The organism is Mesorhizobium temperatum, from assembly GCF_002284575.1.
In the GTDB taxonomy this organism is placed as follows: domain Bacteria; phylum Pseudomonadota; class Alphaproteobacteria; order Rhizobiales; family Rhizobiaceae; genus Mesorhizobium; species Mesorhizobium temperatum.
This window is the reverse complement of the sequence record NZ_NPKJ01000030.1, coordinates 1-57317: the sequence shown is the minus strand read 5'-3', so window position 1 is coordinate 57317 and position 57317 is coordinate 1. Positions and strand designations below refer to the sequence as shown.

Here is a 57317-nt window from a genome sequence, read left to right as displayed (position 1 = left end):
TGTCGTCGACGATTATGTTGAGGGCAATATCGGGATAGGCGCGGCGGAAATCGCCGAGCATGGGAGCGATGAAACGCATGGCGGCGATGCGTGGAACATTGATGCGCAGCGAGCCTGCCGGTCGATCGCGTGATGCATGCGCGTCGGCGACAGCCCCTTCGAGTTCACTGAATGCCGGTGCGAGGCGTGCAAACAGCGTTTCGCCTGCTGCGGTCGGCGACACGCTGCGGGTCGTGCGGTTGAGCAGCCGGACACCGACACGCTCTTCCAGTCCGCGTATCGTCTGGCTAAGCGCCGGCGGCGAAATCCTGAGCCTGGCCGCGGCGCGGACAAAGCTGCCTTCCTCGACGATCGTTGCGAACGCCTTCAGCTCGGAAAACTCGGCCCCGCGCATTATATATCCTAGACTTAACAAGCCTGTTCGATCATAGGCTATTATCTCAGCAATAGCATGCCCCTAACTTCCACATGGGACGCCGCTCGATTTGGAGCGCCGTAGCCGGACGAGAAAGGGATAGCAGCTATGTATCATTCGCTTGAAGGCAAAATCGCGCTCGTGACGGGCAGTTCGCGCGGCATTGGACGAGCCATCGCCGAGGGGCTCGCGACACACGGGGCGGCCGTGGTCGTCAACTATATCGGCAACGAGAAAGCCGCCCAGGAAGCCGTTGCCGCGATCCGCGAGAATGGCGGAAAAGCTCTTGCCGTTCAGGCCGATATCTCCAGCGTTTCCGACATCCGCCGGCTGTTCGACGAAACCGAAAAGCAGATGGGGGCAATTGACATCGTTGTCGCCAATGTCGGCGTCGCCGTCATAAAACCGCTGGTCGAGGCCACCGAAGCCGACTTCGACCACGTCTTCGGCGCCAATGCCAAAGGCACCTTCTTCACGCTTCAGGAAGCGGCGCGCCGCGTGCGCGACGGTGGCCGTATCATCGCGGTTTCCACCGGTGGAACCAAGATGTTCTTCACCCAGACCGCCCTTTATCTCGGCAGCAAAGGAGCCGTCGAGCAGTTCGTCCGCGTCCTCTCGCGCGAGCTCGGGCCGCGCGGCGTCACCGTGAATGCGCTTTCGCCGGGCTTTACCGACACCGACCTGCTTCCGGAGCGGGACCGGGCTGTGGCTGCCGGCATGTCGCCCTTCGGCAGGATCGGAGCGCCGCGCGACGTTGCCGATGTCGCGGTTTTCCTCGCCTCCGACGAGGCCCGCTGGCTGACCGGCGAGAACATTCAGGCCGGCGGCGGCGTCGCTTAACCGACGCAGCTTAGGCCGTAAACACAAACGGCATTCAGTGCGACGGTAAAGCGGGGTCGAGATCGATGTCTGGTTACGGCAACTCGAGAACTGTCTCGCCGCACTCAAACTCGTCGCAATCCGCATCTGGCTACGCGCTGAGTACGCGACCTAGTAGAGCCGTTCGCGGTTACCCGAGTCTATGATTGCCTGCATTTCTTCAACTGTCTGAGCTAGTTTTCCGTGCGCGACCAGCATTTCCGCAAAGGATGGCAACCCACTTGTGTCAGGCCACGCGTCCGGCTGCCACAATCCCGAGCGGACCATACATTTTGGACAGTGGGAAAGAACATGCAGGACGTCAACGACGAGCACGTGATCGGGTAGTTTCTGATTGACGGCCAGTGTTTCACGAAGCTCAAGATCTCGAACGATGATGGCCCTGCCGCTTACGCGCAACGTATACGTGACGCCTGGGATTACAAAAATTAGGCCGATATTCGGATTGATCAAAACATTGCGCAAAGTATCAAGCCGGCGATTGCCCAATCGGTCCGGGATGGCAAGAGTCCTATCGTCCAACACCTTAACAAATCCGACTGGATCGCCTTTTGGCGAGACGTCGACCATTCCATCGGCCCCGGCCGATGCCACGAAGACGAAAGGCGCATGAGCGATGAAGCGACGCGCATATTCGTCGATTATTTGTATTACCTTTGCGACCGAACGCTCTGGGGGCTGACCGACTACTGTTCGGAGCTCTTCCTCGCTGGTGACGACATTGCGAAAACGATGCCGAAGACTGGTCATATCGCATTGTCTGATGTCGCTGGGCATCCGATCTACCCCTCAGTTATGCAATCGTAGGTGAGCCAGGCGCGGGTGGTTTACTTTTCCAATGTGCGCGTCCTGAACTAATGAGTCCACGCCCTAATCCGCCATCGTCTCCAGGCTGGCGAACCCTTGTGGCGCGTCGCCTTCATCGAACGGCGTCGTCACCTCGACGAACGTGTCGGGGTAGAAGCCGTTGAACCGTGTCCTGAGCGACAGCGAATAGGCGCCGATATGGCCGATCTCGATCCAATCGCCGGTATCGACCGTTTCCGGCAGCCAGAACGGTCGCGACAGGATGTCGACGGAATCGCAGGTCGCGCCGCACACCTTGAACGGCACGATGGTCTTCTCCTCGCCATTGCGCGAACGGATCGCCGGGTCTGGAATGAAGCGCGCCGGCAGCGTGATCTTGCCGGTCCATGAATCCGACAGCGACGCCCAGATGCCGTCATTGATGTAGAGCCGCTTGCCCTTGCGCAGCAGCACGCGCACGATCAGCGACAGGCAGCGCGCCACGATCACCCTGCCCGGCTCAGCCACCAGCGGCGTCTGGTCGAACTGGTATTCCTTCAGATCGCCCGACAGCCGCGACATGATCTGGCCGAGCGACGGCATCTCGATCTGCTTGCGGTTGGGATCATGGCCGTATTCGGCGGGAAAACCGCCGCCGACATCGAGCCCGGCAATGTCGAAGCTGACGCGGTTGCGCACCCAGTCGGCCGAGGCCAGGGCCCGCTCATAGGTGTCGGGATCCTCGATCTGGCTGCCGACATGGAAGCACAAGCCGACCTTGTAGCCCGTCCGGTTCAGCCGTTCGGCCAGCTCGACCGCATTGGCCGGCCCGGCGCCGAATTTCTTCGACAGTTCGTAGGCGGCCGATCCCTTCGTCTGGATGCGCACGAACACGGTGATCGCACCCGGATCGATATCGAGCGCCCGCACCACGCGGGTCAGCTTGGTGATCTCGTCCTCATGGTCGAGCGAGATGACCCGGATGCCGTATTTCTCCAGCGCCAGCTTGATGTCCGACTGCGCCTTGACCGGATGCATGTAGAGCATCTCGGCGTCGGGCGAGACCGCGCGCACGGCGGCGAATTCGCCGGGCGAGGCCACGTCGAAAGCGCCAACGCCGGCCTCGACCAGCGCATTCAGCACGATCTGCTCGCCGTTGGTCTTGACCGCATAGGCGGTCTTGCCGGGAAACATGCCCATGAACTGCGCGGCATCCGCCTTCAGCACCTGCGGGCGAAAGCAATAGATCGGATCGTCCGGGCGAAGCGCCAGCGCCGCTTCGCGCGCATTTTCGAATCGCTGCATGGACGAATCCCTTGACCTAGACTGCGCACAATTAATCCAACCTATGCGTGAATGAAAACAATTCTATGTCTCGCGGCGCGGACGCCGCGGCGCTACGCCAGATGACAGGCCAGATGACAGAAAAGCTAGCCTACCGATCTGGTTTCGGGTGGCCCTTGCCGTCGAACAGGATATGGCCTGAACAGACGGCTGATTGGCTTGGCATTCAGAGCCATCTGGGAGGACGATCCATGGCGATCACAACCACGACTGCAATGCGCGGACCCATGGCCCTGAAAGACTGGGCACAGCTTCTGCTGCTCGGCGCGATCTGGGGTGGCTCGTTCTTCTTTGCCCGCATTGCGGTTGCCGATATCCCGCCGCTGGTGCTGGTGCTGTTTCGCGTCGCTATAGCGGCGCTGGCGCTGCAGCTCTATCTCGGCCTGCGCGGTCCGTCCTTCCGCCTCGCCTTGCCGCATGCCGGCCTGTTCTTCCTGCTGGCGCTCGTCAACAACGTCATTCCCTTTTCGCTGATCTTCGCCGGCCAGACCGAGCTTGGCGCCGGTGTCGCCTCGGTGCTCAATTCGACGACGCCGTTCTGGACGCTGGTCCTCGCCAACGCGCTGACATCAGACGAAAAACTCTCCTGGAACAAGCTTGCCGGGATCGCGCTCGGCATCGTCGGCACGGCGGTGATGATCGGTCCCGGCCTGCTTGCCGGGCTGGGCGGGCCGGTCTGGGCGAAATTCGCGCTGGTTGGCGCGTCGCTGTCCTATGCGGTTGCCCTGATGATTGCCCGCCGCTTCAAGGGCGTGCCGTCACCGGTCATCGCCACCGGACAATTGACCGCCTCGACCACCATCATGATCCCGGTCGTCCTGCTTAGCCACGGCAATGCCAACCTGTTTTCGGCCTCGCCGCCGGTCTGGGCAGCGGTGTTGGCGCTGGCCTTGCTGTCCACCGCCTTCGCCTACATCCTCTATTTCAACCTCGTCGCCTCGGCCGGCGCCACCAACGCCTCGCTGGTCACGCTGATCGTGCCGGCCAGCGCCATCCTGCTCGGTTTTCTGTTCCTGGGCGAACGGCTCGAATTGTTCGAACTCGGCGGCATGGCGCTGATCGCGCTCGGCCTCGTCATCATTGACGGCCGCCTGTTCGGCCGACGCTAATGCATGTCGCCCAACCTAGAGCGCGTCGCTTCCCATGCGCGACAGGCTTTAGAGCTTCGCATCCAATCGGAGGCGCAAACGACGCTCCAACCCGTTGAATCTTCGCATTGACCCGAAAATCGATTCCGATTTTCGGCAGCGGTAGCGCTGCCATATCCGTCGCTGCCCCAGCTTCGTCACATTTTATGCACAGGTCCGAAGCGGGATTTTGCCGAAGAGTTTCAATGCCTAACGGCAAATGGCCGCTCGTGAATTCCACAATGTCGTCGCATTGCAGCATATTTTCCGCTTGCCTGTGGCACAAATGACCCTAGACTCTGGCCATAGCTCTTTAAGAGGAGGCTATGACGTGGGACTCACGAGGCCAATCAACGCATTGATGATCTGTGCTGCGTTTGCATTCATCGGAGCCCTGATAATGGGCTTTCTTCCGTAGACCCGCCAAAGCAACGGAAGATCAGCACCGAATAGTCCAAGTCATCGAAAAGGCCGGGTTTTTACCCGGCCTTTTTGCATTTCCAGAGACTTGGCCGAGACTTACGCCGCAGCAGACCCCGCAGCTTCAGCCTCATGCGAGCGGATGCCGATCATGTGGCAGACGGCGAAGACCAGATCGGCCCGGTTCATGGTGTAGAAATGGAAATCGCCGACGCCGCGCTCGACAAGGTCCAGCACCTGCTCGGCCGCCACCGCGGACGCCACCAGCGCATGCGTCTGCGGGTCCGTCTGCAGCCCATCGAAGCGCTCGGCCATCCACGCCGGCACCAGCGCACCGCAGCGCGCCGAGAAATTGGCGACCTGGGTGAAATTGTGGACCGGCAATATGCCCGGCACGATCGGTATGTAGATTCCGGCCCGCCGTGCCCGCTCGACATAGCGCTCGTAGAGATCATTGTCGAAGAAGAACTGGGTGATCGCCCGTGTCGCGCCATTGTCGACCTTGCGCTTCAGCATGTCGATGTCGGTGGCGAAATCCGGGCTCTCCGGATGCTTTTCCGGATAGGCGGAGACCGAGATGTCGAAATCGCCGACACCTTTCAGCGCCCCCACCAGTTCGGCGCCATTGGCATAGCCGTCCGGATGCGGACGGTAGGCGGCGCCGACGCCCTCGGCCGGATCGCCGCGCAAGGCGACGAAGCGGGTGACACCCATGTCGGCGAATTCCTGAATGACTTCATCGACCTCGTGACGCGCCGCATCGACGCACGTCATGTGCGCCGCCGGCGTCAGCGCCGTTTCGTTGAGGATGCGCTTGACCGTGCGCGCTGTGCGCTCGCGCGTCGAGCCGCCGGCGCCATAGGTGACGGAGACGAATTTCGGCTTGAGCGGCTGCAGCCGGGTGACGGTGTCCCACAGCCTTGCTTCCATCTCGTCGTTCTTCGGCGGGAAGAACTCGAACGAAACTCTGACCTTGTCACCAATGTCAGGGCGGCGGGAAAAGCGGAACTGGTTCATCAGGCGGTTTCCCCTATCGGATAGGCATTGGCCGGTTGTGCGTGGTTGGAAGGATCGGCGATCAGCATGCGCTGGTCACGGCCGAGCCACAGTTTTACGGTGAGCCTGGGCTCGTTGCCACCGCGCGGCTCGAATTCCTGGCTCTCCTCGAGGTCGAGCCCGGCCTCGGAAAACCACTCGGTGATCTGCCGGTCGGAAAAGCCGAGCCGCACATGCGCGTGGGCGTCGCGCAGGAATTCCAGCGAATGCGGAGCGAAATCCACGATCACCAGCCGGCCTGCCGGACGCAGCAGCCTTGCTGCCTCGCGGATGGCGCGGGCGGGATCGTCGAGATAGTGCAGCACCTGGTGGATGGTGACGAGATCGAAGGCGTCGCGCTCGACCGGCGGCGCAAAAATATCGCCCTGGCGTACCTGCGCATTCGAAACGCCGGCCTTGTCGAGGTTGGCGCGCGCCACGGTCAGCATCTCGCGCGACATGTCGATGCCGATGCCGCGCCGGTAGAGCGGCGAAAAGATCTCGAGCAGCCGCCCGGTGCCGGTGCCAAGATCGAGCATCGACTGGAACGGCCGCTTGCCGACGAGCTTAAGCAGCGCTGCCTCCACGGCGCGGTCCGGCACATGCAGCGAACGGATATGATCCCAGCTTGCGGCGTTTAAGGAGAAATATTCGGCGGCGCGATCCTGCCGCTTGCGCTTGACTGCTGCCAGCCGCTCGAGGTCACGCTCGACCTGCGGGTCGGCGCCATGGATGCCGGAAACCAACCGCAGCACGAAATCCCGCGCCGCATCCGAATCCGACAGCCGGAAGAAGGCCCATGAGCCCTCCTGGTAGCGGCCAATCAGCCCCGCCTCCAGCAGCAGCTTCAGGTGGCGCGAGACGCGCGGCTGTGACTGGCCGAGGATTTCGGTGAGATCGGAAACGGTCAGGTCGCCGCGCGACAGCAACGCCAGGATGCGCAACCGGCTGGATTCGGCCGCCGCCTTCAATGTATCTACCATGGTGTCGAGAGCGACATGCATGCGAGCATTCTCTTTGAAAAAGATATAAACATATGTTTATGTCGATTTTGATAGCCTTGCAAGCGCTATGTCGCTTCCGGACAAGAAAATGGCGCATGCGTGACGGATCGCGCAAAGCCGGAAGCAGGATCGGGGCGAAAACCATGTTCGAGACGCGCAGCGGCGAAAAGCTTCTGGAAACCGATCCGGCCGATATGCCGCCGGACGGCCATGTCGTCTTCATCGGCCGCATCGCCTCGCCCTGGACCGCGCGGGAGACTTGCCCCAAGAACATGAAAGCCGCGCGGGAAACCGGACAGCAGGCGGTTCTCACGATCGATCCGCGCTATCGTAACGGTCTGCTTGGTTTGGAGCGCGCCAGCCACGTCATCATCCTGTCCTGGCTGCACCACGCGCCGCGGACCCTGATTGTTCAGAAACCCCGCCATGCGGCTGAACCGAAGGGCGTTTTTTCGCTGCGCTCCCCGGCCCGGCCGAACCCGGTCGGGTTGCATATCGCCAGGCTCGTCGCCCTCGACATCGACACGGGCCGTATCGATCTCGATGCCATCGACGTGCTCGATGGCACGCCGGTCATCGATATCAAGCCTTATTTCGCCTCGACCGATGCCTTTGCCGACGCAACCATTGCCGGACGGGACGAGCCCGGACAGGTTGTGCGTTGAGCGCGCCGACCGGCCGCCGCCGCGCCATCGCCAAGGCGCTGACAGCGCTTTTGCCGCTGGCGCCCTATGCCGACATGGAAAAGATCCGCGCCGACGCCGGCGCAGTGCATATGAAGAGCTTGCCGCCGACAATCGCGGTGTGGCTGGCGACCATCGCTCATATCCGTCATGTGCACACCGACTACGAAAAGCTGCTGGCCGAAGGCTACGACCGCGACTCGGCGCGTTTCTTCGTCATGGAACAGACCAACATCGTGCTGACCCGCTGGCGCGCCACGCGTCTGCTCGAGGATAACGATGAGGAATAACAACGTCTCTCGATGGCTCATCCAGAACCCCAGCCTGTCTCTTGTGCCACCCGCCCGCAGCGCTCTATCGCGTCTGGACGGATGACCTGACGGAGGACGTGATGAGCAACTTGATCGATCCGCAAGCCAAACCACTGCCCTCGCTCTCCGCCCGCCACATAGACCCGCACTCCTATCCGGAAGGTGTTGCCTTCCTGGACGGGCAATATCTGCCGATGTCGCAGGCCAAGATCTCGGTGCTGGATTGGGGCTTCCTGCATTCCGACGCCACCTACGACACCGTGCATGTCTGGAACGGCCGCTTCTTCCGCCTCGACCTGCATCTCGATCGCTTCTTCGGCGGGCTGGAAAAGCTGCGCATGACGATCCCGTTCGACCGCGATGGCGTGGCCGAAATCCTCCACAATTGCGTGGCACTGTCGGGTCATCGCGCCGCTTATGTCGAGATGCTGTGCACGCGCGGCACCTCGCCGACCTTCAGCCGCGACCCGCGCGACGCGGTCAACCGCTTCATGGCGTTCGCCGTTCCCTTCGGCTCGGTCGCCAATGCCGAGCAATTGCAGCGCGGCCTGCATGTGGCGATAAGCGACAAGGTGCGCATCCCACCGGCCTCGATCGACCCGGCGATCAAGAACTATCATTGGCTCGACCTGGTGCGAGGCCTCTACGACGCCTATGACCGCGGCGCCGAGACCGCGCTGGTCCTAAATTTCAACGGTAATGTCGCGGAAGGCCCCGGCTTCAACGTCTTTTGCGTGGATGACGGTAAACTGTCGACCCCGGCTGTCGGCGTGCTGCCCGGCATCACCCGTCGCACCGTCTTCGATCTCTGCGCAGAGGCGGGGCTTGCAGTTGCAGCGGCCGATATCAGCGTCGCTGCGCTGCGTCAGTCCGACGAGGTCTTCATCACCTCGACCGCCGGGGGCATCATGCCGGTGACGATGATCGACGGTGTTCCGGTCGCGGACGGCAAGGTCGGTGCGATTACCAGGCGCCTTATGGCGATCTATTGGCAAAAGCACGAGGACTCGGCCTGGTCGGGCCCAGTGCGCTATCCCTGACCCAAAGCCTGGCTACGCGCGGTAAATCCACTGCTCGGGCACACGCACCGAAATCTCCTCGCCGGTCGTGATGCGGCCTGGTTTTTCGACCCAGGCGACGAGGCCGCGCAACCGCTTTGCCGCTTTCGGGAACAGCAATGCGCCGGCCTCGTGGTCGGCCATTCCGGCATTTTCGGCGACCGATCGCCCGGCGATGCGGCAAGGCCCGTTCTGCGCGTCGACCTTAATGGTAACGCCGCCTTTGAAGAACAGCAGCGTGCCGGAAGGCAGCATGGAGAGATGCGGCAGGCCTTCGATCAACAGATTGGCGCCGATCCACTCCGGCTTGATCTCGGCGATGCCCATCCGCTGGGCGACGATCGCCAGCTCGTCCGCCGCCACAATCGACAGCTGCCGCTCGTTGCGCATCTCGGTGCCGCGTGGATACCAGGGCTCGCGCCCGCCGGAGCGCCGCGTCGCGCCGGCGTGGAAATCGCCGCCGATACCGTCGAAGCCAAGCCGCAATTCATCCACCGCGCGTGTCTCGAAATGATCTGATGGCGCGACGTAAAGCGCGGCCACCTGCGCGGCAAGCTTCCGCGCCGGGATGATTTCGACCGGGTTTTCGGTCTCGGGGAAGAGATCCAGCATAGGCTTCGCTCCGTGCGTGATGCCAAGCAATTAGCCGCTGTCAGCTCATCAGGTCCAGTCTAAAGCGCTGATGCCCCAATCAAGCAGACTGATGCGATTATACCGGCGCCTTCTAGGCCGTGTGGACGAATTGACTCGGCATTGTGTCGGAATCACTGACGATCACGCGTCCTAGAGATATAACCATCTCGGAGAATGACGATGCGACGCACACTCGACAGATCCTTAGAAGTGACGATTCAGAAGAGTCCTGCCAAGGGCGGTTGGACCTACGTGGTTTGGCCCGACTCCGCAGATTTCTTTGGGACCAGAGGCTTGGTAAAGGTTCGGGCGACTGCTGACGGCGTACCCTTCCAAAGCTCTTTCATGGCTCTTGGCGACGGCAGACACAAGTTACCTCTCAAGGCCGACCTGCTCAAAGCGATCGGGAAGCAATCGGGTGACAGCATCACGATCACTCTCGTTGAGCGGCTAAACTAATACTGGTGCCATTCGCGCCAAAGTGGATCAGAGCATGCGCAATAGCGCCCCGCCAATCGAATAGCCCGCGCCGAAGGCGCAGAGCAGGCCGTAGTCGCCGGCCTTCATGTCGGCATGGTTCTCCGACAGGGCGACGATCGCGCCGGCGCCGGCGGTGTTGCCGAGGCGCTCCAGCACCATCGGCGCGCGGTCATGGCCGACCTCGTGGCCGAATGACAGCTTCAGGATCATGGCGTTCATCCGGGCATTCGCCTGGTGCAGCCAGAAGCGCCGGATCGCCTGCGGCGTCAGCCCGTGCTCGGCCAGGAACTCGACGATGAACTTGTGCCCGGCGACGGTGACTTCCTTGAACACCTTGTTGCCGACCTGCTTGATCAGGTTGCCTTCCAGATTGATCATATACGGATCGTCCTGGGCAGTGCGCGTGTAGTAGCCGAGATTGGTGCGGATGTTGTTGGACATCTGCGTCCAGGTGCGCGTGTCGAGCACCTCGAAGCGTCCCGGCCGCTTGTCGCCCTGGGCAAGCCCCTCGACGATCATCGAGACCGAAGCATCGCCGAAGATGAAATGCGTCTGCCGGTCGCGGAAGTTGAGATGGCCGGTGATGATCTCGGGCGTCGTCACCAGCACGCGCCTGTGAGCGCCAGCCCGCACCAGATTGACCGCAATGTGCAATGCCGCCGCCGCCGACGAGCAGCCAAGGCCCATGTCGAAGCCGGCGCCCTTCGTGCCCATCGCCTGCTGCATCTCGATGGCGATGGCCGGATAGGGCCGCTGGTGATGCGAGGCCGAGCAGATCACCAGGTCGATATCCCCAGGCTCCAGGCCGGCATGGTCGAGCGCTTTCCTGGCCGACGCGATGCCGAACTCGGCTTCGAGCGACAGTGCATCGTCGGGCCGCGCCGGAATCCGCGGCGCCATGCGGGTCGGGTCGAGAATGCCTTCCCGCTCGATCACATGGCGGGTCTGTACGCCCGAAGCATGGACGATGAAGGCACTGTCTGACTTCTGCAGCAGCGTCTCGCCCGAAGCCTCGCGGCGGACATTCTCCATGTCGACCCAGGCATTGAAGCTGTCGACCAGTTCTTCATTGGTGATCGAAGGCTCGGGGATTTCAACGCCGATACCGCTGATGATGACGCGATGCATTTCCACCCCATGCGCAGGCGTTGCGGCTCTCATTTGGGCGCCGCGAAGGTTGGGCGCAACTGTTTTTCGTATCTGGTGGGTGTTTACGCCGGCTTAAATCAAGTGCCTGAGGCAAAAGACCACAACCTTGCGTTGCCGAAATGCGCATGGTGCGGATCAAGCGCCGCGAGGCACTGCCTCTCGGTGTGGCTACCGTTTCTAAGCGGATCGCCGCGCGACGATGAACAGGCGCGGAAAACGCAGCAGCACCTTGCCGTTTGCCGTCTTCGAATAGGCTTCGGTTATTCCGGTAGTGTAGCGCTCGAGGAAGAGCCGCCGCTCGTCCTCGTCGAGCGGATCGAGGAACGGCTTCAGCCCGGTCGACTTCAGCCATTCGACAATGGCTTCGGCACCGGCAAGCGGATGATTGTAGGCGGCGTGCCAGATGTCGAGCCGGTCTGAGAACGGCGACAAAAGATCGTAGTAGAACGACACCGGCGGCAGCGGCCCGCCCGCAGCACCCTCGAGCTTTGAGGCAAACGGCATTTCGGCCGCCGTCTCCCGCATCAGTCGGTGTGAGGGCTCGCCCATATTGTCGGGCATCTGCACGGCAAGCGCGCCGCCGGGCGCCAAAAATCCCATCAGCCGCTGGAAGATCGCCGGATGCTCCGGCAGCCACTGGAATACCGCATTGGCGAAGATCACGTCGACCGGCTGTTCGGGCAGCCACGCCGCCGCATCCGCCAGCTCGAATGTTACTTCAGGCAGACGCGCCCTCGCCTTCTCGATCATGTCAGGCGAGGTGTCGAAGCCGCTGACCTGCGCGCTCGGCCAGCGCGCGACCAGCAATTCGGTAGAATTCCCCGGCCCGCAACCGATGTCGACCACCCGGCGCGGTGCCTCCACTGGCACCTGCGCGACAAGATCTCGCGACGGCCGCGTGCGCTCGTCCTCGAATTTGAGATATTGGGCGGCGGACCAGTCGGCCATTTCAGCTCCTCAGATCATTTGAGAATTCGCCGCCCTAAAAACTTTACCGCGTCAACCTCTTGTACGTCATGCGGTGCGGATTGACGGCATCGGGGCCGAGCCGGCGGATCTTGTCCTGCTCGTAATCCTCGAAATTGCCCTCGAACCATTCGACATGGCTGTCGCCTTCGAATGCCAGGATGTGCGTCGCCAGCCGGTCGAGGAACATGCGATCGTGCGAGATGATGACGGCGCAGCCGGCGAAGTTTTCCAGCGCGTCTTCGAGTGCCGCCAGCGTTTCCGTATCGAGATCGTTGGTCGGTTCGTCGAGCAGCAGCACATTGCCGCCGGTCTTCAGCATCTTGGCCAGGTGCACGCGGTTGCGCTGGCCGCCGGACAGATTGCCGACCTTCTGCTGCTGATCGCCGCCACGGAAATTGAACGACGCGCAGTAGGCACGGGTGTTGGTCTCGAACTTGCCGAGCTTGACCACTTCGGCGCCGCCCGAGATTTCTTCCCACACGGTCTTGGTCGGGTCGAGTGCGTCGCGGCTCTGGTCGACGTAACCGAGCTTGACCGTCTCGCCGACGCGGATCGTGCCGGCATCCGGCTTTTCCTGGCCGGTGATCATGCGGAACAGCGTCGTCTTGCCGGCGCCGTTCGGGCCGATGACGCCGACGATGCCGCCGGGCGGCAGCTTGAATTCGAGATCGTCGATCAACAGCGTGTCGCCAAAGCCCTTCGACAGGCCCTCGACCTCGATCACCACATTGCCGAGCCGCTCGCCATGCGGAATGACGATCTGGGTGTCGCTCGGGCGTCGCTTGTCAGCCGCATCCAGCAGATCCTGGAACGCCTGGATGCGCGCTTTCGACTTGGTCTGCCGGGCTTTCGGGCTGGACTGTATCCACTCGCGCTCGCGGCCGATCGCTCGCTGGCGCGCATCGTCCTCGCGGCCTTCCTGCTTGAGCCGCTTGGCCTTGGCTTCGAGATATTTGGTGTAGTTGCCCTCATAGGGAATGCCGCGGCCGCGGTCGAGCTCGAGGATCCAGCCGGTGACGTTGTCGAGGAAGTAGCGATCGTGGGTGATGATCATCACCGCGCCCGGATAGGCGCGCAGATGCTTTTCCAGCCACGCCGTCGTCTCGGCGTCGAGATGGTTGGTCGGTTCGTCGAGCAGCAGAAGGTCGGGCTGGCGCAGCAGGAGCTGGCAAAGCGCGACGCGGCGGCGCTCGCCGCCCGACAGCTTGGTGACATCGGTTTCCTTGGGCGGACAGCCGAGCGCTTCCATCGCCATCTCGACCTGCTGTTCGAGATCCCACAGGTTCAGCCGGTCCATCTCGTCCTGGAGCTTGGCCGACTCGTCGGCCGTCTCGTCGGAATAGTTCATCATCAATTCGTTGTAGCGCTCGATGATCGCGGTCTTGGCGGCGACGCCTTCCATGACGTTCTCGAACACGGTCTTGCTCGCATCGAGTGCCGGCTCTTGCGCCAGGTAACCGACGGTGGCGCCTTCGGCCAGCCACGCCTCGCCGCTCCACTCCTTGTCGATGCCGGCCATGATCTTGAGGATGGTCGACTTGCCGGCGCCGTTCGGGCCGAGGATGCCGATCTTGGCGTCGGGGTAGAAGGAGAGGTGAATGTTCTCGAGCACCTTCTTGGTGCCATAGGCCTTGTTGAGGCCGGCCATGTGATAGATGAACTGGCGTGCCACGCGCGCTTTCCCTGAAAAGTCGACTGGATGTCGGATTGAATGGAAGTTGCGCGCTATGTAGGCGATGCCGCGCCGAACGGCAAACTGTTTTGGCATTTCGAACCACCCTATGGGCCAAGCCGCTCATCGAAATGTCGCCGCTTTGGTTCGCTGCATGGTCCGGCGAAAGCTCGGGTTAACCATTCCGCGCCAAAGGTGTTGGATTGGGAATCGCCGGCAAGCCGCGATTTCTGCAGAGAGATCGGATCGTGCTGAACAGTTTCCTGCTCCTTGCCGAAGCGGTTCTCTATTTCGGCGTCATGGTCACGCTTTTCCGGTTCAGGCAGCGCATCGGCCTCGGCGTGTTCGTCTGCGCGCTCGGCGTCATGCATTTTCTCGAAACCTACCTCGCCAGCGTCTTTTATGTCGCCCTGCCGTTCGGCATGGTTTCGCCCGGTTCCGCGGTGCTGTTTTCCGGCAAGCTGGTGATGCTGCTGCTGCTCTACATCAAGGAGGACGCGGCAACCGTCCGGCAGCCCATCTATGGCCTGTTGCTCGGCAATGCCTTGATGATCGGGCTTGTGCTGGTCCTGCGCCTGCATGAAATCGCACCGCTTCCCAATGGCAGGCTTCCCGACATCGGCTTCATCGACCAGATGGGCTGGCTGATGGTGTGGGGCACGACGCTGCTCTTCATCGACGCCATCCTGATCATCCTGCTTTACGAAAAGCTTGGGCGTTATCTTCGCAAGGAGCTGTTCTTCCGCATCCTGATCTCCGTCGCTTGCGTGCTCACTTTCGACCAGGCTGGATTTTTCACCGCGCTGCACTTCGTCACCGGCGCGCCGATCGCGGTTTTCTTTGGCGGCTGGTTCGCCAAGATGGCGGCAGCACTTGCTTACAGCACCATGCTTGTCGCTTATATCAAATGGTTCGAGGCGCGGCAGATTCCGGCGCCGCGCGGCCTGTCCGATATTTTCGACACGCTGACCTATCGCGAGCGCTACGAGGCGCTGGTCGAGCATGTCGGCCGCGACGGCCTCACCGGCCTGCTGCACCGGGGCCGCTTCGACAGCGACGGTGAAGCCGCTGTAGCGGCCAGTCTGCGGACGGCCAAGCCGCTCAGCCTCCTGATCATCGATGTCGACCATTTCAAATCGATCAACGACCGCTTCGGCCACGCCGAGGGCGACAAGGTGCTGAAATCCGTCGCCGCCCTGCTTGGCGAAATTGTCGATCCCGAGGATCAGGTGTTCAGGATCGGCGGCGAGGAATTCGCCATCCTCTGCTCACGTTCGTATTCGGTCGCCAGGCTGCTCGGCGAAAGCATCAGGCAGGCGGTCAAGACATCGGCAAGCACCAGCCGGTTCGACATCACCGTCAGCGCCGGCATCTCCACCGTCAGCGAAACGACCCGCTGCCTTGCCGATGTCTTTGCGCTGGCCGACCAGCGCCTCTACAAAGCCAAATCGACCGGCCGCGACCGCGTCGTCGGCGAACCGGGCGGCCACGAGGCCGATAGCCTCCGACGGACCAGGCCAGCGCGCGGCATCGGCGCATAGGCATTCCGTGTCACTGGAACTCGATCGGATCGACGGTGCCTTTCGGACAACCCGCATTGTTCGTCGGCACTGATGCCAGCAACAGCTCACTGAGCGAAGAGTTCTGACCGATCGGGCCGGTCAGGCCGAGCGTCAGTTCGCCGATCAGCCGCCTGCCGCTCGAATGGTCGTCCAAACAGGAGACGCGAACCCGATCGCCCGCGCCGGGACCGAAAGCACTGTCGAAGGCGGCGCGGATCTGGTCGGAGGTCAGATCCCGGCCAATTTTTTGCGTGAAAAGATCGCGCACCGGTGAAGCATTCACCGCGCGCGTCAGGTTCAGCGCGTCGGAAAAATACTCCTGCTGGCTCTTGCCGTAACAGGTGCCATGCTTGATCCACTCATGCCTGTCGAGATCGGATGCGGTGCCCGGCATCACCTGATCGAGCTCCGACCGCGTGTTCGGCTCGAGCTCGACCGGCGGCAAATCCTGCCAATGCGCCGGATTGTCGTTCGCCTTGTCGGCCACTGCAACCTGGCAATAGAAATTTCCGTTCGGCTGCGGCCACAGCCCATGCAAGGTGAAATGCGTCGCGTCAAAACCGGCCGCTGTCTGTGCCTTGCATTCGGTCTTGCCGGGCTTGGTTTCGCAAAAGGCCGGCTGCCAGCTCAGCGCGAGGACATATTCGGGTTTTCCCGAAGCGGGCGCAGCAGACTTCTCCCGGTCGGCCGGCGCGCGCGCTGTCGGCATCGTTGACGCGCCCGAAACATGGCCGCAATCGACCTTCACCCAGCGGCGCTCCGGATCGGCCCCCGGCACGCGGATCAGATAATGCGTGGGAGCATCCTTGTTGCCGGCCAGCAGCTCGTAGCTCTGTCCCGCATCGGTCGAGATATTGCCGGGATTCTTGCCGCTCTTGATGGCCTGCGTCGCTGGACAGGTGGCGTCGGCCACGAAGGCGCCGCTCAACTTCACCTCGGCCCACGCAGCACCTGTCGGCGACGCGGCGGCAAGCGCCAATCCGAAAACAAGGCCTGTCCGCATATGCATAAAAGTACCCCGGCCGAAAACTGCTGCGGCAACAGACTGCCGCCCTCTCTCGGTAGCAAATTCTCCATGTCAGAATTGCGATACCCCGCGTTGCGACGCAAGAACAACGCTGCGGAAAACACCGATTGACGCAAAACCGGCGTCGGCGCACACAAACGTTCGCAGGCGCAAAAGAGGCGTTGGAGACGAAGCGACAATGTCATTCAGCCAGCAGCGCGTGCTCCGATCACCGACCGGCGCCGAGCTCAACCTTTATGTGAAACGCGCCGAGGGCCGCCCGCGCGCGGTCGTCCAGATTAATCACGGACTGGCCGAACACGCCGCGCGCTATGTCCGCTTCGCTACCTTTCTGGGTGAGCGCGGCTTCCATGTCTATGCCCATGACCATCGCGGCCATGGCGCAACGAAGGCGCCAGACGCCCCGCTCGGCACATTCGCCAAAGTGGATGGCGGCGCCAAGGTCATCGCCGATGTCGCCGCCGTGCACGATCTGATCGCCGGCGAACATACCGGCCTGCCCGTCATCGTCTTCGGCCATTCCATGGGCGGCCTCGTCGCGCTGAATTTCATGCTTCACCATTCGAACCGGCTGCACGCCGCCGCCATCTGGAACGCCAATTTTTCCGCCGGGCTGGCCGACCGTGCCGCGCGAATCATCCTGGCCTGGGAAAAATTCCGGCTGGGCTCCGATATGCCGTCGCGCATGCTGCCTAGACTGACCTTCCAGGCCTGGGGCAAAGCCGTCCCCAATCACCGGACGCCGTTCGACTGGCTGTCGCGCGACGCGGCCGAAGTCGACAAGTACATCGCCGACCCGCTGTGTGGCTGGGATGCATCCGTGTCGATGTGGCGCGACCTGTTCGGCTTTGTCTTCGACGGTGCCGACGACGCCAATTTTTCCGGCGTCCGCAAGGTCCTTCCGATCTGCCTGGTCGGCGGCGAAAAGGACCCCGCCACCGACGGCGGCAAGGCGGTCGCCCAACTCGCCGGCCGCCTGCAAAGGATGGGCTTTTCGAATCTCGTTTCAAAGATTTACGCCGAGACCCGTCATGAAAGCCTGAACGAGGTGAATCGAGATATCATCATGAACGATTTCGCCGCATGGGCCGATAGGGTGCTGAAACAAGCGTGATCGACATTGGCATGGTCGGGTTGGCCCATTGCAAGAACCGTGACAGCAGCACGCGGGATTGATAGTGCATGTTGCCCAAAAGTGCGCAGCGGTTTTGGGATAACGACATGCATAAAAAGAAAACTAGAGCCTGCGTTCCCGATCAATCACGGTGATCCATGACCGAGCCTCCGCTGAAAGGCATCCGCGTAATCGAACTCGCCCGCATCCTGGCCGGGCCGTGGGCTGGGCAGCTGCTTGCCGATCTCGGCGCCGACGTGATCAAGGTCGAGAGCCCGGATGGCGGCGACGACACCCGCAAATGGGGTCCGCCCTTCGTCATGAGCCATGACGGCGAAAATCTTTCGGCCGCCTACTACCATTCCTGCAATCGCGGAAAGCGCTCCATCGCCATCGATTTCTCGACGCCCGAAGGTGCCGAGACCGTGCGCCGGCTGGTCGCGACATCAGATGTGCTGATCGAGAACTTCAAGCTCGGCGGCCTGAAGAAATATGGCCTCGACTATGACAGCTTGCGCAAAATCAACCCACGGTTGATCTATTGCTCGATCACCGGCTTCGGCCAGGACGGGCCGTATGCGCCGCGCGCCGGCTATGACTTCATCATCCAGGGCATGGCCGGCATGATGTCGATCACCGGCGAAGCCGGCCGCGAGCCGCAAAAAGCCGGTGTCGCCATATCGGACATTTTCACCGGTCTCTATTCGGTGATCGCCATCCAGGCCGCACTTCGCCACGCCGAGAAGACCGGCGAAGGCCAGCATATCGATATGGCGCTCTACGACAGCCAGATCTCGGCGCTCGGCAACCAGAACCTCAACTATCTGGTCTCGGGAAAATCGCCGGTGCAGATGGGCAATGCGCATATGAACATCGCGCCCTACGAAGTGGTGCCGGTGAAGGACGGCCACATCATCCTTGCGATCGGCAATGACGGCCAGTTCGCCAAATTCTGCGCGGCCGTCGGATTGGACGACCTGCCGTCGAACCCCGATTTCGCCACCAACCCCGCCCGGGTCGCCAACCGAGCGAAGCTGCGCGAGCATATAATCGAGGCGCTAAAGACCTTCGATCGCGATCCGCTGCTGGCCAAACTGGAGGCGGCAAGCGTGCCTGCCAGCCCGATCAACACGATCGGCGAGATGTTCGCCGACCCTCAGACCATCGCGCGCGGCATGCGGCTCGACCTCGACGACGGCCATGGCAATCTGTTGCCCTCGGTGCGCGCGCCGATGGTCATGTCGGGCACGCCGCTGGTCTATGAGCGGCCCTCGCCGCGCCTCGGCGAACACACCAAAGAAATCCTTGCCGAACTGGAGAGGTCAGGAAAATGAAGACCGGCGGACAACTGATCGTCGATGCGCTCGAAGCCAACGGAACGGACCGTATCTATTGCGTGCCCGGCGAATCCTACCTTGCGGTGCTCGACGCGCTGCACGACTCGCCGATCCGCACCATCGTCTGCCGCCAGGAGGGCGGTGCTGCGATGATGGCCGACTGCCATGGTCGCCTGACCGGCAAGCCCGGCATCTGCTTCGTCACCCGCGGCCCCGGCGCCACCAACGCCTCGGCCGGCATCCACATCGCCATGCAGGATTCGGTTCCCGTCATCCTGTTCATCGGCCAGGTCGCCAGCCACGCCAAGCAGCGCGAGGCCTTCCAGGAGGTCGACTACGTCAGGTTCTTCGGCGATATCGCCAAATGGGTGGTCGAGATCGATGACGCCGCGCGCATCCCCGAATTCGTCACCCGCGCCTTCGCGGTGGCGACGTCCGGCCGTCCCGGCCCGGTCGTCATCTCGCTGCCTGAGGACATGCTGACCAGCCTTGCCGACGCGCCAGCGGCCCTGCCCCACACGCCGGTCGAAACACGGCCGGGCGAGGCCGAGCTCGACGCGCTGGAAATGCTGCTCGGCAAGGCAAAGCGCCCCTTCGTCATCCTCGGCGGCACGCGCTGGGATGCGGCGGCCGTCGCGCGGATGCGGACGATCGCTGAAGCCTGGTCGCTGCCGGTCGGCTGCTCCTTCCGCCGACAGATGCTGTTCGATCATCTCCACCCGAACTACGCCGGCGATGTCGGCATCGGCATCAACCCGAAGCTGGCCACCGCCATCAAGCAGGCCGACCTCGTGCTGCTGATCGGCGGCCGCATGGGCGAGATGCCGTCCTCCGACTACACGCTGCTCAAGAGCCCCTACCCCGACCAGACGCTGGTCCATGTCCATGCCGACGCCGCCGAGCTCGGCCGTGTCTATCTGCCGACGCTGGCGATCAACGCCTCGCCGTCCGCTTTCGTCGAAGCCTTTGCCGGGCGCAAGCCGGCCGCCACACCGGCATGGGCTGATGAAACACCGAAGCTGCACGCAGCCTATCTCGACTGGTCGACACCACCCGAAAGCGGCCCCGGCGCCGTCCAGATGGGGCCGATCATGAACTATCTCGAAAAAATGCTGCCCGACGACGCTATCCTCACCAACGGCGCCGGCAACTACGCCACCTGGGTGCACCGCTTCCACCGTTCCCGCCGCTTTGCCACGCAGGCAGCGCCAACCTCCGGCTCGATGGGCTACGGCACGCCGGCAGCAGTCGCCGCCAAGGAATTGTTTCCCGAGCGCGACGTGATCGCCTTTGCCGGCGACGGCTGCTTCCTGATGAACGGGCAGGAGTTCGCCACCGCCGTGCAGTACGATCTGCCGATCATCGTCGTCGTCATCAACAACGGCATCTACGGCACCATCCGCATGCATCAGGAGCGCGAGTATCCGGGCCGTGTTGTCGCCACCGACCTGAAGAATCCCGACTTCGCGGCGCTCGCCCGCGCCTATGGCGGCCATGGCGAAACGGTCGAGAAGACGGCCGACTTCGCGCCGGCCTTCGAACGCGCGCGCGCCAGCGGCAAGCCGTCGATTGTCGAGATCAGGCTCGATCCCGAGGCCATCACGCCGACCCGGACAATGACCCAGATCCGCGACAGGTCGTAAGCGCCAGAGGCATAGGCCGAGTTCCTTCGCGCAAACTTCCACAGCTTAATGCAGCGCTCCCTCGGGCGACGTTGCGCTACATCGCCGCTGCCTTCTCGATCTGCCCGCGGATCTCGCCGTCCTTGTGGGCCGCCGTATGGATGTTGATGTAATATTTCCCGGCCATCAGGTCGGCAGCCTGCGCGTCGGTCAGGATCGCCGCCCCCTTGAACGGGCTTTTCGGAGCGCCCTTGAACGGGACGGCAACGCCGACATTTTCACCCTTTGCTGCCGGACCGTGAATATGTCCGGCCGTCGCCGGTCCACTGAGACCTGAATACGTCACGTTCCAGGTCAGCTGTTTCGTGGCGGTGTTGAAGCCGAGATCGGCCTCGCCTTTGCCCTCTGTGGTGATGGGCGGATTCTGCTGAGCGCCATCGAGCGTCGCCTTCATCTTCATCATGTCGGCCAAGGCCGGTGAAGCGCACAGGAAGGGAGCCGAAACGGCCAGCGCCGAAAGCATCGGCGAGAAGGATTGCATGCGCATGGAAATCTCCGTTGTGGCGATGACATCCGCTGAAGCTGGATGCACCGCAACAACGGTTGTGGCGAGCGGATGTTTCCACCGGTAACGGCTATTTTACATCCCCACAAAAGGGGCGGTCGCCCGCCCCCTTTTGTTCGACTGCAGAAGTCCGGTTGATCGCCTCTATTGAGGGCTCCCTACTTGATCGCCTTGTCGGTGATGGCGGTCGTGTAGGCGCCGGTCGGCTCCTTGGTGATGATCTTCTGGTCAAGCAGCGCCTTGGCGGTGCGCGCGTAGGTCGCCGGGTCGAGCTTGCCGTCGGCATTGTCGATCAGCTTGGCGACTTCGCCCATCATGCGCTTCTGGTGGTTCTCGTCCTGGCCGCCATTGTCCATGACGATGCCGGCCGCCTCGTCGGAATTGTCGACGGCGTATTTCCAGCCCTTCATCGAGGCGCGCACGAAACGCACCATCTTGTCCTCGAAGGCCGGATCCTTGAGCTTGTCCTCCAAGGCATAGAGCCCGTCCTCAAGCAGGTCGTTGCCCATGGCCGAGTAGTTGAACACGATCAGCTCTTCCGGCTTGTAGCCGGCGTCGATGAGCTGCCAATATTCGTTGTAGGTCATGACCGAAATACAATCCGCCTGCTTCTGGATCAGCGGCTGCACGTCGAAACTCTGTTTCAGCACGGTGACGCCGTCCGGGCCGCCGTCGGTCTTCAAGCCGAGCTTGTTCATCCAGGCGTAGAACGGATATTCGTTGCCGAAGAACCAGACGCCGAGTGTGCGGCCCTTGAAGTCGGCTTCGGTCTTGACCGGGCCGTCCTTGGGACAGACCAGCTGCATGCCGGCCTTCTTGAACGGCTGGGCGATATTGACCAGCGGCACACCCTTTTCGCGCGCGGCCAGCGCGCCGCCCATCCAGTCGACGATGACGTCGGCGCCGCCGCCGGCGATCACCTGCTCGGGCGCGATATCGGGGCCGCCCGGCTTGATCTCGACGTCGAGGCCCTCGGCCTCGTAGAACCCCTTGTCCTTGGCGACGTAGTAGCCGGCGAACTGGGCCTGTGTGACCCATTTCAGCTGCAGCGTCACCTTGTCGGCGGCCATCGCCTGAAACGCGGCAAGCGACATCGCGCCGGCCAGCATCGAAACAACAAGTCTTTTCATGTTTTACCCTCTGAAGTTAAGTGTTCACCCTTTTAGGATCAGGGCCTTCAATGCGCCCCTGATTCCAAACCCGCCACCGCCCTATCCACCACGGACGGAGGGATGCCAAAACGTGACTGCTCTCTCGAAAAGAGCGACCACGCCATAAAAGACCGAACCCGCAAGTGCTGCAACCGCGATTTCGGCCCAGACCATGTCGATATTCATCCGTCCGACCTCGGTCGAAATCCGGAATCCCATGCCGACGACCGGCGTGCCGAAGAACTCCGCAACGATGGCGCCGATCAGCGCCAGCGTCGAATTGATCTTCAGCGCGTTGAAGATGAAGGGCGCCGCCGCCGGCAACCGCAGCTTGAACAGCGTCTGCCAGTAACTCGACGCATAGGTGCGCATCAGGTCGCGCTCCATATGGCCGGAGGCGGCAAGCCCGGCGACCGTATTCACCAGCATCGGGAAGAAGGTCATGATGATGACGACCGCCGCCTTCGACTGCCAGTCGAAGCCGAACCACATGACCATGATCGGCGCCACGCCGATGATCGGCAGTGCCGAGACCATATTGCCGATCGGCAAAAGCCCGCGGCGCAGGAACGGCACGCGGTCGGCCGCGATGGCGGCAAGGAAGCCGGCACCACTTCCAACGACGTAGCCGAAGATCACCGCCTTGAAGATGGTCTGCCGCACGTCGGCGGCCAGCACCGGCAGCGAATTAGCGATGCGCACGCCGATCGCGCTTGGCGGCGGCAGCAGGATGAAGGGGATGCCTGCGCCGCGCGTCACCGCTTCCCAGATAATCAGGATCCAGGCGCCGAAGATCGTTGGGATGATCAGCCTCAAAGCGGTTGCCGCCCAGCGCGAGGTCGGGCGAAGCGCGGACAGGACCGTCACGCAGCGCCAGGCCAGAAGCCATGCCGCGGCAAGCAGCAGATAGAACGATGCGCGAGCGGTGCCTTCGTTGCCGGTTATGCCGGCGAGCAGCAGCCACGCCGCGCCATGCGCGCCAAGGAAGAGCAACACCACCCCAATTGCCGGTGTGAAATTATCGGCCTCGATTGCCAGAAGCAGCAACAAGAAAATCAAAGCAGCGATGGCGACGCCATAACCGGGCGCCGCATCGACAAGCGGCCAAAGAAGGATCGCCCCGGCAAGAAGCGCAAGCGCTGCATACCCTTGCCACGAGCGGGGCGTGATCGACGAAAGGCTGAGGAGATCGCTCATGCCGGCCTCCCGCCCATGGCGCGGTCGACGATGCGCCCGGCAATGCCGACCACCATCACCAGCAAGGCCGCCACGACCGAGCCGGCCACCAGCGCCGACCAGATGTCGATGGTTTGGCTGTAATAGGCGCCGGCGAGCAGCTTGGCGCCGATGCCGGCGACGGCGCCGGTCGGCAGTTCACCGACGATGGCGCCGACCAGGCTGGCGGCGACCGCCACCTTCATCGAGGTGAACAGGAACGGCACCGACGCCGGCACGCGCAGTTTCCAGAAGGTCTGCGACGGGCTGGCATTGTAGGTGTGCATCAGGTCGAGATGCGTGATCTCGGGCGAACGCAGGCCCTTCACCATGCCGACGGCCACCGGGAAGAACGACAGATAGGTCGAGATCAGCGCTTTCGGGATCAGGCCGGTAACGCCGATCGCCGCCAGCACGACGATGATCATCGGCGCCACCGCCAGGATCGGAATCGTCTGCGAAGCGATGATCCACGGCATCAGGCTGCGGTCGAGCGTCGCCACATGAACGATGCCGACGGCAATTACGATGCCGAGCGCCGTGCCGAAGGCGAAGCCGAGCAGCGTCGAGGACAGCGTCACCCAGGCATTGTAGACAAGGCTGCGGTTGCTGGTGACCTTGCGCAGAAAAGTGTTCTCGAAGAAATTCACCGCCACCTGATGCGGCGCCGGCAGCGTCGGCTTCGGCTGCGACATCGTCTTGCCGATGAATTCCACAACGCCCGGCGTTTGGTTAGCGCGGCGGTCGAGATCGCGCTGGAACGGCGCGTTGAGGACGACGGCGAAAACATACCAGACGACCACCACGCCTAAGAGGATCGAGGTCACCGGAACGATCTTGTCGCGAAAGGAGTCCATCTAGCAGCCCTCGGGCGACTGGCGCCCTCCTCTCCCCAACGGGGAGAGGGTGGCCGGAGCGAAGCGGAGGCCGGGTGACATCGGCTGCAGCGAGGTCAACCACGCTCCGCTGGCGCTGCCGCGTATGTGGCCATGCCTGTTCTTCGTCATCCTAGGGCGGAGCCGCCGCAAAGCGGCGCAAATCGAGAGCGCGGCCAACCACGCCTTCGTCATCCTAGGGCGGAGCAAGGAGCGAAGCGACGCGGCGCAGACCCTAGGATCCATGCCGTTACCTTCGCGCTGCACAACGCTGCGGAACAATGCTCCCTGTCTGGAGGGAACGTCGGCTGCCGTGGCTGGCCTGGCGAATATTCTGAACCGCTTGGGCCTTTCGGCCGAAGTCACGGAATGGATCCTAGGGTCTTCGCCCGCCGCTTCGCGGCGGCTCCGCCCTAGGATGACGAAAGCATGGGTGGGCCCACCACCCCCATTGGGGAGAGGAGGAACCACCTCAATCCTCATAGCTGTGTCCTGCCCTGAGGCCGTCGCGGACGCGCGCCGCTATCGCCAGGAACTCCGGCGTCTCGCGGATGTCGAGCGGCCGCTGCTTCGGCAGCGTCGATTCGATGACGTCGCTGACACGGCCCGGACGCGGCGACATGACGATGATCCGCGTCGAGAGGTAGACCGCCTCGGGAATGGAGTGGGTGACGAAGCAGATGGTCTTGTTGGTCCGCTCCCAAAGCTCCAGCAGCTGTTGGTTGAGATGGTCGCGCACGATCTCGTCCAGCGCGCCGAACGGCTCGTCCATCAACAGAAGATCGGCGTCGAAGGCCAGCGCCCGCGCGATCGAGGCACGCTGCTGCATGCCGCCGGAAAGCTGCCACGGATATTTCTGTTCGAAGCCGCCCAGGTTGACGAGGTCGAGCGTGCGCTTGATACGCGCCGCCTGCTCTGCCTTCGAGAGGCCCATGATCTCCAGCGGCAGCGCCACGTTGCGCTCGATCGTGCGCCACGGATAAAGTGCGGCCGCCTGGAAGACATAGCCATAGGCGCGGCACTGGCGCGCCTGCTCGGGTGTCATGCCGTTGACGGAGATGGTTCCCGAGGTCGGTTTCTCCAGATCGGCGATGACCCGCAGCAAGGTCGTCTTGCCGCAGCCGGACGGCCCGATGAAGGAGACGAATTCGCCCTTGCCGATGGTCAGGTCGACATTCGACAGTGCCTGCACCGGACCGTCACTGGTCTGGAAGGTCAGGCCGAGCTTGCTTGCCGAAACGACGGCTGGCGATGTTCCCGTCATAGGCCGCAGCCTGCCTTTTCGCGCCGCTGCCGCGCCGGCCGGAATCCGGTTGATTTTGCCGCGATGTTGCTTTCCACTTACCTTGTCCCACTCGATCGACGCCCGGAGTTTGCCAGATGCCGCCCAAACCCACCTGCCATCTTATCCGCCCCGAAAACTCTTATGAAGGCAAGCAGGGACTGAGTTATTTCACCGGCATCGCCACTGAGACGGTCGGCTCTACCGGCATCTGCATGCACCTGCTCACCATGCCGCCTGGTGCCCGCGCCAAGGCGCATATGCACGAAAGCCATGAAACGGCGATCTATGTGCTCTCCGGCGAGGTCCATACCTGGTATGGCGACCGGCTTGAACAGCATATCGTGGTCAAGGCCGGTGACCTCTTCTACATTCCGGCCGGCGTGCCGCATCTGCCGGCCAATCTGAGCGACAGCCCGGTCTCGGCGGTCATCGCCCGCACCGATCCCAACGAACAGGAAAGCGTCGTCCTGCTGCCGGAACTGGATGGGCTGGTCGCCTGAGGCCGGCTTTGATGGGCGGGCTACCCGCCGGTCAATTGGGATTGGGCATGGAGACAGTGCATTCGCTTCAGCTTTGCGCTGCCCCTCATCGCCCTGCCGGGCACTTCTCCCCGTATAGCGACGGGGAGAAGGACGCCTTCGCAAAGGATTTCGCCAATCTCCAACGTCGCCAGAAAGAGCGCCGAGGTTGCGCACAGCCACCTTCTCCCCGTCTCTATACGGGGAGAAGGTGCCGGCAGGCGGATGAGGGGCGGCGCCGACTTCGACAAACCCGCGCAAGCTCACACCCCGGTCGCCGGAATACCTGATCGTTCCACCTTGCGCGGCGCGGAAATTTCCTTCCAGGTCGACAGCGCCCGGTTGATCGCCGCATTCGGCTCGCGAGCGACGAACTCGCCATGGCCGGGCTTCGCCTTGACCTCAGCCTCCTGAATCGACAGTTCGCCGCGCGAGAAGACGAAGCGTGGCAGGCCGGTCACCTCGAAACCTTCGAAGACGTTGTAGTCGATCACCGACTGCTGCTTCTTGGAGGTGATCGTCCTCTTGCGCTTCGGGTCCCAGACGACGATATCGGCGTCGGCGCCTTCGACGATCGCGCCCTTCTTCGGATACATGTTGAGGATTTTTGCGATGTTGGTCGAGGTCACCGCGACGAACTCGTTCATCGTCAGCCGGCCGGTGTTGACGCCCGTCGTCCACAGCACCGGCAGGCGATCTTCGAGCCCGCCGGTGCCGTTCGGGATCTTGGTGAAATCGCCGATACCGTTACGCTTCTGGCTAGTGGTGAACGCACAATGGTCGGTCGCCACCACTTGCAGCGATCCTGCCTGCAGGCCGGCCCACAGCGAATCCTGATGCAATTTGTTGCGGAAAGGCGGGCTCATCACCCGGCGCGCGGCATGGTCCCAGTCCTTGTTGAAATATTCGCTCTCGTCGAGCGTCAGATGCTGGATCAGCGGCTCGCCGAACACCCGCATGCCCTTCTGCCGCGCCCGGCGAATGGCTTCGTGGGCCTGCTCGCAGGAGACATGCACGACATAGAGCGGCACGCCGGCCATATCGGCGATCATGATGGCGCGGTTGGTCGCCTCGCCTTCCACTTCCGGCGGACGCGAATAGGCATGCCCCTCCGGCCCATTATTGCCCGCGGCCAGCAGCTTCTGCGACAGGGCAGCAACCACGTCGCCATTCTCGGCATGAACCAGCGGCAGCGCGCCAAGGTCGGCGCAGCGCTGGAACGACGAATACATCTCGTCGTCGTCGACCATCAGCGCACCCTTGTAGGCCATGAAGTGCTTGAACGAGGTGATGCCCTTGTCGACGACAGTGGCCATCTCGTCGAACACCTGCTTGCCCCACCAGGTGATCGCCATGTGGAAGGAATAGTCGCAGGACGCTTTCGAGGTCTTGTTGTCCCACATTTGCAGGGCCTCGAGCAGCGGCTGCTGCGGCGCCGGCAGGCAGAAATCGACGACCATCGTCGTGCCGCCGGCGAGGGCGGCGCGGGTGCCGCTCTCGAAATCGTCGGCCGAATAGGTGCCCATGAACGGCATTTCGAGATGGGTATGCGGGTCGATGCCGCCCGGCATCACATAGCAGCCGGTGGCGTCGAACTCGTGGTCGCCATGCAGGTCCGGGCCGATGGCGATGATTTTGCCGTGCTTGAACAGCACGTCGGCCCTCCAGCTGCGGTCGGCGGTGACGATGGTGCCATTCTTGATGACTTTGGACATTTTCTTGTTCCCTTGTTTTTCTCGCGCTTCTTGGTGAGCGGCGTTCGGAATCTTGGTTTCTAGTTCACTCCACGATCACAGCCGTCTCGACCACCGCGTGGAACAGCACGTCGGCGCCGGCCGCCGCCCATTCCTTGGAGATCTCTTCGGCCTCATTGTGCGACAGCCCGTCGACGCACGGGCACATCACCATCGCAGTCGGTGCGACGCGGTTGATCCAGCACGCGTCATGGCCTGCGCCGGAGACGATATTGCGATGCGAGTAGCCGAGCCGTTCAGCGGCATCTCGGATCGCCTTGACGCAGCCCGGATCGAAAGTCACCGGGTCGAAATGGCCGACCTGATCGATTTGATACTTGATGTCGAGCGCTTCGCAGATCGTGTCGATGCCCTTGCGGATGCGCCCGTCCATCGCATCCAGCACTTCCTTTTCCGGCGAGCGGATGTCGATGGTGAACACGGTGCGGCCGGCGATGATGTTGCGCGAATTCGGATAGACCTCCATATGGCCGACCGCGCCGACGGCGTCGGGCTGGTAGTCCATGGCGATCTCGTGCACCAACTCGATCACTCGCGCCATGCCGAGCCCGGCGTTGCGGCGCTTCGGCATCGGCGTCGAGCCGGTATGCGCCTCTTTGCCGGTCAAAGTCACCTGCAGCCATTTCAGCCCTTGGCCATGGGTGACGACACCGATGTCGATACCCTCGTCCTCAAGGATCGGGCCTTGCTCGATATGCAGCTCGAAGAAGGCGTGGATCTTGCGGTCACCGACTTTCTCGGTGCCCTTCCAGCCGATGCGTTCGAGCTCCTCGCCGAATTTCTTGCCGTCCTTGTCGACATGCGAGTAGACGTCAGCCTGGTCGAGGACGCCGGCGAACACGCCGGATGCCATCATGGCCGGCGCAAAGCGCGCGCCTTCCTCGTTCGTCCAGTTGGTGACGACGATCGGATGGTTTGTCTTGATGCCGAGCTCGTTGAGCGAGCGCACGATCTCCAGCCCGCCAAGCACGCCGAGCACGCCGTCATACTTGCCGCCGGTCGGCTGGGTGTCGAGATGGCTGCCGACATAGACCGGCGGCAGATCGGGCTCGGTGCCTTCGCGGCGGGCAAACATCGTGCCCATCTCGTCGAGGCCCATTTCGAGCCCCGCCGCCTCGCACCAGCGCTTGAACAGATGCCGCCCCTCGCCGTCCGCGTCGGTCAACGTCTGGCGATTGTTGCCGCCGGCAATGCCGGGGCCGATCTTCGCCATCTCCATTATCGAATCCCACAAACGGTCTGAATTGATTCGCAGATTCTCGCCGGGAGCGGCCATTCAAGTTCCTCTCATCTATTCGCATATTGGGCGACGGTTCCCGTCGCCGCCCTATACGTTGTGGAGTATCTAGTCCACCGCCCTCAGCACTTCACGCACATGGTCGATCAATTCGTTGATCTGGCCCTTGGTGATGATCAGCGGCGGCGACAGCGCGATGATGTCGCCGGTGGTGCGGATCAGCGCGCCGCGCTCGAACGCCTTGACGAACGCCGAGAAGGCACGCTTGGTCGGACTGCCGGGGATAGGCGCCAGCTCGATCGCGCCGATCAGGCCGATGTTTCTGATGTCGATGACGTTCGGCTCGCCCTTCAGCGAATGCAGCGCGTCTTCCCAATACGGCGCCAGTTCCTCGCCGCGGGTCAGCAGGCCCTCTTCCTTGTAGGTGTCGAGCGTGCCGAGGGCTGCCGCACAGGCGATCGGATTGCCCGAATAGGTGTAGCCGTGGAAGAACTCGATCATATGCTCGGGGCCGGTCATGAAAGCGTCGTGGATTTCCTTCTTGACGAACACCGCGCCCATCGGAATGACGCCGTTGGAGACGCCCTTGGCGGTCGTCATGATATCGGGCGTGACGCCGAAATAGTCGGCGGCGAACGGCGTGCCGAGGCGGCCGAAGCCGGTGATGACCTCGTCGAAAATCAAAAGGATGCCGTGCTTGGTGCAGATCTCGCGCAGCCTCTCAAGATAGCCCTTCGGCGGCAGGATGACACCTGTGGAACCGGCCACCGGCTCGACGATGACGGCCGCGATGGTCGAGGCATCATGCAGCGCGACGATGCGCTCCAGCTCGTTCGCCAATTCCGCGCCATGTTCGGGCACGCCCTTGGTGAACGAATTCTTCTCCGGCAGATGCGTGTGCGGCATGTGGTCGACGCCGCCGAGCAGCGTGCCGAACATCTTGCGGTTGGTGACGATGCCGCCGACCGAGATGCCGCCGAAATTGACGCCGTGATAGCCGCGCTCGCGGCCGATCAGGCGGGTTCGTGAGCCCTCGCCTTTGGCGCGGTGATAGGCGATTGCCATCTTCAGCGCGGTCTCGACCGATTCCGATCCGGAATTGGTGAAGAACACATGATCCATGCCCTTCGGCGCAAGGTCGACCAAACGGTTCGCCAGTTCGAAGACGATCGGGTGGCCCATCTGGAAAGCCGGCGCATAGTCGAGCTCTGCGGCTTGGCTCTGGATCGCCTCGGTGATCTTCGGCCGGCAGTGGCCGGCATTGACGCACCACAGGCCGGCGGTGCCGTCGAGAACCTTGCGCCCGTCGCTCGTCGTGTAATGCATGTCCTTGGCGGACACCATCATGCGAGGCGCCTGTTTGAACTGCCGGTTTGCCGTGAACGGCATCCAGAATGCGCTGAGATCGTTCGGCGTGACTTTCAGCCGGTTGGACATGACCAAGACTTCCCCTTGTAACCTGTTTCGGTGCGGCTAACGCTTGGTCTTCCCGACACTTGGTCTCTGCTGCGTTTTTGTGCTACGCAAATTTTTGACCGGTTGGACAAACGTTAGCACCGCCCTGTCGGCGGTCAAGGGATTACTAGCGGAAATGCGGCAGCTAAAGCGCGCTCCACAGGCCGGAGAAAAACTGGTCCAGAGAATTGGTCCAGATGACCCTCGCGGCAATGTTCTGCGCGGATGACGACTGGCATGGACACCCCCGCCCCTCGTCGCACCCGCATCCAGCAGGAAAAACGCGAGCTCATCCTGGAGGCGGCGCTCGAGGTCTTCTCAACCAACGGCTTTCGCGGCTCGACCATCGACCAGATCGCCGAAGCCGCCGGCATGTCGAAGCCTAACCTGCTCTACTATTTCCGCCGCAAGGAGGACATCCACGAGACGCTGATGCAGCGGCTTCTGGACACCTGGCTGGCGCCGCTGCGCGAACTCGACGACATCGGCGACCCCTTGACCGAATTGCGCAGCTACATCAGGCGCAAACTCGAAATGGCGCGCGATTTCCCTAGGGAAAGCCGGCTGTTCGCCAACGAGATCCTGCAGGGCGCGCCGCGCATCATGCCGATGCTGGAAGGCGAGCTGAAGACGCTGGTCGACGAGAAGGCCGCCGTCATCAAGGGCTGGATGCGCGCCGGCAAGATCGCCCACACCGACCCCTGGCACCTGATCTTCTCGATCTGGGCGACGACGCAGCACTATGCCGATTTCGACGTTCAGGTCCGCGCCGTGCTCGGGCCTAACCGCGGCGGTGACGGCCGCTTCGAAGACGCGGCAAGGTTTCTCGAGCAATTGTTCATCGATGGGTTGAAGCCGAAAACCTAACTCTCGTTTCGACATCCTGGGGTCTGCGCTGCGTCGCTCCGCTCCTTGCTGCGCCGCAGGATGACGAAGCTGACGGGCTGCGGCCAACCATCGGCGGAGTGCGTCGGGGAATCCATTGGCGTCATTATAGCAGTATTGATACCGGGATTAAGTTTGAACTGTTTGAAGCGTGTTTGACATCCCATCTTCCCTTCAGAGCAACGACATGGAGGCTCCGAGCATGGAACTGAAAGACAAGACCGTCCTCATCACCGGATCGACCGACGGCGTCGGCCGTTTGGTCGCGCAAAGGCTCGGCGCCGGCGGCGCGCGGGTCCTGGTGCATGGCCGCGATGCGACACGGGGCAAGGCAACGGTCGCCGAGATCGAAGCCGCCGGCGGCAAGGCCGAGCTTCTCGTCGCCGACCTCTCGTCCCTGGCCGAAGTCCGCCGTCTCGCCGAGGCCGTACGCGTCAGGACTGACCGACTCGACATCCTCATCAATAACGCCGGCATCGGCACTGCCGGCACCAAACGACAGGTCAGCGCGGACGGCTACGAACTGCGCTTTGCCGTCAACTATCTCGCTGGCTTCCTGCTCACATCGGAGCTTCTGCCGCTGCTCAAGGCGAGCGCGCCGGCGCGCATCGTCAATGTCGCCTCGGCCGGCCAGCAACCGATCGATTTCGACGATGTCATGCTGACCCGCAACTACGACGGTGTCCGCGCCTACTGCCAGAGCAAGCTGGCGCAGATCATGTTCACCATCGATCTGGCGCAGGAGCTGAGGGCCACCAATGTGACCGTCAACAGCCTGCATCCGGCAAGCTACATGAACACCACCATGGTCCGGCAAGCGGGCATCACGCCCTGGAGCTCGGTCGAAACCGGCGCCGAAGCCATCCTCAATCTAGCGACGTCGCCAGCGCTTGAAGGACGAAGCGGCCTCTATTTCGACGGCCAGAGGGAATCCCGCGCCGATCATCAAGTCTATGACGCAAAGGCAAGACAGCAATTGCGGACACTGAGCCTCGAGCTTGTCGAGCGTCCCTCCCCCAAATCGAAGGAACGGCATTCATGACTGACAAAGCCCAACATGCCGTGATCGTCGGCGGCTCGTCCGGCATCGGCCTCGCCACGGCGCAGAAGTTGCTTGGCCAGGGCATGACGGTCACCATCACCGGCCGCAGCCAGAGAAGCTCGAACGGGCGCGACAGAGCCTGTCCGGCAACGTCGCACTCGCTGCTTTCAACGCGACCCGAGGGTGCGCAGCGGTTTTGGGATAACGACACTGCATAAACAAGCGGTATGGCAGCGGCTATTCGAAAGGCTCAATCGGACGTCAGGCCGGGCCAGAAGGCCAGCGCCATTAGCCCGGCGATAATAGCATACCATATCGCCGTGTGGGCTGCCTTCATGATCGGCCGCCCCACTTCCCGTGCCCGGTTCGGATGCAGGGGATCATACATGACCTTTACCGCCGCTCCGACCGAACCGGTCATGTTGTTGACCGGCAAATGCGATTCAAAGCGCCAGATCTTGCCGAGACGATCGGCGAATTCGATGATCGGCGTCCTGGGCGAGTCGTCCGACATCTCTATCTCCACCACCTTGCCTGTCACGTAGACGCGACGGCGCCGAAGCACGAGATCGCCATAGGTGTGGGGAACGACGAGCACCAGGAAAAAGAGACCGCAGACGAAGCACCAGAGTTGGATATCGCTCGGAAAATAGCCGAATGTTTCGGCAAGCGCCAGAAGCGGCGAGAGCGCGAGGTGAAACGCCTGCGAAACGCTTCCCCAGAAGCTATTCCAGCTTTGCTCCATAAAGGCTCCGACAAGCGAAACTGAGCCAATCATACGAGGCAATCGCAACGGAGCAACGACAAATCGTACCAAATCGGCTGCGCGATTCCCCTTAAAGCGCTTGGCCCATCAGCGCCAGGAACCCGCCGGTCAGCGCGACATTGGCGACAAAGCCGTTGATGCGGGCGGCGCGCTCCGGACCCTGGTGATCCCAGAAATTGTCGAACATCGGTGTCGCGACCAGCAGGAAGAGGATGAGACATGCCGCTGCAAGAGCGGTCCAGATGCCTGCGATCACCAGCGCTCCGGCGACGATCTGCACGACGATGCCGAGCCACAGCATCAGCCGCGCCTGCGGCACGCCGCGTGTCGTCATCAGCTGGGTCAGGAAGCCTGCATTCTGGATATTGCGCAGACCGGCAAAGACGAACGCGCCGCCAAGCAGCAGGCGGGCGGCAAGAACAATCTCATTCTCAAAATTCGACAACATGTTCTGATCCCCAAACAAAAATGGCACGCGGCGCAAGGCCGCGTGCCCGGATCGTTCACTCACGCGGCCTTGGCCGCCGGCATCGGATGAATGGCCTGGAACGGGATGCAAAGCCGGTTCCAGGAGTTGATCATGCCGATCGCGACGGACAGCTTGACCAGTTCCTCTTCCGAGAAGTGTTCGAGCGTTTTTGCGTAGAGATCATCCGGCACCCCGCTGTCCGCGATCTTCGTCACCGCCTCGGTCCAGGCGAAGGCAGCGCGTTCGCGCTCGGAAAACAGCGGCGATTCCTTCCAGGCGGAGACGAGATAGAGCCGCTGCTCGGTCTCGCCATCACGGCGCGCCTCGCGGCTGTGCATCTCGACGCAGTACGAACAGCCATTGATCTGCGACGCCCGCAGCTTGATCAGGTGCAACAGGCTCACCTCGAGCCCGCATTCGTCGACCGCCTTGTTGAGCGCCGACACCGCTTTCATGATTTTCGGCGCCGCGCCGAAGAATTGCAGCCTCTGCTTCATCGTCATTACCTTTCACGCTTGCTTGGTTGAACTGGATTTCTGCGGTCGCTGATGGCGCTCGACAAAGGCGCAGTTCGCGGCGACCGAACGGGGATCGGCATCGCTCACGTATTCCGCCACGATGTCGGACAGCCGGGCCTCGGCAAGAGCGGCGCGATAGGCGCGCTCAGCCTTCAGCATCGCGACGCTGATGCCGCAGGGTTTGACATAGACCGAGGCATCGAGCCTGACCGGCCCGCGCTGACGGATTTCGCCGCAACGGAAGGCCGGCTCGCGTCCTTCCACGGTGAGCACGATGTCGAGCAGCGTTATGCGCTCGGCCGGCCGCGCCAGCCGGTAACCGCCCGATGGGCCCGGCACCGATTCCAAGATGCCCGACGCCGTCAGCGCGTTGAGATGCTTGAGGAGATAGCTCGGCGACAAACCAAAGGCTTCCGCCAAGGCAGCACCCGGCATCGTCGCTGCGCCTTCGACGCCGGCAAGCATTGCGGCGCAGTGGATGGCCGCTTCGACGCCCTCACCCAGCTTCATCGTGCTGATCTCCAATTCATGGATATGTTTTATCGTGGATAAATTTTATCCGCAATAGAAAAATGAGAAATCGCCCATTCAAAAATGAGATGTGCATGAGGTTTGCGGAAAGTCGGAGAGCTTTGGGCGCGCTCTTTTTTAAAGGTGGCGCTGCCGCTCATCCTGCGGACACAAGTTTGCGGAACTTGGGTTCCTCGCCCCCACTTGTGCAGGGCTGTCCGGGGAAAGTTTTGAGTGAATCGAAATGCCGCATGTGCATGCCCCGTAAAACGGGGTTTGTCCGTCTTCTCTCTGGTTGTCGAGACTCAGAAAAGGAACGGGGCATGCGCTTTGCACCTAGCATCTTCGGTCAGCTTCTTGAACCCATCGATCGGCGTCAATTCCAAGCAATTGTGGATCGCCACGACGGGGATGCGTACGACAAATCGTTCAGAAGCTGGGATCATCTGGTGGCGCTGATCTATGCCCAGTTCAGCGGCAGCAGCGGCTTGCGTGGCCTGGAAGCCGGCTGGAACGCCAACAGCCAGCATCATTATCACCTGGGCAGCGGTCCCTTGATGCGTTCGACCTTGTCGGACGCCAACAGACGGCGTCCGGTCGCCATCTTTGCCGAGGCGTTCAGTCTGGTGGCGAACCTGCTCGACAGGCAAACGCGGCGCGAGGGCGAAGAAATGCTGCGGCTGATCGACTCGACCCCCCATCCCGCTCGGCAAACTGTGCGATTGGGCCAAGTCGAACGGGCGCATCCGCGGCATGAAGGTGCATGTCGTCTATGACCCGAAGGCCGACTGTGCGCGCGTCCTCGACATCACCGACGCCAATGTCAACGACGCCCAGGTCGGCCGCCAGATCACGATCGAAGCTGGAGCCACCTACGTGTTCGACAAGGGCTACTGCCATTATGGCTGGTGGACGGCGATCGCCGAAGCCGGATCGATCTTCGTGACGCGGCCCAAGGCCAACATGGGGCTGGCGCTGGTGTGCGATCGCCCTATAGCCGAGCCGCAGGGCGACGGATTCCTGGTTGTGGAAGACAGTGAGGTAAGCCTGGTCAGCAAGGGCGTTTGCAAGCTGCCGATGCGCCTGCGTCGCCTGCGCGTTCAGCGCGAAGAGGGCGACACCATCACGCTTTTGACCAACGATCTGGAGCGCTCCGCCGTCGAGATTGGACGGCTCTACAAAGGCCGCTGGCAAATCGAGCTTCTGTTCCGATGGATCAAGCAGCACCTCAAGATCCGCAAGTTCCTCGGCAACAACGGCAATGCAATCCGCCTGCAACTCTTTGCCGCAATGATCGCCTATGCGCTGCTGCGCATTGTCGCGCGCACCCGCCGCGTCCCTATTCCAATCTTGAGGTTCACAGAACTGGTCGCTCAATACTTGTTCGGGCGGCGGAAAATGCACACCATCCACAAGCCGCCACCGGTCAATCCAAGCCGACCAAAAGACCGAGCCTCTTCCAATCAGATGGCCTTCATATATGAATAACTTTCCCCGGACAGCCCTGCGCGGAGCGGGGAGAGGTGGCCCGGCGAAGCCGGGACGGAGAGGGGGGCGACAGTCGCGAAGCCAGAACCGGTGAAGGATGGGGCGCGAGCATGATAGGAAGTGCTTCAGGAGCCTTGAACAGTTCCCGCCCGCCGCAAGACCCCTCTCCGTCCCGGCTTCGCCGGGCCACCTCTCCCCACTTCGTACCCACTTCGTGGGGCGAGGAACCCAAGTTCTGCGGAGGCAGCCGCACTTGGCGCTTAGCGTTTCCTCTGAGGGGCAGCGCCAACCTCAACGTTGCACGCTCGCGCGCCGAACAAATCTCCTCTTGCCCGAGCGCGAGACAGACCGTTCACCCGTCCGCTCCCTATTCCGCCGCCACCTTGGCCATGGGGTTGTTCGGATGCGTCGTCCAGTTGGCGTAGACCGGCGACACCGGTCTGCCGGTGCGCTGGTCGATTACGCCGGCCGCCAGCGGTTCCATGGTGATGCAGTTCTCGACCGGGCAGACATTGACGCAAAGATTGCAGCCGACGCATTCGGCCTCGATCACCTCGAAATGCCTGACGCCGTCGACGATTGCGGTGATTGCCTGATGCGCAGTGTCCTCGCAGGCGATGTGGCAGCGGCCGCATTTGATGCAGGCCTCCTGGTCGATATGCGCCTTGGCGATGTAGTTGAGGTTGAGATACTGCCAGTCGGTGACGTTGGGCGTGGCGCGGCCGACGATGTCGTCGAGCGAGGCATGGCCTTTCTCGTCCATCCAGTTTTCCAGGCCGGCGATCATCTCCTGCACGATCTTGAAGCCATAAGTCATCGCCGCCGTGCACACCTGAACATTGCCGGCGCCGAGCGCCATGAATTCGGCGGCGTCGCGCCATGTGGTGATGCCGCCGATGCCGGAGATCGGCAGCCCATGCGTTTCGGGATCGCGCGCGATTTCGGCCACCATGTTCATGGCGATCGGCTTCACCGCCGGGCCGCAATAGCCGCCATGCGAACCCTTGCCGTCGATCGTCGGCTCCGGTGCGAAACTATCGAGATTGACGCCGGTGATCGAATTGATGGTGTTGATCAGCGACACCGCGTCGGTGCCGCCGGCAAGGGCGGCCCGCGCCGGCTTGCGTATGTCGGTGATGTTGGGCGTCAGCTTGGTGATCACAGGCATGCGGGTGTTGGCCTTGCACCAGCGCACCACCATTTCGATGTATTCCGGCACTTGGCCGACCGCCGAGCCCATGCCGCGTTCCGACATGCCGTGCGGGCAGCCGAAATTGAGCTCGATGCCGTCGGCCCCGGTCTCCTCGACCACCGGCAGGATCGCCTTCCACGCGTGCTCCTCGCAAGGCACCATCAGCGAGACGACGATGGCGCGGTCGGGCCAGTCCATCTTGACCTGCTTGATCTCGCGCAGATTGACCTGCAGGTCGCGGTCGGTGATCAGCTCGATGTTGTTCAAACCGAGCAGGCGGCGGTCGGCGCCCCAGATCGCGCCGTAACGCGGACCGTTGACGTTGACCACCGGCGGGCCCTCTTCGCCGAGCGTCTTCCAGACAACGCCGCCCCAGCCCGCCCTAAAGGCGCGGATGACGTTGTAGGCCTTGTCGGTCGGCGGCGCCGAAGCCAGCCAGAACGGATTCGGCGATTTGATGCCGACGAAGTTGTTGCTTATGTCTGCCATGCTCATGCCCTCCCGTTCGAGGTCAGTGCCCGGTGAATCGATTCGGCCGCGTCGCGGCCTTGCGCGACGGCCGAGACGGTGAGGTCGTCGCCGCCAAAGATACAGTCGCCGCCGGCCCAGACATTGGCCAGCGAGGTGCGGCCTTCGGCATCGACCTTGATGCGGCCGGCTTCCAAAGCAAGCAAGGCCCCGCTGCCGTTGAGCGCAGCCGGGACAAAGCTCTGGCCAATCGCCTTGAACACCTGGTCGGCGGTGAGCGTCAGCCGCTCGCCGGTGCCGACGAGCTTGTCGCCCTTCATCGCCGTGTATTCGAGTTCGATGCCCGATACCTTGCCGCCTTCGGCAATGACCCGCTTCGGCTGCAGCCAGTGACGGATAGTGACGCCGTTGGCGGCGGCCAGATCCTGCTCGAATTCGGAAGCGTTCATGTGCTCCTGGCCGCGCCGGTAGCAGATCGTCACCTCTTCGGCGCCGAGCAGTTTCGATTGCACCGCCGCGTCGATCGCCGTCATGCCGCCGCCGATGACGACGACGCGCCGGCCGACCGGCAGGCTGGCAAGATCGCTCGCCTGGCGAAGTTCCGCTATGAACTCCACCGCATTGGTGACGCCTTGCGCGTCCTCGCCCTCGGCGCGCAGCGCATTGACGCCACCAAGCCCCATGCCGAGAAACACCGCGTCGTAGTTCCTGGTCAGGTCCGACAGCTGGTAGTCGCGGCCGAGCGCCTTGCCGTTCTGGATATCGATGCCGCCGATCGACGTGATATAGTCGACCTCGGCCTGGGCGAAATTGTCGATGCTCTTGTAGGCGGCGATGCCGTATTCATTGAGGCCGCCGGCTTTCGGACGGGCTTCCAGGATGGTCACGTCGTGACCGTGGCGGGCGAGCCGATGAGCGGCGGCAAGCCCGGCCGGTCCGGCGCCGACGACGGCGACCGTCTTGCCGGTCGGGGCGGCGCGCGGGTAAAACTGTTTATTCTCAGCCATGGCGACATCGGTGGCGTAGCGCTGCAGGCGGCCGATCTGCACTGGCTTGCCTTCCGCCACTTCGCGCACGCAGACCTGCTCGCACAGCGTCTCGGTCGGGCAGACGCGGGCGCACATGCCGCCCAAAATGTTCTGGTCGAAAATCGTCTTGGCCGAGCCGATCGGATTGCCGGTCGAGATCTGGCGGATGAACAGCGGGATGTCGATCGAGGTCGGGCATGCGTTCATGCATGGCGCGTCATAACAGAAATAGCAGCGATCGGACTCGACCAGCGCCTCGTGATGATCGAGCGGCGGATGCAGGTCGGAAAAATTATCCGCATATTGTTCAGGCGAAAGCCGGCCGCCGGCAATGCCCTGCTTGAAATGACCAGTCGCCATTCCGCTTCCCCATTTCTTGTGGTTTTGGGGAAGGCTAACACGTTTTGTTTTTTTATCAATTGGTCAATTTTCAGCCAAGTTGCTGAAAACGCTTAATAAAAATATGATAATTGTAGTCATGTTTTCGAGATGTGCGAGCGATCACGACGCAGACAGGAGGCCCATTCCGGGGGCACGACCATGGATCGACCTGATCTCGTTCGCGACCAGTTCCTGCAGCCGCCACAGATTGCGGTCGCGAATGCCGAATTCTTCCAGGTGACTGACGGTATTATAGAGGTATTCGGCGCCCGACCCGACATGCCCGCACGCCCGCGCCAGCACTTGGGCCACCCTCTCCAGCGGCTGGTTGAGCGACGTCCCCCTGCCGGTCACACCGACCCAGAAGCCCAGCGCCCGCAGTGAACCTTGAGCCGTACGCACCGGAAGCCATCTGACCGAGCCGACACTCTCGTGATCGCTGATCTCGCGCCGCAACAGTCTTTCGATCTGGAGCGGTTTTTCGCCTTCCGGCAAGCGGTAGATCACCCCGTTGCACCGCCCGCCCCGTTCGAGCGCCATCATCAAGCCCGGCTCCTCGGCGCTGCCGCGCCAGCGGACCATGTCGAGGCAAAAGGACCGATGCCAGCCGAAAGCGGTGGCTCGTTGTTGTTCGACGGACTCGAAAGCCGGCTTCCAGATCAGCGAGCCATAGGCGAACACCCACAAGGGGCCCGCGTCTGCTTCATCAGATAGCCGCGACGCGAGGGTTTGGAAATCCTCATCGTCCAGTTGCGTCCAGCTGCCATCGGGACCGGGATCGGCCTCCTCCCGATGGCATAGCGCGACAAGCTCTGAAGTGAGCGACATCTGGCGCATGGATCAACACTCTCCGTTGACGATAAGCAAAGTCGAAAACCGCAGCATGCGCAAGATTGCGAACGAGGGGTGCCTTGCCGCCATCGATTTCTGGCCCAGATGTCGGAATTCCGTCGCGAAGATCATCCTAGAATGGATCACGCATGATCGATGACTGGAAACCCAAGGAGTACGACAATGCCAAAGTCTCCGATGTCCTTTTTCTGGTACGAATTGATGACCACCGACCTCGACGCCGCCGAAGCGTTCTACACCGACGTGGTCGGCTGGAAGGCGCAACCCTTCGAGGGCGCGGCGGGCATGCCGCGCTATATCGTCATGAATGTCGGCGAGCGCGGCGTCGCCGGGCTGATGGCGCAACCTGAGGAGGTGCGCAAGATGGGCATGCCGCCAGCCTGGGTCGGCTACATCGACACTAGGGATGTCGATGCCTCGACAAAATCTTTGAAGGAGGCCGGCGGTACGGTTCATCGCGAACCCGATGACATTCCGGGCGTCGGCCGCTTTGCCGTCGTCGCCGATCCGCAAGGGGCGGCCTTCAACTTCCTGCAGCCGGATGGCCCCGACCAGCCGCCGATGCCATTGGCGACGCCCGGCAATATCGGCTGGCATGAGCTCTATACGACCGACTGGCGGGCCGCGTTCGATTTCTATGCCGGGCAATTCGGCTGGACTAAGGGCGACGCCATGGACATGGGGCCGATGGGCACTTACCAGCTCTTTGCCGCCGGCGGCGAACCTATTGGCGGCATGATGAACAAGCCCGAGCAGATTCCGGTGCCGGTCTGGCTGTTCTATTTCAATGTTCCGGCCATCGACGTGGCGGCCAAGCGCGTGACCGACAATGGCGGCAAGATCCTGATGGGACCGATGGAGGTTCCCGGCGGCAGCTGGATCGTACAGTGCACGGATCCGCAAGGCGCCCATTTCGCGCTGACGGCGCCCGTGCGGTAGGCGTCCTGACCAACCGAGTGCTGCCGCTGGATCATTCCAGCGTCAGCACCGCAACTTTGAGACCGGCCTTTTGGCGGCGCTGAGTTGGACGGTCGCGGCATCGGCTATGTGTCGTTCGGCGACGGCAGAATTGGGAGCGCGAGTTAGCGAAAGAGCTTCGGGGGGCCGGAGTACCATTCGATCCGGGTGACGTTCTTTAGGCGAAATCTATCGTGCCCATGGCGGCAGTTCGCCCGCATTTCGCGCTGATCGCGCCGGGACACTGAACCGGCCCGATACCTATCAAAATTGAAACAGCCGCGCCGCACCGTTGGTGCGATGCGAGCAAATGAATTGCCTCAACGCGCAAAGTCATTCCGGCGCCAGCACCGCAACCTTAAGGGTCTCTTTCTTGGCGCCGCTCAGCTGGATGGTCGCCGGGCCGGCGGCCAGCTTGAAGCGCATGCTCTTGCGGATCCCCGGACAGGTCTTCATACCACTGAAAGCCGCCAACTTCACGGCTTTGCCGTCCTGGACGACATCGATCCAGGCCTCATCAGACAGGCTGATCTGGAGCTCTCCCTCAGGGGGCACGGCCACGCTTGCCGTCGCGCCGAATGTGCCGGCTGCCGGCCCGCGTTCCGGCGGAACGGTGAAGCTGATCGTTTCGACCGGCGCCAACGCCACATCTGCAGCCTCGCCGACCGAAAGGTCAGCCCCGGACTGCGCGGCGGGCGCTGCCGCAAACAGGGCCTCCTCGCGCGTCACCGGCCATTTGAAAGCAGCACAGCCGGCGTCGTCGGCCATGGCGACGCTGGTGCCTGCAAGGATGGCGAATAGGCTGACGAGGACTTTTCTCATGGCAAACGGAACCCACTTGGTTTGAGTGTCTGGCTATCAGTACAACTATAGCGATCTGAATGCAACCGTAGCGAGAATAAAAGGACGAGGAACATTCCAGTCACCGATTGTTGATGGCAGGCCATGCGAAGTGAATGGTCCCTTGCCGGGCGATGATCTATGGCCGGTTCGGGGTAAAATGGAGTTTAGATGAAGCTTTTCGACGGCCTTGCCAGATATCAGCCGCAGGCGCTGAGGGTTCTGCGCATCATGACCGCGTTGCAGTTCATCGAGCACGGCACCCAGAAATTGTTCAATTCCTGGTCAGCGAACACGCCGGCACCCCTGAGCGGCCTATCGCTGACCGCGGGCCTCCTCGAATTCGTCGGCGGCATCCTGCTGGTATTGGGGCTTTTCACCGGGCCGATCGCCTATTTCATGGCGCACATGCCGCGCGATTTCTTCCCGGTCAACAATGGCGGCGACGCGGCGATCTCGTTCTGCTTCATTTTTCTCTATCTGGTGTTTGCTGGTCCCGGCGCCTTGGCGCCGGACAACCGCCGCAGCGCTTGAGCCGCCACAAACGGCGCCTTCATCCCCGCATCCGTTCGAGATTCGCGTCGAACAGCGGCGTCGGCTGCACGCGCGCGGGATAGCGCTTGCCCAAGAGCTCGATCTCGAAACCGTCGGCCTCGTCGGCGATTTCCTTCGGCACGTAGCCCATAGCCACGGACGTCTTCGAATGATGCGCGTAGCCGCCTGACGTGACCCAGCCGCGCACGGCGCCGTCGAACCAGATCGGTTCGTCGCCGATGACGTCGGCATCTGCCGCATCGACGACAAAGGCGCGCAGCCGTAGCTTGCCGCCTTGCTGGCGCTCGGCGAGTGCCGCCTGCTTGCCGATGAAATCGGTTTGTTTCCCGTAGGCGACGAAGCGATCGAGCCCGGCCTCCAGCGGACCATAGATCGGCCGGTATTCGCGCGCCCACGAGCCGTAGTTCTTCTCCAGTCGAAGCGCATTGAGCGCGCGCGAGCCGAACAGACCGACGCCGAATTCTTCGCCAGCCGCCAGCAGGGTCTGGTACGCGGCACGCTGATATTCCGGCGCCACCCAGATCTCGTAGCCGAGATCGCCGGTGTAGCTGACTCGGCCGACCAGGCACGGCGCCATGCCGATATCCACCTTGCGGATGGCCATGAACGGAAACGCCGCATTCGACACATCCGCCCGCGTGACTTTTGCCAGCACGTCCCGCGCCCTCGGACCGGCAATCGACAGGCCCGTCAGTCTCGCCCCCAGCGCCTCGATATGGACCGAGCCATCTTGCGGCAGATGCGCCTCGAACCAGCGCATGTGATACTCCTCGGCAATGCCGGAACCGGCGAGGAACCAGCCCTCCCCGTTGGAATTGGGGCTGCCGAGATTGGCCAGCGAGAAATCGCCGATCAGCCTGCCGTCTTCTTTCAGCATCGGCGCCAGCGTCATGCGGCCGGGCTTTGGCAGCTTGCAGGCAAGCAGCCGGTCGAGCCAGGCCGCCGCGCCCTCGCCTGTCACCCTGTATTTGGCGAAGGACGAGATTTCCGACAGGCCGACACTTGTCCGCACTGTCCTCACCTCTTTTGCGACATGCTCGAAATCGCTTGAGCGCCGCCACGAGAACTCGTCCCTGACGCCCTCGGGCGCATACCACAGCGGCACTTCCAGCCCAAAGGCCACGCCCCATTGCGCGCCCTTGGCCGACAAAAGGTCGTAAACCGGCGTGGTCTTGAGCGGCCGCCCGGCAGGCAGCTCCTCATTGGGGAAGCGGATGGAAAAACGCCGCGAATAATTCTCGCGCACCTTGGCGTTGGTATAGGCCATCGTCGCCCAGTCGCCGTAGCGCGAGACATCCATCGCCCAGATGTCGGCGCCGGGATCGCCCTCGATCATCCAGTTCGACAGCGCCAGGCCGACGCCGCCGCCCTGCGAAAAGCCGGCCATGACGCCGCAGGCGACCCAGAAGCCAGGCAGGCCGCGCACCGGCCCGACCAGCGGGTTGCCGTCGGGCGCGAATGTGAAGGGGCCGTTGATGATCTGCTTGATGCCGGTGTTCTGGAAGGCCGGAAAATGGCGGAAGCCGACTTCCAGCGATGGCGCGATGCGGTCGATGTCAGGCTCCAGCAGTTCGTGGCCGAAATTCCAGGGCGTGGAAAATTCGGACCATGGCTTGTTGGCCTTCTCATAGGTACCCATCAGCATGCCGCCGCGCTCCTGGCGCAGATAAAGTTCGCCGTCGAAATCGACCGCGTGGATGATCTCCGTGCCGGTCTTCTGGTTCCAGGCGGCAACCTCCGGCATGTCCTCGGTGATCAGGTACATGTGCTCCATGGCCAGCACCGGCAGTTCCAGCCCGACCATGCGGCCGACCTCGCGCGCCCACAGGCCGCCGGCGTTGACGACATGCTCGGCCACCACCTCGCCCTTGTTGGTGATGACGCGCCACAGTCCGTCGACGCGGCGCACGATGTCCTCGACCTTGGTGAAGCGTTCAACCTCGGCGCCGAGCTTCCTCGCCGCCTTGGCATAGGCGTGGGTGACCCCCGATGGATCGAGATGGCCGTCCTCCTTGTTGCGCACGGCGCCGACGAACTGCTTCGGGTCGAGCAGCGGCATCAGCTCGGCCGCCTCATCAGGCGAAATCTCCTCGAGGTCGATGCCGAGATAGCGGCCCTTGGCGACGACGCCGCGCAGCCAGTCGAGCCGCGCCTCGGTCGCCGCCAAAAGCACGCCGCCGGTCAGGTGCACGCCGGTCGCCTGGCCCGACAGCTCCTCGATCTCCTTGTACAGCGAGATCGTGTACTTCTGCAGCTTGGCGACGTTGGGGTCGCCATTGATCGTGTGCATGCCGCCGGCCGCATGCCAGGTCGAACCGGAGGTCAGCTCGTCACGCTCCAGAAGCACGATGTCGGTCCAGCCGTGACGGGCCAGATGGAACAGCACCGAACAGCCGACGACGCCCCCGCCAATGACCACGACCTTTGCATGCGATTTCATGGATTTTCTCGTTATTTCAGTGAGTTGGAGGGGTGACGTGAATCGGGGCGGGAGGAAAACGGATTGACGTTGCGATCCTTCCAACACCCCTCATCCGTCTTGGCGCTTCGCGCCAATCCACCTTCTCCCACAAGGGGAGAAGGTCGGGCGCTTTTCCTTCTCCACTTGTGGAGAAAGTGGCCGAGCGAAGCTCGGTCGGATGAGGGTGTTGGACGGATCGCTGACCATCACGGCTCGCCCTGCCCGATCGCTTCCTTGCGCCTAGCCACATACGCCTCCAGCGCCTCGCGCACGGAAATATCCATCGCCGGCTCGACATGATCTTCCAGCGCTTTCTTCCACAGCCGCGTCGCCCGCGCCGTGGCGTCGAGCCCGCCGGCCTCCTGCCACGCCTCGTAGTTCTGCCAGTTGGAAAGCATCGGCTGGTAGAAGGCGGTGGCATAGCGCTCCAGCGTGTGCGGCTCGCCGAAGAAATGGCCGCCGGTCGGCACCGCACCCAGCGCCTCGACGGCGAGTTCCGCCTCGTTGACTTCGATCGGGCGCAAAAACTCCATCATGTGCTGGATCATCTCGACGTCGATGATGAACTTTTCGAACGAGGCGGTCAGCCCGCCCTCCTGCCAGCCGGCTGCGTGGTAGACGAGATTGCCGTGACCGAGCACCGCGCCCCACAGCGCCATCAGCGTCTCATAGGCGCCTTGCGCGTCAGCGGCGTTGGAGGCCGAGCCCGGCGTCGTCCGGTAGGGCAGTCCATAGCGCCGTGCCAGCTGCCCGGAGGCGATGTTGGCCTTGGTGTTCTCCGGCGTGCCGAAGGCCGGTGCACCGGACTTCATGTCGACGTTGGAGGTGAAGGCGCCATACATGACCGGAGCGCCAGGGCGGACAAGCTGCGTCAAAACCACGCCGAACAGCGCCTCGGCGTTCTGTTGCGCCAGCGCGCCAGCAAGCGTCACCGGGCTCATCGCCCCCATCAGCGTGAACGGCGTCACCGCGACCGACTGGCCGAACTCGGCCATGGTCATCAGCCCTTCGGCCATCATCTCGTCGAAGCGGCGCGGCGAGTTGACCGAGATGATGGTGGTGACGCCGGGATCGTCGCGCATCTGGTCAAGCGTCAACCCTCGCGAAATCGCCATCATTTCGATGCCGTCCAGCGCCCTGCCGCGGCCGATCGCCGAAACGTGAAAACTTTTATCGGTCAGCGTCAGATTGGCGAAATACGTGTCGAGGTGGCGTGAATTGGCCGGCAGTTCGACCGGCGCGCAGACCTGGTTGCCGAGCATGTGTACGCAGTTGAAATGCTGCGCCAGCCGGGTGAGATCACAATAGTCGCGCAGGTTTCCGGCGCGGCGGCCGCGTTCCATGTCGTGCACATTGGGAGGTCCGGCGACGAGCGTAAAATTGATGGTGTTGCCGCCGAGATGAACGGCACGGACCGGGTTGCGCGGCGTCAGCGTGTAGCTCGACCGCGTCGTCCCCAGTGCCTGGTCGACCATGCCGCGGTCGATGCGGACAGTCATCGACGCATGATCGACCTTGGCCCCGGCCTTTTCGAACAGCGAAAGCGCCCGCGAGCTCATCACCTCGATGCCGAAATTCTCCAGAATGTGCATCGACGCCTGATGGATCGCCTCGATCTGGTCGGCCGAGAGCATCGCCATTGGCGGATAGGGATTTGTCACGCGCCGCAGCGGCAGTTGCGGGATGGCGGCCGGCCCCCTGTTGCTGGTTCGCTCAGCGCCGCGCTTGCGTCTCGGTTCGGTCATGCGGCGCATCAAAGCGCTGGCACGACGATCGGGCTGTCAGAAATCCGCCACCTGCGGGCGTGATTTTAGCCAAGGCGGCATTTTGGAGATTTCATGCCGACAAAAGCGACGGAAAACGTCGGAATATCTATCATTGCTCGGCCCCAGCCAAATCGGCCGACGAGCCGTTAAGGAACGCAGCAAGATTCCTTTTATGTTTTCGGCCTAATCCTCTTCCAATGGGTAGGTCGAGTTTTAGTAAAATTGTAGCTGTTACCGTGCTGCTGGCGCTGTCGGCCTGCGCGACGCCGCCAAGCCATATCAACGATGTCTGTGCCGTGTTCGACCAGAATGACGGTTGGTTCGACAACTGGCAGGCGGCGGCCGAACGCGCCGAACAGAAGCACGGCGTGCCGGTTCCCGTGCTGATGGCGACGGTGCGCAAGGAATCCGGCTTCAAGAGCAACGCCAAGCCGCCGCGCACCAAGCTTCTCGGCTTCATTCCCTGGAAACGTGTTTCCAGCGCCACCGGCTTCTCGCAGGCGCTCGACGGCACCTGGGCGCAATATCAAAGCGAGACCGGCAGCTGGGCGGCGCGCCGCACCAGGTTTGCCGATGCCGTCGATTTCGTCGGCTGGTATCATTCCAAGACATCAGACACGCTCGGCGTCGCCCGCAACGACACCTACAACCTCTATCTGGCTTATTATCTCGGCTGGACGGCCTATGGCCGCGGGAACCGCGGCGATGCCGGCGTGCAGCGCTATGCGCGGGCCACCGAGCAGATGGCTCGGGACTACGCCGCGCAGCTACGCCAATGCGCGCCTTGATGGCGCCACGGATCTAGCCATCCGTCAGCTTCGGCCTCTTGCCGCGTGGACGCTTGGGCGGAGCGCCGGCAAAGCCCGGACCGATGCCCTGCGGCGCGTCTTCCGGCACGCCTTCATTGGCGGCATGCTCCTTGTCGAACTTGATCACCGGCTCCATTTTCGCCAGCACGTCGTCGGCAAGCCAGCACAGGCTCATATGGCCATCGCCGAGATGCTTGACCGGCGGCACCTGCGTCTCGCAAAGATTGTCCGGCACCAGCTTCTTGTAGCCGCAGCGCGTCTGGAACGGACAGCCGGTTGGCGGGTTCATCGCCGACGGAATGTCGCCCTCCAGCACGATGTGCTTCTTGATCACGCTGGTGTCGGCGATCGGGATCGCCGACAGCAGGGCCTCGGTATAGGGATGATAGGGCGGCGAAAAGATCTGGTCGGTCGTGCCCTGCTCGACGATATAGCCGAGATACATGACGACGACGCGGTCGGCGATGTAGCGCACCACCGACAGGTCGTGGCTGATGAACAGCATCGTCGTCTTGTTCTTGCGCTGGATGTCCATCAGGAGCTCAGTCACCGCCGCCTGCACCGACACGTCGAGCGCTGAGACTGGCTCGTCGGCCACCACCACCTTGGCGTCGCCGGCAAAGGCCCGCGCCACGCCGATGCGCTGCTTCTGGCCGCCGGAAAGCTGGCGCGGTTTGCGGGTCTCGAACGCCCGCGGCAGCTTCACCAGGTCGAGAAGCTCCAGCATGCGCTGGCGGCGGTCGGCGACGGTATTGCCGACGTTGAACTTTTCCAGCGTGCGGATGATCTGCGAGCCAACCGAGTGGCTGGGATTGAGCGTGTCGAACGGATTCTGGAACACCATCTGGATCGACGACACCGTCTCGACGCTGCGCTTCTCGACGCCGGTCGACTCGATCCGCTGGTTGCCGAGTGTCACGCTGCCGGAGCTTGCCGTCTCCAACCCGAGCAGCACCTTGGCCAGCGTCGACTTCCCGCAGCCGGACTCGCCGACGATGGCGACGGTCTCGGATTCGCGTGCCATGAACGAGATCGTCTCGTTGGCCTTGACGACGCGGCCCTCGCTCGAGCCGAACACCTCGCTGCCGCCGACCTTGTAGTACTTTTTGAGATCCTCGATCTTGAGCACCGGCGCGCCGGGCTCGACGCGCTCGTTGACCTTCTTGGCGCCGGGCGGCAGCGCTTCCCAGTCGATCTCGTTGAAGCGCACGCAGCGCGAAAAATGGCCTTCATGGCCTTCGACCGCGATCATCGGGATTTCGGCGGCGTTGCAGACGCCCTCGACGAAATGGTGGCAGCGGGGGCCGAAATTACAGCCCTTCGGCCGCTCGTGCGGCAGCGGCAATTGCCCCGGGATGGAGATCAGAGGCCGCGAATTCTTGTCGGCGCCGGGCAGCGGGATCGAGCGGAACAGGCCCTGCGTGTAGGGATGGCGCATCCGGTCGAAGACGTCCTTGATCTTGCCGGTCTCCACCGCTTCGCCCGAATACATCACCGTGATGCGGTCGCAGGTTTCCAGGATCAGGCCGAGATTGTGCGACACGAAGATCATCGAGGTGCCGAACTTCTCGCCGAGCCCCTTGACCAGATCGACGATGCCGGCTTCCACCGTCACGTCGAGCGCCGTCGTCGGCTCGTCGAGCAGGAGCAGTGCCGGCTTCGACAGCAGCGCCATGGCGATGACGATACGCTGTTGCTGGCCACCGGAAAGCTGGTGCGGAAAGGAGCGCATCATGCGCTCGGGATCGGGCAGCCTGACCGAGCGAACCATTTCCAGCGCGCGTCGATAAGCCTCTTCCTTAGACACTTTGTCGTGGATCAGCGGCACTTCCATCAGTTGCTGGCCGACCTTCATCGCCGGATTCAGGCTGGCCATCGGCTCCTGGTAGATCATCGCGATCTTGTTGCCGCGGATGGCGCGCAGTTCCTCGTCGGACAGCTCGCCCATGTCCTTGCCCTGGAACTTTATCCGGCCGCCGACGATCTTTCCGATGTTGGAGAGGTCGCGCATGATGCCAAGCGACACGGTCGACTTGCCGCAGCCGGATTCGCCGACGATGCCCATCGCTTCGCCAGGCATGACCGTGCAGGAGAAGTCCATGACTGCCGGTATCTCACCCTTGCGGGTGAAGAAGGAGATCGACAGGTTCTCGATCTCGATGATCGGCCCATTGGTCGGCTTGGCGGGATTTCGAACTGCCTCATTCATGGGTCGCTCCAATCCTTGTTCTTTCAAGCATATCGGGTCGAGAACCCTCCATCAATCTTTCATCGATTGTTCACGCAGCGAGTCGGCCAGCAGATTAAGGCCCAGCACGAACGACATCAGCGCGATCGTCGGCGGCAGCGCCGGATGGATGAAGGAGCGCAGCAGCCGGCTGGCATCCTTGATCGCGGTGCCCCAGTCCGGGCTCTCGGGCGCCAGCCCCAGGCCGAAATAGCCGAGCGTGCCGAGCAGGATCGTGGTGTAGCCGATACGCAGGCAGGCATCGACGATCAGCGGCCCGCGTGCATTGGGAAGGATCTCCCACAGCATGATGTACCAGGGCGATTCACCGCGCGTCTGCGCCGCCGCCACATAGTCGCGCGTTTTGATGTCCATGACCAGGCCACGCACGATGCGGAACACGCCAGGGCTGGAGGCAAACACCACCGCCACGAAGATGTTGAGTTGGTTGGGATCGATATGGATGATCCTGAACGGGTCGGCGTCGAAGACCAGGCCGGCGTAGACCCAGCCGCCAATGATCAGCGTCAGTCCCAGGAGGATGTAGAGTCGGTCAGGCCGCTTCTTGTAGCGCGTCCAGAACAGCACGCTGAAGAAGATGATCGGGAACAGGAAGAACAGGCCGGCCATCGCATAGGGAATCGGCGTCTCCATGATGCCTGGCGTCACCAGGAGGTAGAACAGGAGGATCACCGGGAAGGCGAGCACCAGATTGGCGAGGAAGGACAGAACCGTATCGATCCTGCCACCATAATAGCCGGCCGGCAGGCCAAGCGTGATGCCGACCATCAGCGCGAAACCGGTCGCCGCCGGCGCGATGATCAGCACGATCTGGCTGCCATAGACCATGCGGCTGAACACGTCGCGGGCAAGCTTGTCGCCGCCGAACAGGTAGACAAGTCCCGATTGCGGCTCGACCGCGCCAGGCAGCGCGTCCTTCATGATCGGGATCTGGACAAGCGGATTGAAGGGCGAGATGGTTGACGCGAAGATCGCCGTGAACAGCCAGAACAGGCAGATGCCGACGCCGACGATGCCGACGCTGCTGTCGAAGAGCTGGCCGTAGAGGCCAAGCCTCTTCTTGTAGGCGAAGCTCGCGCCCATCACCACGACGAGGGCGATCCAGACCGGCCAGAAACGCGCGAGCACGCCAAGCACCACGTCGAAGGCGCCGATATATTCAAGCTGCATCCGCCCGATCCCCTATTGAACTCTGATACGCGGATTGAGAAACGCGTAGCCGACATCGGAAATGAGCTGCGTGATCAGCACGATGAACACCGAGACTAGGGAGCAACCGAGCAAAAGATCGATGTCGTTGTTGCCAGCCGCCTCGACCAGCGTGTAGCCAAACCCCTGGTAGCGGAACATCACCTCGACGATGACGACGCCGGTGAGCAGCCAGGGAAATTGCAGCATGATGACAGTGAACGGCGCGATCAGCGCGTTGCGCAGCGCATGCTTGACCACGACGCTGCCGAAGGAGAGGCCCTTCAACCGCGCGGTGCGGATATATTGCTGCGTCATCACCTCGACCATCGAGGCGCGGGTCATGCGGGCGATATAGCCGATGCCGTAGATCGCCAGCGTCATGACAGGCAGCGTGAAATTGTAGAAGGTGATGCCCCGGCTGGCCGAAGCCGCCGAACCGTTCAGCAGACCGAGCCATGAGGCGAAAATGACGGTGAAAATGACGCCCGACACATATTCGGGCGTCGCCGTCGAGGCGATCGAGGCGACGGACAACGTCCGGTCGGTTCGCGAGCCCTCGCGCATGCCGGCGAGGATGCCGATCAGAAGCGAGATCGGCACCATCACCACAAGCACCCAGAACATCAGTATGCCGGTGGCGCCGAGCGCCGGGAAAAGCTTCGACGCGACCGTCGTCTTGAACTTGGTCGAGCAGCCGAAGTCACCCTGCAGCACGCCGGAGAACGTCGGCTCGACTGGATCGTTGCAGAAGGAAAAACGTCGCGCGGGTTTGCCCGTTGCCGGGTCTGTGACCGGCTGTTTGGGCACGATACCCAGCCATTGGCCATAGCGGGAGAAGAAATTCTGGCGATAGCCATGGTTGACCAGCCAGCTTTCGAGCTGCTCGGCCGAGGTGTGCATTTCGGTCTGGCTGATCGCCAGTTTTTTCAGATTGGGGTCGAGATTGATCAGGAAGAAGACGACCAACGTCAGGCACAGCATCGTCAATGCCATCGTGCCGAGGCGTCGAAGGATGAAGGAAAGCATGGCGGCCCCCTGCCGATTGGGTTGGGGTCAGGTGCAGTCAACCCTTGATTTGTCGCATGAGCCAGCCTGAAATGTCAGCCACCTTTTGCGCTGACCCACATTTGCGGATCATGTTCGAACAGGAGGGAGGGAAGAATGCCCTCCCTCCCGGTTGGCTTCGATCGATCAAGCCTCGTCGAGCCAGACCTTGCCGTAGTCGCGCTCGAAGGTCGGGTGCATGGCGTAGTTCTTAACGGCAGCCACCGAGTGACTGTAGAGCTTGCGCCAGTAGGGCTGGATGATGATGCCGGAATCCTGCAGGATCTGCTCGATGTCCTTCATCATCTCCTTGCGCTTGGCGGCGTCGGCGACCGAAAGCGCGGCGTTGAGCTTGGCATCCCATTCGGGATTCGACCAGGCGGTTTCGTTCCAGGCTTCTCCGGTGCGGTAGCCGATCGCCAGAACCTGGACGCCGAGCGGCCGCATGTTCCAGTTGGTCATCGACAGCGGATACTTCGTCCAGTCGTTCCAGAACGTCGAACCCGGGAGCACCGTGCGCTTCACCTTGATGCCGGCGTCGCGCATCTGCGCGGCGATCGCATCGCCGGTGTTCTTGTGCCAGTCTTCGTCGACCGTGATCAGCTCGTGCTCGAAATCGGCCTGACCGGCTTCCTCCATCAGCGCCTTCGCCTTGGCCGGATCGCGGGCAATCTTCGGCAGCTCGTAATATTCCGGATGGATCGGGGAGACATGGTGGTTTTCGGCGACAGTGCCGGCATTGCCACCGCCCAGCTGGAGCACGACAGCGTTGTCGACCGCGAGCTGCAGCGCATTGCGAACCTTTTGGTCCTCGTAAGGCTTGTTGGCCACGTTGGTGCGGCAGACGATGGTCGCTGCGGTGACCACCTCGTACTTGACCAGGTCGACACCGTCGAGGATCGACACATAATCGGCTGACGTCTCGAAATTGGTATGGACCTCTCCCGATTCGAAGGCGCTGACCGTAGCTGCGGGATCAGTGCCGTAGTCGATGAACTCGATGCCGTCGAGAAAGACCTCGCCGTCCCACCACTTGTTGTCTTCGCGGCGCTTGTAGACGACTTTCTGGCCGACGTCGTAGGAAACGAGCTCGAACGGGCCGGTGCCGATCGGGCAGGCTTTGAAATCGCCGCCCTTTTCGTCGAAAGTCTTGTGGACGACGAGACCGGGATAGTCGCACACGTTGGGTATGAGCGCGATATCCGGCGTGCTGAGCTTCAGCTTGACCGTCAAATCGTCGACCTTGGTGATTGCGCTCTCATCCAGCTTGTCGTCCTTGACCAGCGAGCCGAGACGACCGGGCATGGAATTGCCTTCGGCCTTCTTGTCGGCCCAACGCTTGAAGTTGAAGATGACGTCGTCCGCGGTGAACGGATCGCCGTTGTTCCAGGTGACGCCCTTGCGCACATGCAGCGTGTACTCGGTGGCATCGTCGTTGACGTCCCAGCTCTCGAGCAGGTAGGGGCGGAACGTGTATTCGTTTGTGTACTTGACCAACGGCTCGAGTGCCTGGCGCTCGGCATTGGCGATTTCCGACCAGTCGGCCTTGCGCGGATCCTTCGCATCCTTGATCCACATAGCGACCTTCAGTATGCCGCCCTTCTTGCCCTGTACGTCCTGCGCTCTCGCCGGCGTCGGGTCGGCGAGGCCGAGCATACCATAGGCCATCGCCGTGGACGCGCCGAAGACGCTGGCCAAAGCGAGAAACTCGCGGCGATCGACACGTCCGGCCCTGGCTTCTTCGGCCATTGCATGGATGTGATCCGGAACGCGATCGCCATTACTCTTGTAGATTGTCATCACGAACTCCCATTGTTGGCTTTCTGCCTTTTACCATTCCGCATCCGGGCCATGATGTCAAAAACGGCACGGATTGGGAACATGCCAAGGAATGTGCAACTTTGGAAGGGAAGCAGTTCGCGTGATAACGACAGTCGTGGCGCAAAATTGCTATTGCCCGGCAGATTCCGTTCGAATCTCCGGCATCGATCAAACTGAGACATTCACGACAGCGCCGCGCGTACCGTTAGGCGCGCAAAGGACGCTGTAGCACTTTGATTTCGCGCATGATCCCTAACTGAAAATCGGTTCCGATTTTCGGCGTCATGCGCGAAACTTTGCACAGCGCCAGCCGATCCCGGACAGGGTGCCAGAACGGCGACGACTGTCGGATTGCCAGACCCTTTCGCGTCGGCCGGCTTCAGTACTCGCGCTCGTAGAAAACGCCGCCCTTGGCTTCGCCGGCGTCGGTGGCCTCGCCGCGCAATTTGACGCCGCGCCCGACGTCGAGATCGATCGCCGCCTTGCCCGAACCCGGCTTGTCGCCCTTCTGGATCGTCACATAGGTGCGGTCGTTGAGGTATTTGCCCGCCGAGACCGCGGTGCCGCCCTCTTCGTCGGTGATGACGTCGAGATCGTCGACGCCGATCGCGCTGCGCAAGTTCTGGAGCAGCGAGGTCGAGCCGCCGACACCGGCCAGTTGCGCGGCGGCTTCGGCAAGCTGGGCGATCTGCAGCGGCGACAGGTTCGACATCGAGCGGCCGAAAATCAGTTGCGCCAGGACCTCGTCTTCCGGCAGCGCCGGCACCGACGAGAAGTTGAATTTCGGATTGGTCGCCTCGCCCGATACCACGATGGTGACGGTGGCGCTGCTCGTCGTCGATGTCGCCGTGAGGTTGAGATAAGGCACCAGCGAGCCTGAAAAGCCGACCGTGCCTTCGGTGAAGGTCAGCCGCTTGGCGAGGATCGTCAGCCGCCCGCGCTGCAAGTCAAAGGTGCCGACCGCTTGCGGCGACGATGCCGGGCCGGTCAGCCGCAGCGAACCGCCAAGCTCGGCATCGACACCCCTGCCCTGGATGAAAATCTGGCTCGGCGCGTTGACCGTGACATCGAGGTTGAGGCCGCCGCCACCGCCGCTGCCGCTCGCAGTCGCCGGGCGCAACGCCTTGTCCTGCGCGCGCACGGCGGCCGGTGCGTTCCTATGCTTGACGTCGAGCGCCGCCAGCGAACCCGGCAGCTTTTCGGGAACGGTGATCACGGTCTTGGCCAGGTTGATCGTGCCCGAAATCACCGGCGCCGACGCGAGCGGTCCCTTGATGGTGAGGTCGCCGCCGAGATTGGCGGTGACCACCCTGCCGTCGGTATAGCGGCCGTCGACGAGCTTGACCGACAGGTCGGCCGGAAAACCTTGCGCCGGATTGATGCCGACCGTGCCGCTGGCCGACAGGCTGCCGCGCGTCGACAAATTGCCGGTCAGGCGGTTGATCCTGGCGACGCCGCCGCCGATCGCCACATCGGCGGTGATATCGTTGATCGCAAGTCCCGAGCGTGCATCGATCAGGCGGGCACCCGACGTGCGGACCGTGCCTGTGATCACCGGCGACGTCGCCGGGCCGCGCACCTTCAAATCGACGTCGGCCGTGCCGCTCAACGACAGGCCTTGCGCGGCAAGTGTCCGGGTGAGGAAGGCGAACGGCACCTTGCCGGAAAAGTCGAGATCAAGGGTGGGCGTGCCTGATGTCGCCACCGTGCCGCCGCCCTTGAGGCCGAGACCGGCGGCGTCGCTCATATTGGCGTCGAAGGCCAGTCTGTTGCCTGAATACGTACCGGAGGACGAAACACTCATGCCGCCGAAACCGGCGCCGCGGGTCTGCGACGTCTGGACGCCTGCGGCGTCGATCTTGAAGGCGACGGCCGGATTGGCCGGCGCGCCCGTCACCTTCACCGTGCCCGAGATCGAGCCGGCGGCATCGAGGCCCGGCGAGAAACTATTGGCGAGCGACATCGGCACCCGCGCCAGCGTCGCGTTGAGATTGAGCGCCTCCCCGACCTTGCCCGAAACCGTCGCCGTGCCGCCGCCGAGGTTGAGCGCGAGCCGATCCAGGCTGGTGGTGCCGTTGGCGATGGTGATGGTCGAGGCCTGCGCGATTGCGGCTTTGATGCCGCGCATGGTCGCCTGGCCGGAGGTGAGCTCGACCGTCGTCGTGCCGTTGGCGATCCTGACGCGGCCGGCGGCCCTGGCGGGAATGTCCTTGACGTTGGCGCCGCCGGAAAAGCCGGTCCAGTCGCCGTCACGCTTGAGATCGACATCGATGCCGCGAATGACGGTGCCGCCGGAGGTGACGCTGTCGGCACGGATCTTTCCGGAGATCACCGGTGCCGCGAGATAGTTGGCGATCGATGCATCGATGGTGACCGTCTTTGCCGAAACATCGCCGCGTGAAATCGAAGCCGTCGAAGCCTTGATGGTGACCTCAGGCGCATTGCCGGTCTTCGAGAAGACGATCGTGCCACGCACGTCGCCTTCCGCCTTTTCCAGCGCAAGGGCTGCGAGCGGTCCGATATCAGGCAGGTCGAGCGCCACGGTGCCATCAGGCACGAACGCCTCGTCAAGCGCCAGGTCGCCTGATACCCGGTTCTTGCCGAGCGACAGCAAAAGCCCGTTGATGGCGCGCTTGCCGTCGGACGTCGCCAGCACGGCACGGCCTTGCAGGGGCTGGCCCGCGACATTTCCGGTCAGTTGGACATTGGCCGCCGGGTTGGCGGCATCGGCCTTGCCGGTGGCGGTGAGCCTCAACCCGGTGATCTCGCGTTCGGCCACCGAGAGCCGGTCGCTGTTGACCGTCAGCGACAGGTCGGGCGCGGTGCCGGCGCCTTGCGCGTTCAGCGCGAAAGCGATGGCGCCCTTGGCATCCCCGGACAGAAGCGAGATGTCGGTCAGCGCGCCCTTGATGTCGACGGCGAGTTGGTTGTCGGCAAGGCTGGCCTGCCCGTCGGCGGTCAGCGCGCCGGATATCAGCCTGATGGCGCTGGCGGTGACATTGCCATTGGCGTCACGCTTCAACGCGGCACTGAGTTCTGTCCGCTCAGCGAGCACACCGCGCGCTGCCGCCGGCAGCGCTGCGGAAGCCGCATCCGCCCTGAGGTTGAGATCGATGGCGCCGCCGGCCAGCGAGACCCTTCCGTTGAAGCCGGTGTTCAGCGCGTCGCTCGTCACCGAGCCGCTGTCGATGACGATGGTGTCAGTCGCGAGGCTGCCGGCGACCTTGGCGGTGATCCTGCCGGCGATCAGCGGCGCGATGGTTGGATTGTCCAGGCCGATCTTGTCCGCCGTCACCGTGCCGGAGATCGGCCCTGTCCGGCCCTTCAGATCGAAGGCGTCGGAA

The 57317-nt window shown here is 62.6% G+C and carries 49 protein-coding genes and 2 pseudogenes (1 of these 51 running past the window's edge); 18 read left to right on the top strand and 33 right to left on the bottom strand.

Going from position 1 to position 57317, the window contains the following annotated elements:
- Window positions 1-394: the beginning of a LysR family transcriptional regulator gene (locus CIT26_RS08985; protein WP_095492251.1), read on the bottom strand. It extends 500 nt beyond the left edge of the window; 394 of the gene's 894 nt are visible here — the first part of the coding sequence; the start codon lies at window positions 392-394; its stop codon lies off the left edge, out of view.
- 129 nt (window positions 395-523) lie between these two features.
- Here CIT26_RS08985 and CIT26_RS08980 point away from each other — a divergent pair, with 129 nt between their 5' ends.
- Window positions 524-1255, top strand: coding sequence for an SDR family oxidoreductase (locus CIT26_RS08980; RefSeq protein ID WP_095492250.1), 732 nt, complete (start codon window positions 524-526; stop codon window positions 1253-1255).
- A gap of 150 nt (window positions 1256-1405) precedes the next feature.
- On the opposite strand, the gene CIT26_RS08975 is transcribed toward CIT26_RS08980, so the two are convergent.
- Complete coding sequence (locus tag CIT26_RS08975; RefSeq protein ID WP_245319276.1) at window positions 1406-2071, bottom strand: MSMEG_1061 family FMN-dependent PPOX-type flavoprotein; 666 nt, start codon at window positions 2069-2071, stop codon at window positions 1406-1408.
- 93 nt (window positions 2072-2164) lie between these two features.
- Window positions 2165-3385 carry an alanine racemase gene (locus tag CIT26_RS08970; protein ID WP_095492249.1) on the bottom strand — a complete coding sequence of 407 codons (1221 nt, stop codon included), beginning with the start codon at window positions 3383-3385 and terminating at the stop codon, window positions 2165-2167.
- Window positions 3386-3615: 230 nt separating this feature from the next.
- On the opposite strand from CIT26_RS08970, the gene CIT26_RS08965 reads away from it, so the two are divergent.
- Window positions 3616-4533 (top strand): DMT family transporter, encoded by a 918-nt coding sequence (locus CIT26_RS08965; protein WP_095492248.1) that lies wholly within the window; start codon window positions 3616-3618, stop codon window positions 4531-4533.
- Between the two features lie 537 nt (window positions 4534-5070).
- Here CIT26_RS08965 and metF read toward each other — a convergent pair.
- Complete coding sequence (metF, locus tag CIT26_RS08960; protein WP_095492247.1) at window positions 5071-5988, bottom strand: methylenetetrahydrofolate reductase [NAD(P)H]; 918 nt, start codon at window positions 5986-5988, stop codon at window positions 5071-5073.
- Window positions 5988-7010 carry an ArsR/SmtB family transcription factor gene (locus CIT26_RS08955; RefSeq protein WP_095492246.1) on the bottom strand — a complete coding sequence of 341 codons (1023 nt, stop codon included), beginning with the start codon at window positions 7008-7010 and terminating at the stop codon, window positions 5988-5990. Before CIT26_RS08955 ends, metF begins: the two co-directional genes overlap by 1 nt.
- Window positions 7011-7153: 143 nt before the next feature.
- On the opposite strand from CIT26_RS08955, the gene tsaA reads away from it, so the two are divergent.
- The 3 genes from tsaA (at window position 7154) to CIT26_RS08940 (ending at window position 9044) form a co-directional block, all read left to right on the top strand.
- Window positions 7154-7675 (top strand): tRNA (N6-threonylcarbamoyladenosine(37)-N6)-methyltransferase TrmO, encoded by a 522-nt coding sequence (gene tsaA / locus CIT26_RS08950; RefSeq protein ID WP_167391331.1) that lies wholly within the window; start codon window positions 7154-7156, stop codon window positions 7673-7675.
- Entirely contained in the window at window positions 7672-7983 is a 312-nt protein-coding gene (locus tag CIT26_RS08945) for a DUF2293 domain-containing protein (RefSeq protein WP_095492245.1), read from the top strand. The genes tsaA and CIT26_RS08945 overlap by 4 nt, the downstream gene beginning before the upstream one ends.
- A gap of 101 nt (window positions 7984-8084) precedes the next feature.
- On the top strand, window positions 8085-9044 hold the full coding sequence (locus tag CIT26_RS08940) for an aminotransferase class IV (protein ID WP_095492244.1): 960 nt from the start codon (window positions 8085-8087) through the stop codon (window positions 9042-9044).
- A 12-nt stretch (window positions 9045-9056) separates the two neighbouring features.
- Here CIT26_RS08940 and CIT26_RS08935 read toward each other — a convergent pair whose 3' ends face one another.
- Entirely contained in the window at window positions 9057-9674 is a 618-nt protein-coding gene (locus CIT26_RS08935) for an MOSC domain-containing protein (RefSeq protein WP_095492243.1), read from the bottom strand.
- A gap of 195 nt (window positions 9675-9869) precedes the next feature.
- Between CIT26_RS08935 and CIT26_RS08930 the strand changes: the two genes are divergently transcribed.
- Entirely contained in the window at window positions 9870-10154 is a 285-nt protein-coding gene (locus tag CIT26_RS08930; RefSeq protein WP_342586995.1) for a DUF1905 domain-containing protein, read from the top strand.
- Between the two features lie 27 nt (window positions 10155-10181).
- Here the strand turns inward: CIT26_RS08930 and CIT26_RS08925 are convergent, their stop codons facing one another.
- The 3 genes from CIT26_RS08925 to ettA all read right to left on the bottom strand — a co-directional run bounded on the left by CIT26_RS08925 (window position 10182) and on the right by ettA (window position 13965).
- Window positions 10182-11303: a beta-ketoacyl-ACP synthase III gene (locus CIT26_RS08925; protein WP_095492241.1), complete on the bottom strand. Its 1122-nt coding sequence runs from the start codon at window positions 11301-11303 to the stop codon at window positions 10182-10184.
- Between the two features lie 198 nt (window positions 11304-11501).
- Window positions 11502-12272, bottom strand: a complete 771-nt coding sequence (gene tam / locus CIT26_RS08920; protein WP_095492240.1) for a trans-aconitate 2-methyltransferase — start codon at window positions 12270-12272, stop codon at window positions 11502-11504.
- Between the two features lie 43 nt (window positions 12273-12315).
- Entirely contained in the window at window positions 12316-13965 is a 1650-nt protein-coding gene (gene ettA / locus CIT26_RS08915; RefSeq protein WP_095492255.1) for an energy-dependent translational throttle protein EttA, read from the bottom strand.
- Window positions 13966-14213: 248 nt separating this feature from the next.
- Between ettA and CIT26_RS08910 the strand changes: the two genes are divergently transcribed.
- Complete coding sequence (locus tag CIT26_RS08910) at window positions 14214-15506, top strand: GGDEF domain-containing protein (protein WP_095492254.1); 1293 nt, start codon at window positions 14214-14216, stop codon at window positions 15504-15506.
- A gap of 10 nt (window positions 15507-15516) precedes the next feature.
- On the opposite strand, the gene CIT26_RS08905 is transcribed toward CIT26_RS08910, so the two are convergent.
- Window positions 15517-16536, bottom strand: coding sequence for a ribonuclease T2 family protein (locus CIT26_RS08905; protein WP_425350332.1), 1020 nt, complete (start codon window positions 16534-16536; stop codon window positions 15517-15519).
- Window positions 16537-16732: 196 nt separating this feature from the next.
- Here CIT26_RS08905 and CIT26_RS08900 point away from each other — a divergent pair, with 196 nt between their 5' ends.
- From CIT26_RS08900 to CIT26_RS08890, 3 genes are all read left to right on the top strand, one after another.
- Window positions 16733-17668 (top strand): alpha/beta fold hydrolase, encoded by a 936-nt coding sequence (locus CIT26_RS08900; protein WP_095492239.1) that lies wholly within the window; start codon window positions 16733-16735, stop codon window positions 17666-17668.
- 158 nt (window positions 17669-17826) lie between these two features.
- On the top strand, window positions 17827-19002 hold the full coding sequence (locus CIT26_RS08895) for a CaiB/BaiF CoA transferase family protein (protein WP_095492238.1): 1176 nt from the start codon (window positions 17827-17829) through the stop codon (window positions 19000-19002).
- The gene (locus tag CIT26_RS08890) at window positions 18999-20648 is read left to right on the top strand and encodes a thiamine pyrophosphate-binding protein (protein WP_095492237.1); all 1650 of its coding nucleotides are present in this window, start codon (window positions 18999-19001) and stop codon (window positions 20646-20648) included. The genes CIT26_RS08895 and CIT26_RS08890 overlap by 4 nt, the downstream gene beginning before the upstream one ends.
- A gap of 76 nt (window positions 20649-20724) precedes the next feature.
- Here CIT26_RS08890 and CIT26_RS08885 read toward each other — a convergent pair whose 3' ends face one another.
- The 5 genes from CIT26_RS08885 to CIT26_RS08860 form a co-directional block, all read right to left on the bottom strand.
- Window positions 20725-21174, bottom strand: coding sequence for a CHRD domain-containing protein (locus CIT26_RS08885; protein WP_095492236.1), 450 nt, complete (start codon window positions 21172-21174; stop codon window positions 20725-20727).
- Between the two features lie 176 nt (window positions 21175-21350).
- Window positions 21351-22322 (bottom strand): ABC transporter substrate-binding protein, encoded by a 972-nt coding sequence (locus CIT26_RS08880; protein WP_095492235.1) that lies wholly within the window; start codon window positions 22320-22322, stop codon window positions 21351-21353.
- An 81-nt stretch (window positions 22323-22403) separates the two neighbouring features.
- Complete coding sequence (locus CIT26_RS08875) at window positions 22404-23540, bottom strand: ABC transporter permease (RefSeq protein ID WP_095492234.1); 1137 nt, start codon at window positions 23538-23540, stop codon at window positions 22404-22406.
- The gene (locus tag CIT26_RS08870; protein ID WP_095492233.1) at window positions 23537-24415 is read right to left on the bottom strand and encodes an ABC transporter permease; all 879 of its coding nucleotides are present in this window, start codon (window positions 24413-24415) and stop codon (window positions 23537-23539) included. Before CIT26_RS08870 ends, CIT26_RS08875 begins: the two co-directional genes overlap by 4 nt.
- Window positions 24416-24905: 490 nt before the next feature.
- Window positions 24906-25697, bottom strand: a complete 792-nt coding sequence (locus CIT26_RS08860; RefSeq protein ID WP_095492232.1) for an ABC transporter ATP-binding protein — start codon at window positions 25695-25697, stop codon at window positions 24906-24908.
- 116 nt (window positions 25698-25813) lie between these two features.
- Between CIT26_RS08860 and CIT26_RS08855 the strand changes: the two genes are divergently transcribed.
- Window positions 25814-26218: a cupin domain-containing protein gene (locus CIT26_RS08855; protein WP_095492231.1), complete on the top strand. Its 405-nt coding sequence runs from the start codon at window positions 25814-25816 to the stop codon at window positions 26216-26218.
- A 281-nt stretch (window positions 26219-26499) separates the two neighbouring features.
- Here the strand turns inward: CIT26_RS08855 and hydA are convergent, their stop codons facing one another.
- The 3 genes from hydA to aptA all read right to left on the bottom strand — a co-directional run bounded on the left by hydA (window position 26500) and on the right by aptA (window position 30664).
- Entirely contained in the window at window positions 26500-27951 is a 1452-nt protein-coding gene (gene hydA / locus CIT26_RS08850) for a dihydropyrimidinase (protein ID WP_095492230.1), read from the bottom strand.
- Window positions 27952-28015: 64 nt separating this feature from the next.
- Window positions 28016-29266: a Zn-dependent hydrolase gene (locus CIT26_RS08845; protein ID WP_095492229.1), complete on the bottom strand. Its 1251-nt coding sequence runs from the start codon at window positions 29264-29266 to the stop codon at window positions 28016-28018.
- A gap of 69 nt (window positions 29267-29335) precedes the next feature.
- On the bottom strand, window positions 29336-30664 hold the full coding sequence (aptA, locus tag CIT26_RS08840) for an omega-aminotransferase AptA (protein ID WP_095492228.1): 1329 nt from the start codon (window positions 30662-30664) through the stop codon (window positions 29336-29338).
- Window positions 30665-30919: 255 nt separating this feature from the next.
- Between aptA and CIT26_RS08835 the strand changes: the two genes are divergently transcribed.
- The 3 genes and pseudogenes from CIT26_RS08835 to CIT26_RS37415 form a co-directional block, all read left to right on the top strand.
- The gene (locus CIT26_RS08835) at window positions 30920-31549 is read left to right on the top strand and encodes a TetR family transcriptional regulator C-terminal domain-containing protein (protein ID WP_167391330.1); all 630 of its coding nucleotides are present in this window, start codon (window positions 30920-30922) and stop codon (window positions 31547-31549) included.
- 220 nt (window positions 31550-31769) lie between these two features.
- The gene (locus tag CIT26_RS08830; RefSeq protein ID WP_095492226.1) at window positions 31770-32609 is read left to right on the top strand and encodes an SDR family NAD(P)-dependent oxidoreductase; all 840 of its coding nucleotides are present in this window, start codon (window positions 31770-31772) and stop codon (window positions 32607-32609) included.
- Window positions 32606-32757: pseudogene (locus tag CIT26_RS37415) on the top strand (SDR family NAD(P)-dependent oxidoreductase); the annotation flags it as partial. The gene CIT26_RS08830 and the pseudogene CIT26_RS37415, both read left to right, overlap by 4 nt.
- A 102-nt stretch (window positions 32758-32859) precedes the next feature.
- Here CIT26_RS37415 and CIT26_RS08820 read toward each other — a convergent pair.
- From CIT26_RS08820 to CIT26_RS08805, 4 genes are all read right to left on the bottom strand, one after another.
- A complete protein-coding gene (locus CIT26_RS08820; protein WP_095492224.1) occupies window positions 32860-33354 on the bottom strand; it encodes a DUF3592 domain-containing protein in 495 nt (164 codons plus the stop codon).
- Between the two features lie 91 nt (window positions 33355-33445).
- A complete protein-coding gene (locus CIT26_RS08815; RefSeq protein ID WP_095492223.1) occupies window positions 33446-33823 on the bottom strand; it encodes a DoxX family protein in 378 nt (125 codons plus the stop codon).
- A 59-nt stretch (window positions 33824-33882) separates the two neighbouring features.
- Entirely contained in the window at window positions 33883-34341 is a 459-nt protein-coding gene (locus CIT26_RS08810) for a carboxymuconolactone decarboxylase family protein (RefSeq protein ID WP_095492252.1), read from the bottom strand.
- Between the two features lie 12 nt (window positions 34342-34353).
- Complete coding sequence (locus CIT26_RS08805) at window positions 34354-34872, bottom strand: RrF2 family transcriptional regulator (protein ID WP_095492222.1); 519 nt, start codon at window positions 34870-34872, stop codon at window positions 34354-34356.
- A 323-nt stretch (window positions 34873-35195) separates the two neighbouring features.
- On the opposite strand from CIT26_RS08805, the pseudogene CIT26_RS08800 reads away from it, so the two are divergent.
- Window positions 35196-36360: pseudogene (locus CIT26_RS08800) on the top strand (IS4 family transposase).
- Between the two features lie 367 nt (window positions 36361-36727).
- Here the strand turns inward: CIT26_RS08800 and preA are convergent.
- The 3 genes from preA to CIT26_RS08785 all read right to left on the bottom strand — a co-directional run bounded on the left by preA (window position 36728) and on the right by CIT26_RS08785 (window position 40266).
- Entirely contained in the window at window positions 36728-38041 is a 1314-nt protein-coding gene (gene preA, locus CIT26_RS08795; protein WP_095492221.1) for an NAD-dependent dihydropyrimidine dehydrogenase subunit PreA, read from the bottom strand.
- Window positions 38042-38043: 2 nt separating this feature from the next.
- Window positions 38044-39408, bottom strand: coding sequence for an NAD(P)-dependent oxidoreductase (locus tag CIT26_RS08790; RefSeq protein ID WP_095492220.1), 1365 nt, complete (start codon window positions 39406-39408; stop codon window positions 38044-38046).
- Between the two features lie 141 nt (window positions 39409-39549).
- A complete protein-coding gene (locus CIT26_RS08785) occupies window positions 39550-40266 on the bottom strand; it encodes a gamma-glutamylcyclotransferase (RefSeq protein ID WP_095492219.1) in 717 nt (238 codons plus the stop codon).
- A 177-nt stretch (window positions 40267-40443) separates the two neighbouring features.
- Between CIT26_RS08785 and CIT26_RS08780 the strand changes: the two genes are divergently transcribed.
- Window positions 40444-41220 (top strand): VOC family protein, encoded by a 777-nt coding sequence (locus CIT26_RS08780; protein ID WP_095492218.1) that lies wholly within the window; start codon window positions 40444-40446, stop codon window positions 41218-41220.
- 351 nt (window positions 41221-41571) lie between these two features.
- On the opposite strand, the gene CIT26_RS08775 is transcribed toward CIT26_RS08780, so the two are convergent.
- The gene (locus tag CIT26_RS08775; RefSeq protein ID WP_095492217.1) at window positions 41572-42060 is read right to left on the bottom strand and encodes a hypothetical protein; all 489 of its coding nucleotides are present in this window, start codon (window positions 42058-42060) and stop codon (window positions 41572-41574) included.
- A gap of 189 nt (window positions 42061-42249) precedes the next feature.
- On the opposite strand from CIT26_RS08775, the gene CIT26_RS08770 reads away from it, so the two are divergent.
- Window positions 42250-42612 (top strand): DoxX family protein, encoded by a 363-nt coding sequence (locus CIT26_RS08770; protein WP_095492216.1) that lies wholly within the window; start codon window positions 42250-42252, stop codon window positions 42610-42612.
- Between the two features lie 19 nt (window positions 42613-42631).
- Here CIT26_RS08770 and CIT26_RS08765 read toward each other — a convergent pair whose 3' ends face one another.
- Together CIT26_RS08765 and CIT26_RS08760 are read right to left on the bottom strand one after the other, a co-directional pair.
- Entirely contained in the window at window positions 42632-45073 is a 2442-nt protein-coding gene (locus CIT26_RS08765) for a GcvT family protein (protein ID WP_095492215.1), read from the bottom strand.
- Between the two features lie 227 nt (window positions 45074-45300).
- Window positions 45301-46839, bottom strand: coding sequence for a trimethylamine methyltransferase family protein (locus tag CIT26_RS08760; RefSeq protein WP_167391329.1), 1539 nt, complete (start codon window positions 46837-46839; stop codon window positions 45301-45303).
- Between the two features lie 218 nt (window positions 46840-47057).
- Between CIT26_RS08760 and CIT26_RS08755 the strand changes: the two genes are divergently transcribed.
- A complete protein-coding gene (locus CIT26_RS08755) occupies window positions 47058-47648 on the top strand; it encodes a transglycosylase SLT domain-containing protein (protein ID WP_095492213.1) in 591 nt (196 codons plus the stop codon).
- A gap of 13 nt (window positions 47649-47661) precedes the next feature.
- On the opposite strand, the gene CIT26_RS08750 is transcribed toward CIT26_RS08755, so the two are convergent.
- The 5 genes from CIT26_RS08750 to CIT26_RS08730 form a co-directional block, all read right to left on the bottom strand.
- Window positions 47662-49878 carry a dipeptide ABC transporter ATP-binding protein gene (locus CIT26_RS08750; RefSeq protein ID WP_095492212.1) on the bottom strand — a complete coding sequence of 739 codons (2217 nt, stop codon included), beginning with the start codon at window positions 49876-49878 and terminating at the stop codon, window positions 47662-47664.
- A gap of 51 nt (window positions 49879-49929) precedes the next feature.
- Window positions 49930-51087 (bottom strand): ABC transporter permease, encoded by a 1158-nt coding sequence (locus CIT26_RS08745; protein WP_095492211.1) that lies wholly within the window; start codon window positions 51085-51087, stop codon window positions 49930-49932.
- 12 nt (window positions 51088-51099) lie between these two features.
- On the bottom strand, window positions 51100-52134 hold the full coding sequence (locus CIT26_RS08740; protein WP_029351580.1) for an ABC transporter permease: 1035 nt from the start codon (window positions 52132-52134) through the stop codon (window positions 51100-51102).
- Window positions 52135-52299: 165 nt separating this feature from the next.
- On the bottom strand, window positions 52300-53952 hold the full coding sequence (locus CIT26_RS08735) for an ABC transporter substrate-binding protein (RefSeq protein WP_095492210.1): 1653 nt from the start codon (window positions 53950-53952) through the stop codon (window positions 52300-52302).
- A gap of 400 nt (window positions 53953-54352) precedes the next feature.
- Window positions 54353-57317: translocation/assembly module TamB domain-containing protein (locus CIT26_RS08730; RefSeq protein WP_206072740.1), on the bottom strand; the 2965-nt coding region annotated here is incomplete at its 5' end.

Bases quoted from the DNA above. Each gene is read 5' to 3' on its own strand.
- CIT26_RS08980 (WP_095492250.1), top strand. From the start codon at position 524: ATGTATCATTCGCTTGAAGGCAAAATCGCGCTCGTGACGGGCAGTTCG.
- CIT26_RS08975 (WP_245319276.1), bottom strand. From the start codon at position 2,071: ATGCCCAGCGACATCAGACAATGCGATATGACCAGTCTTCGGCATCGT.
- CIT26_RS08970 (WP_095492249.1), bottom strand. From the start codon at position 3,385: ATGCAGCGATTCGAAAATGCGCGCGAAGCGGCGCTGGCGCTTCGCCCG.
- CIT26_RS08965 (WP_095492248.1), top strand. From the start codon at position 3,616: ATGGCGATCACAACCACGACTGCAATGCGCGGACCCATGGCCCTGAAA.
- metF (WP_095492247.1), bottom strand. From the start codon at position 5,988: ATGAACCAGTTCCGCTTTTCCCGCCGCCCTGACATTGGTGACAAGGTC.
- CIT26_RS08955 (WP_095492246.1), bottom strand. From the start codon at position 7,010: ATGCATGTCGCTCTCGACACCATGGTAGATACATTGAAGGCGGCGGCC.
- tsaA (WP_167391331.1), top strand. From the start codon at position 7,154: ATGTTCGAGACGCGCAGCGGCGAAAAGCTTCTGGAAACCGATCCGGCC.
- CIT26_RS08940 (WP_095492244.1), top strand. From the start codon at position 8,085: ATGAGCAACTTGATCGATCCGCAAGCCAAACCACTGCCCTCGCTCTCC.
- CIT26_RS08935 (WP_095492243.1), bottom strand. From the start codon at position 9,674: ATGCTGGATCTCTTCCCCGAGACCGAAAACCCGGTCGAAATCATCCCG.
- CIT26_RS08930 (WP_342586995.1), top strand. From the start codon at position 9,870: ATGACGATGCGACGCACACTCGACAGATCCTTAGAAGTGACGATTCAG.
- CIT26_RS08925 (WP_095492241.1), bottom strand. From the start codon at position 11,303: ATGCATCGCGTCATCATCAGCGGTATCGGCGTTGAAATCCCCGAGCCT.
- tam (WP_095492240.1), bottom strand. From the start codon at position 12,272: ATGGCCGACTGGTCCGCCGCCCAATATCTCAAATTCGAGGACGAGCGC.
- CIT26_RS08905 (WP_425350332.1), bottom strand. From the start codon at position 16,536: ATGCATATGCGGACAGGCCTTGTTTTCGGATTGGCGCTTGCCGCCGCG.
- CIT26_RS08900 (WP_095492239.1), top strand. From the start codon at position 16,733: ATGTCATTCAGCCAGCAGCGCGTGCTCCGATCACCGACCGGCGCCGAG.
- CIT26_RS08895 (WP_095492238.1), top strand. From the start codon at position 17,827: ATGACCGAGCCTCCGCTGAAAGGCATCCGCGTAATCGAACTCGCCCGC.
- CIT26_RS08890 (WP_095492237.1), top strand. From the start codon at position 18,999: ATGAAGACCGGCGGACAACTGATCGTCGATGCGCTCGAAGCCAACGGA.
- CIT26_RS08885 (WP_095492236.1), bottom strand. From the start codon at position 21,174: ATGCGCATGCAATCCTTCTCGCCGATGCTTTCGGCGCTGGCCGTTTCG.
- CIT26_RS08880 (WP_095492235.1), bottom strand. From the start codon at position 22,322: ATGAAAAGACTTGTTGTTTCGATGCTGGCCGGCGCGATGTCGCTTGCC.
- CIT26_RS08875 (WP_095492234.1), bottom strand. From the start codon at position 23,540: ATGAGCGATCTCCTCAGCCTTTCGTCGATCACGCCCCGCTCGTGGCAA.
- CIT26_RS08870 (WP_095492233.1), bottom strand. From the start codon at position 24,415: ATGGACTCCTTTCGCGACAAGATCGTTCCGGTGACCTCGATCCTCTTA.
- CIT26_RS08860 (WP_095492232.1), bottom strand. From the start codon at position 25,697: ATGACGGGAACATCGCCAGCCGTCGTTTCGGCAAGCAAGCTCGGCCTG.
- CIT26_RS08855 (WP_095492231.1), top strand. From the start codon at position 25,814: ATGCCGCCCAAACCCACCTGCCATCTTATCCGCCCCGAAAACTCTTAT.
- hydA (WP_095492230.1), bottom strand. From the start codon at position 27,951: ATGTCCAAAGTCATCAAGAATGGCACCATCGTCACCGCCGACCGCAGC.
- CIT26_RS08845 (WP_095492229.1), bottom strand. From the start codon at position 29,266: ATGGCCGCTCCCGGCGAGAATCTGCGAATCAATTCAGACCGTTTGTGG.
- aptA (WP_095492228.1), bottom strand. From the start codon at position 30,664: ATGTCCAACCGGCTGAAAGTCACGCCGAACGATCTCAGCGCATTCTGG.
- CIT26_RS08835 (WP_167391330.1), top strand. From the start codon at position 30,920: ATGGACACCCCCGCCCCTCGTCGCACCCGCATCCAGCAGGAAAAACGC.
- CIT26_RS08830 (WP_095492226.1), top strand. From the start codon at position 31,770: ATGGAACTGAAAGACAAGACCGTCCTCATCACCGGATCGACCGACGGC.
- CIT26_RS08820 (WP_095492224.1), bottom strand. From the start codon at position 33,354: ATGGAGCAAAGCTGGAATAGCTTCTGGGGAAGCGTTTCGCAGGCGTTT.
- CIT26_RS08815 (WP_095492223.1), bottom strand. From the start codon at position 33,823: ATGTTGTCGAATTTTGAGAATGAGATTGTTCTTGCCGCCCGCCTGCTG.
- CIT26_RS08810 (WP_095492252.1), bottom strand. From the start codon at position 34,341: ATGAAGCAGAGGCTGCAATTCTTCGGCGCGGCGCCGAAAATCATGAAA.
- CIT26_RS08805 (WP_095492222.1), bottom strand. From the start codon at position 34,872: ATGAAGCTGGGTGAGGGCGTCGAAGCGGCCATCCACTGCGCCGCAATG.
- preA (WP_095492221.1), bottom strand. From the start codon at position 38,041: ATGGCAGACATAAGCAACAACTTCGTCGGCATCAAATCGCCGAATCCG.
- CIT26_RS08790 (WP_095492220.1), bottom strand. From the start codon at position 39,408: ATGGCGACTGGTCATTTCAAGCAGGGCATTGCCGGCGGCCGGCTTTCG.
- CIT26_RS08785 (WP_095492219.1), bottom strand. From the start codon at position 40,266: ATGCGCCAGATGTCGCTCACTTCAGAGCTTGTCGCGCTATGCCATCGG.
- CIT26_RS08780 (WP_095492218.1), top strand. From the start codon at position 40,444: ATGCCAAAGTCTCCGATGTCCTTTTTCTGGTACGAATTGATGACCACC.
- CIT26_RS08775 (WP_095492217.1), bottom strand. From the start codon at position 42,060: ATGAGAAAAGTCCTCGTCAGCCTATTCGCCATCCTTGCAGGCACCAGC.
- CIT26_RS08770 (WP_095492216.1), top strand. From the start codon at position 42,250: ATGAAGCTTTTCGACGGCCTTGCCAGATATCAGCCGCAGGCGCTGAGG.
- CIT26_RS08765 (WP_095492215.1), bottom strand. From the start codon at position 45,073: ATGAAATCGCATGCAAAGGTCGTGGTCATTGGCGGGGGCGTCGTCGGC.
- CIT26_RS08760 (WP_167391329.1), bottom strand. From the start codon at position 46,839: ATGACCGAACCGAGACGCAAGCGCGGCGCTGAGCGAACCAGCAACAGG.
- CIT26_RS08755 (WP_095492213.1), top strand. From the start codon at position 47,058: ATGGGTAGGTCGAGTTTTAGTAAAATTGTAGCTGTTACCGTGCTGCTG.
- CIT26_RS08750 (WP_095492212.1), bottom strand. From the start codon at position 49,878: ATGAATGAGGCAGTTCGAAATCCCGCCAAGCCGACCAATGGGCCGATC.
- CIT26_RS08745 (WP_095492211.1), bottom strand. From the start codon at position 51,087: ATGCAGCTTGAATATATCGGCGCCTTCGACGTGGTGCTTGGCGTGCTC.
- CIT26_RS08740 (WP_029351580.1), bottom strand. From the start codon at position 52,134: ATGCTTTCCTTCATCCTTCGACGCCTCGGCACGATGGCATTGACGATG.
- CIT26_RS08735 (WP_095492210.1), bottom strand. From the start codon at position 53,952: ATGACAATCTACAAGAGTAATGGCGATCGCGTTCCGGATCACATCCAT.